Genomic DNA, 54,699 nt, shown 5'->3' with positions numbered 1-54,699 from the left:
GCAGTACGTCCGGCACCTGGTCGCGTCCGTCGGCGATGCCCATGGACGCCTACCGTGAGGGCGACGCCTACGTGATCGCGCTCGATCTGCCCGGTGTCGACCCGGACGCGATCGACATCGACGTCGAGCGGAACATGCTGACCGTCAAGGCCGAACGCCGTCCCGTCACCAAGAGCGACGACATTCAGATGGAGCTCTCGGAGCGCCCCCTGGGTGTCTTCTCCCGCCAGGTGGTGCTGGCCGACTCCCTCGACACCGAGCACATCAGCGCCGACTACGACGCGGGCGTGCTGACCCTGCGCGTCCCGATCGCCGAGCGGGCCAAGCCGCGCAAGATCTCCATCGGCGCCGGCGAGGGGCGCAAGGAGATCTCCGGCTGAGACCCAGCCACCACGGCGACGGAGGGCGGGCCGACTCCCCGCAGCGCCCGCCCTCTGCCCGCCGGCACGGACCGTCAGGGCAAGGAGGATCCCGATGGCCATGCACTGGGACGTGTTCCTCGACCAGGTACAGGAACGCGGCGAGTACGAGACCCGCGCGGAGGCGGACCGTGCCGCCCGCACCGTGCTGGGACTGCTGGGCGCGCACCTGGTCGGCGAGGTACGGGCGGAGCTGGCTGCCCGGCTCCCGGAGACATTCGCTCTGATCCTGCTCAATCCGCTCCAGGCCGCCGAGCCCCTGTCCGCCGAACGCTTCGTGCGGGCCACCGCGGCGTGGATCGAGGGAGCCACCGAACAGACCGCGGCCTGGGACATCGGCGCCGTGCTCAGCGTGACCGCCGACGCCGCGGGCGAGGAGCTGACCCGCCGCATCCTGCTGCAACTCCCACCCGGATACGACCTGCTCTTCGGCCGGCCGCAGGACACCACGACCTTCGACACCACATCCGGTGACTGAAACCGCCGTGTTCGCGGTCACCGGGCCACACCGTCAACACGCCCTACGAGCGAGAAAGGCACCCATCACCGATGCAGACCAAGACGGCCCCGGCAGCGGTTACCACGATCCCGGTCATGTCGTACGGTCAGATGCTGGAGCAGGTCCGCTACAACGGCGCCTACCCCACGCGTGAACGGGCCGAGGAAGTCGTCTCCGCCGCCCTGGCCGCCCTCGGGCGCCGCATCACCGGCGAAGAACGCGTCGAGCTGGCCGCCCGCCTGCCCCACGAAGCCGCACAGATCTTCGCCGCCCAGATCCCCGCCACCGACTCGATGACCGGCTGGGCCTTCGTCAGAGACCTCGCCACCCGTACCGACGGCACCCTGGCCACCACCCGCTGGGACGTCGGATCCGTTCTGGGCGTCGTCGCCCGCATCGCCGGGCCCGACCTGCTCGATCGCATCCTCGCCCAACTCCCCTCCGGCTACGCGATCCTCTTCGGCCGCGCAGAACTCACCCAGGCAGCCTGACCGCCGGCGGAACAAAACCTGCGGCATGAGCGACGCCAGAGGGGGATTGATGATTGGGTACGGTGGTGCCCGGGCGTTGGGCGGCAGGCCATGAGTGTCCGCCCGACGGAATAGTGTCACTGCCCGAGTCGCTTGGTGTATAGAATCCCGTCTCATGCCGAAGTCTGATGGGCTGATCGTTGACATCGTCGCCCTCGTTGAATCCGGGCAAAGCAGTCGGATGTCCCTGACCGTGGTCACCGGTGGCGCTGTCCTCACCGGTCGCCTGGCTCCCGAAGCCGTGTGGAGGCAGAGGGTGTCGGAGGTACTGGCGGGCTCCGCCGACCTGGGCGAGTTCTCTGCCGTCTTTGACACCCCTGTAGAGAGAGAGGGGCCGCCCACGCACCTGCACTTCCATGTCGCGCGCATTCTGCAGGGCACGATGGGGATCCCGGAAACAGGCGGGATGTACCGCGTGGCGATCGAGGACGTCAGCGCCTGGACCGTGGGTGACTTCAGCTACTCCGATCACTGAGCGCCTGACTCCCGCCGGCGGGCCGCCGTCGGCCGGGAACGCCGCGGCACGCGGTCAGGGCCCTCACCCGCGTACGCCGGTGGGGCCCTGACCGCTGTTGGTTCGTGACTGTCCCGCCGGGTCAGGCGGGCAAGGGGGCGCCGAGCATCGCGGAAGCCCGCTGGAGCGGGTCGACGATCCTCGCGGTCACGGTTGGGGCCTCGGGGGCGGTGCGGCAGGTGAAGCCGAGCCGGGCCATGGCCCGGAGGACCTCGCCGCCGCTGAAGTCACGGCGGTCCTGGTGGGTGATGACCTGGCCGACCTGCTTGGCGGGATAGTGGCGGCGTCCGATGATCACCGAGTCGCCGGTGACCGGCTCGGGCTTGACGCCCTTCATCGTTTCGAGCACGCCGCCCTTGGTCAGCTCAAACGGAAAGCGGGCGATGACACAGCGCATGATGCCTCACAGCGAGTAGAGGGGCAGGGACCGACCATGGTGAGGCTGGTCAGCGGGAGTGGGCGAGAATGCCCAGGGCGTTGCCCTGTTCGTCGACCACGGGCAGGGCCACGAGCCGCCGGTGACGCATCGCGTGCTCGGCCTCGGCCACTGTGGTCAGCGGGGAGGCGACGGGCCCGTCGCTCTCGGTGATGTCGCGCAGACGGACCCGGTCCGAGTAACCGGAACCGTCCCGCACGGCATTGAGCCGGTCCCGGGTGACCAGGCCGGTGTACTGGCCGTCCTCGTCGCAGACGACGAGGTGACCCGTGCGGGCGGCAGCCATGACGGACAGCGCCACCTCGACGGTCATGTCCTCCCAGACCTGAGGCCCGGCCGCGTCCATGGCGTCGGCGGCCGTCCTGTGCGCGGCGTCGGTGCTCATCGGACGGGCTTGCGTCTGGACCAGCGTCAAGAAGTGCCTCCTGCAGAGTTCGGTCAACTGATGGGCCAGCCTTCTGATCAGGACGGTTCTAGGCTGCCGCGTCCGTGACGGACCGCCGGGCGGGCGCGCGCCGGGCCGCCGAAGCCGGGCGGCGCCGGCCGCGCGAGGTGGCGCCACGCTTCTTGGGGCGCTCAGTCACCGGTGCGGTGATGACGACCGGGACACCGGAGGGTGCCTGGGCGCCGGTGATGCGGTGCAGGGCCTCCGCCCCGGCGCGGACCTGGGTGGTCTGCGGGACGATGCCGGCCGTCGCCATGAGGCGGGTCACGGCGCGGCGCTGGGACGGCGTGACCAAGGTGACGACGCTGCCGGACTCGCCGGCACGGGCCGTACGGCCGCCGCGGTGGAGGTAGTCCTTGTGGTCGGTCGGAGGGTCGACGTTGACGACGAGGTCGAGGTTGTCGACGTGGATGCCGCGCGCCGCGACGTTGGTCGCCACCAGCACGCTCACATGCCCGTTCTTGAACTGCGTCAGGGTACGGGTGCGCTGCGGCTGCGACTTGCCCCCGTGCAGGGCGGCGGCCCGGACCCCGCTGCTGAGGAGGTGTTCGGTGAGCCGGTCGACGGCGTGCTTGGTGTCCAGGAACATCAACACCCGGCCCTCGCGTGCGGCGATCTCGGTGGTGGCCGCGTGCTTGTCGGCGCCGTGGACATGGAGTACGTGGTGCTCCATCGTCGTGACCGCGCCGGCCGAGGGGTCGACGGAGTGCACGACGGGATCGGTCAGGTAGCGGCGCACGAGCAGGTCGACGTTGCGGTCGAGGGTGGCGGAGAACAGCATGCGCTGGCCCTCGGGGCGAACCTGGTCGAGCAGCTCGGTGACCTGCGGCATGAAACCCATGTCGGCCATCTGGTCCGCTTCGTCGAGAACGGTGACGCGGACCTGGTCCAGCCGGCAGTCGCCGCGCTCGATGAGGTCCTTGAGGCGCCCAGGGGTGGCCACGACGACCTCGGCACCGCCGCGCAGCGCGCTCGCCTGCCTGCCGATCGGCATCCCGCCCACGACCGTGGCCAGGCGCAGCCTCACCGACCGGGCGTACGGCGTGAGCGCGTCGGTGACCTGCTGCGCCAGCTCACGCGTCGGTACGAGGACCAGCCCCAGCGGCTGCCGGGCCTCGGCACGCTGCCCGGCGGTACGGGCCAGCAGGGCCAGCCCGAAAGCCAGGGTCTTGCCGGAACCGGTGCGGCCCCGGCCGAGGACGTCGCGGCCCGCGAGGGAGTTCGGCAGGGTCGCGGCCTGGATCGGGAAGGGCACCGTAACGCCCTGCGATCCGAGGGCGGCCAGCAGCTCCGCGGGCATGTCGAGTTCGGTGAAACTCGCCGCTGCGGGCAGCGCCGGGGTGACCGTCTTCGGCAGGGCGAACTCACCCTGTACCGCGGCAGGGCGGCGATTGCGTCCGTTGGAGCGGAACGGTCCGCCGGAGTGGCTCGGGGCCGGGGAACCGAATCGGCCGCCGTGCTTCCCGGGGGCGGCGCTGCCGTTCCGAGTACGGGAGAAGCGGTCGTTCGTGCGTGTGCGGTTGTTCATGCGGGACCTTCCTCGATGCGGCACATATCAAGGAACTCCCGCATGAGGGTGCGCATGGAGAATTGCAAGAATAGGCCGAATTAAACAGGAATCCGTGTACGTGAATCCGCGGATGCCGTGCTGTCGTTCCGCAGATGGAATTTACTGCGGTAAGTGCATGCAGCTGGGGCCCGCACCCCGAAGGATGCGGGCCCCAGCTACGAAGTGCGCGCCCGCCGGGCGCGCCCGCGTCAGGCGAGAACGATGTTCTCGGCCGTCGGGCCCTTCTGGCCCTGCGCGATGTCGAAGTTCACCTTCTGGCCCTCGAGCAGCTCGCGGAAGCCCTGGGCGGCGATGTTCGAGTAGTGGGCGAACACGTCGGCGCCGCCACCGTCCTGCTCGATGAAGCCGAATCCCTTTTCCGCGTTGAACCACTTCACGATGCCAGTAGCCATGTCTTGCTCTCCTTCGGGGGCAGTGCGTCGGCGTCCGCACTGCACGGACGCCGTGTCGCCGCGATGATCACCCCGCCCGGAAAAGACCGGTCCAAAAAGTACTTCCATTCGGCACGGAAGCCGACTGGGAAGCACTTGAAATTCGGGAACCACAACTGCAACTGAGAACGACAGTAGCACGTTGCGGCGGTCTCGGTGTATTGAACAATTCTGTTCCGTTCAATGCTGTAAGGAAACTGCCTGCATGTTCCGTAAAATACTCACCCCGCGGGTGCAGATATCATGGTGTCCAGAACCCGCGGCCCATGCGTTCCTGACTCGAGTGGCACGTCCGCGGGACACCGTGGCTTGGGTCAACATGCGTTCCCAGGCCGGGAGATGTGCGACAGAGGGCCCCTGCTAGGGTGCGCCGATGTCATCGATCAAGCAGTTCCAGGTCACCTTCGACTGCGCAGAACCCGCGCGCCTCGCCGGCTTTTGGTGTGAGGTGCTGGGGTACGTCGTGCCGCCGGTCCCGGAGGGGTTCGCCACTTGGGAGGACTACCATCGCTCGCTGCCGCCTGAGGACCAGGTCACCTACTTCGCATGCAGTGACCCCTCGGGCGCGGGCCCGCGCCTGCTCTTCCAGCGCGTTCCCGAAGGGAAGATCGTCAAGAACCGGGTACATCTCGACGTGCGGGCCGGCACCGGACTCGTGGGGGAAGAGCGCCTCGCCACACTCGAGGCCGAATGCGCACGACTGGTCGCGCTCGGTGCGGTACACGTACGAACGCTCCTTGCCGATGACGACAACGAGTCGTGCATCCTGATGCAGGACATCGAGGGCAACGAGTTCTGCCTCGACTGAGCGTTCCGCGACGGCGAGACCGGGCCCGGCGACACCACCTCCACGCCCGACAGAGGGGAACAGTCATGCCGGGCCCGGAGCCGGCGGCCCCCTTGCGGGAACGCGGAAAACATCACGGGGTGGGAACATGCTGGGCTCCTCCCACGCCGGCAGTTCGGTCTGGCTCGCGGAGTCGGAGCGCGAGCGACGGCCCGACAACCCCGGGCACGCGGCGGTCAGTCGGCGGCGTCGTGTCCTCCCGCGACTCTCAACTCGCGGATCTCCTGCCGCAGTACCGGGGTGAGCGCCTGAGCGTAGGATTCCGCCACGTGGCTTTCATCACGGTAGACGAAGGCGTCTCCGACGACCGCGGGGCATCGGCCGGCCTGCGGACACAGCCACGGCTCGGGGTCGATGAACGCGGCGCCGGTGCGGCGGGCCGCCCTCTCGGCGGCCTTTCGGAGAGTCGGGGACTTGATCGCGTCCCGCTGGTCCACCTCGCAGTTCTCCAGCCGTAGCGGATGCCGCGCCGCGCACTCGACGACGTCCCCTCTCGGCCACGGGTTGTCGAGCAGCACGGCCACGCGGCCGGCGTCACGCACCAGCCTCCGGTACACATGTTCGTAGCCCGTCATCCATTCCCGCGGCGGATCCTCCATCCGGTTCACCGGCTCGGCCGCCTCGGACGAGGCGGCCACGACCAACATCGGCCGCAGCTCCGTGATCCGCTGCAGAGCCCTCTTCCTCCAGGTGTCACACGCTTCGTACGCTCTGCCATTGGCGCGGATCGTGACGTCGGCGGTCTTGCAGGACGCCTTCGTCAGCGACACCAGCCGCCACCCGTGCTCCCGGCTCAACTGGTCGAGCGCCGGGAACCACTGCGCCGCATGGGAATCGCCGAAGAGGACGACGACCTTCTTCGAGGACGTGTCCCCGTAGACGCAAGCGGGCGAACGTGTGGCGGTGTAGCCGACGTGACAGCCGTCTCGGTAGACGGCCGACCGCTGCTTCTTGATGTCCGGCAGTGAGGGGGAAAGATTGGCCGGCAACTCGGTTCCGGACGCGGCGATGAGGCCGACGAGCCGGCCCCGGGGGTCCTGGGACGTCGCGAGAGTCTCGCTCAGCTTCGGAGAGCGGACCCCGGAGCTGATCGTCGGCGGGAAGGACGCTGCGACGAGGCAGACGCACACGACGCTCGCGGACAGACCGAGGCCGAAGGCCGCCGCCGCCGTAGGTCTGCGACGCAGCGACGCGCGGAAGCGGACGGGGTCCTCCACCAGACGCAGGGTCACCCAGGCCAGCAGCAAGGCCACCGCGCTCAGTTGGAGGGACAGCGAAAGAGTGGCCGTGCGGTTCAGCGCCGCGGGACCGAGCATCAGCAGCGGCCAGTGCCACAGATACCATCCGTACGAGAGGTCCCCCGCCCAGGTTGCGGGACGCAGCGCGAGCAGTCGTGAGGCACCGGACAGGGACGGCCGGCACCCGCCGGCGATCACCAGGACCGCCCCGAGCACGGGCAGACATGCGAAGTGCCCGGGGAAGGGCGTATCGGCGTCGTAGAGCAGGGCCGACGCGATGATCGCGGACAGCCCGAGCCACGAACCCGTCCTGGACACGGAACGCGGTACGCGCGCCAGCGCCCCGGCGCCGAAGGCCAGCAGGCCTCCGGCACCCAGTTCCCACAGCCGGGTGTGGGGACCGAAGTATGCCCAGGACGGCGCGCCCGTGGTCGCCTTCACGCTCAGGACGTACGAGACCAGGCAGAGCCCGCCCAGCGGCAGGGCCCTCAGCCAGGGACGTCGCAGCGCTTTCCAGGTCACCGCAAGGAGTGCGGGCCACAGCAGGTAGAACTGCTCCTCCACGGACAACGACCAGAAATGCTGGAACGGCGACGGCGTGCCGCCCTCCTGGAGGTAGTCGGTTCCCGAGAGCGCCAGGTTCACGTTCATGACGTACAGGGCGCTGGTCAGCGCGTCGTGCAGGAACTCCTCGTAACGGATCTTCGAGGCGAAGAGCCGGCAGCACACGATGGTGGACAGGCAGACCAGCGTCGCCAACGGGAGGATGCGCAGCGCGCGTCTGCCGTAGAAGCGCCGCAGGGGCAGGGAACCGCTCTGTCCGGCCTCCCGCAGCAGGCCGGATGTGATGAGGAAGCCGGAGATGACGAAGAAGACGTCGACACCGACGTAACCGCCGGCGAGGTGGGGGAGTCCGGCATGGGCGAGCACCACCAGGGTGACGGCCAGTCCGCGCAGTCCCTGGATGTCGCGTCGGAAAGGAGGCTTGGGCCGACTGCCGGCACGGGGCGCTCGGTGCGCGTGTGCCGGTGGCGGGGATCCTTCCGGCAGTTCGTGCGGCCGGACCGGCCGTCTCGGCGACGATGCACGTCTGGGGCGGAGGACGATGGGGGTGCGTGTCACACTTCGGACTGTCCGCAGGCGCGGGGCGATTACTGTCGCTCAGGTCACACGACGTCCTTCCATCTCCCTCCACCCACCCGTATGACGCACGTCACTGATGCGCTGCGTGTCCTGCGGACAGTTACAGGCGTGGAGCACTCACTGCGCGCCCGTGTCCGAGCGGGGGACCCCGAGGCCTTCGGCCGACTATTCGACACCTATGCATCGACGGTCCACCGGCACGCCGTACGGGTCACGGGAAGCTGGTCCACGGCCGAGGACGTCGTGTCGCTGACCTTCCTCGAGGCCTGGCGGCTGCGTGAACGGGTGCTGCCGGAGGGGGACAGCCTGCGCCCCTGGTTGCTCGGCATAGCGACGAACGTCATACGCAACATCGCGCGGACGGCGCGCCGGCACCGGAACGCGCTCGCGCGGCTCCCTCCCGCCGCCCCGGTCCCCGACTTCGCCGACGAGGTGACGCAGCGGCTGGCCGACCAGGAGGAACTGGTCGCCGCACAGCGGGCGCTGAGCGGCATGCGGCGGGCGGAGCGGGAGGTCTTCACCCTGTGCGTCTGGGAGGGGCTCGACACCGCCGAGGCAGCCGAGGCGCTCGGGGTGGCGGCCGGCACGGTACGGGTGCGGTTGTCGCGTGCCAGGAAGAGACTGCGTGAGCTCACGGACGCGGAGCGCGGGCGACGGCCCGCCGCGGCACGGCACGCTGCCTCCGGCACCCCGACACGTGAGCGGCTCAGCCGAGTGGACCAGTGCGCAAAGGAGAGGAATCGATGACCCCGGAGCGGCACCGCGGGCTCGAGTACGAGGAGTTGGCCGAGCTGTTGCCGGCTCCGGGCGACCCGACGCTCGGCCCGGAACGGCACCGGGCCCTCAGGCGGCACCTGATGCGGGAGATCGGGAAGAAGCGGATGGCCGCGCCCCGGACGTTCCCCGGTCGGCGGCTCGTCGTCTGGGCGGCGCCACTGGCCCTGGCGGCCACCGCGGTCACGGGGACGGTGGTCGTCACCGAGCTGCAGGGCGAGCAGGAGGTAGTGCAGACCCCGAGCCGGGTCACCACGACAGTCGGCGATCCCCCGGTGATCACGATGAACAAGGATCAGTTCCTGTACAAACGGCGTGTGATGTCGGGGGATTACACCGGGTTCCAGGGCGACGCGGAGGTCGTCCAGCGCGAGGACTGGCTTGCAGTGGACGGCGGGCGGGACGGTCTGGTCCTCACGGGACCGGAGGACGCGGTCACGGACCGTCTTGATCCGGCCGCGCCGACGACGGAACACATGGCCATGTCCGGCGGCACGGACTACTGGGAACAACTCCGGGAGCTGCCCACCGACCCGCAGAAGCTGCTTGCGTACATCTACCGGGAAACGCAAGGGCAGGGCCCGACCCATGAGGAGGCCGTCTTCGAGCACATATCCGCCCTGCTCGAACCGGCCGTCCTGGTCCCCGGCCTCGGTGAGGCGCTCTACCAGGCCGCGCGCCGGATCCCCGGCGTCGTTGTCGAGAACGAGGTTCAGGACCGGGTCGGGCGCACAGGCACCGGCCTGGTTCTGCCCAACTCCGGTACGGGCGACCGTGCCTTGGTATTCGACGTGTCGAGCTTCGTCTTCCTCGGCGTCGAGCGAACTACCGCGCTGCTCGAGATCGGTGTCGCCGACCGGGCCGGTGAGGCGCCGGTCGCGTCCTGGAAGCTCGCTTCCAGATGACACCGGCTGGACTACGACCGCTCCGGCCGGGACATCCCCTTGCGGTGTGCACACCTCCGCGTTGGGATCGCCTGGAGGTCGCTGAGGTGGCTGACGCCGCACCACGGTGCGCAGGGACCACGCCCAGGTCCGGAGGCGTTCGGTGATACTGCTCGTGTATGCCCGGGACAGGGATGGGCCCCATAAATGCGTTGGCGGCGTCCTGGAGCCGTGATTACTCTGTCGGTGCTCCGTCGACCTGCTCTGGGCCAGTCGCGCCCTGGAAAAGAGACTTTATGCCCCGGCCCGCGCTGAGCGCGCCTCGCCGCACCGCCTGACCGTCCGCTCCCTTTGATGCCGGCCCTGCCGGTCGGTAGCCGGACGTGTTCCGGGCTGTTCTGGCCCCGCCCACATCACCGAGTCCGCACGCATGTCGCGGCACAGGGCGGGCCTCTTCGTCGAGGCCGCTCGGCCTGCTCTTGCTGTCATCACAGACCACTCAGCAAGGAGCACACCGGGTGTCCAGCACCAGAAAGACTCTCTCAAACACTCCGCGCAACGTCCTCACCGGAACCTTCCTCTGCGCGTGGTGCGGCCTTACCGTGTCCACCGTCGCCGGCGACGGCACACGGCGGAATCACTGTCCGTCGTGCCTGCACTCGCAGCACGTTCTCGACCGCGTCGAGGGCGGCCCCAGCGACTGCAACGGCCGTATGTCGCCGATCTCCATCGCAGTACTGCGAACCGGTGACTGGATGGTCATCCACCGTTGCGTGCGCTGCGACGAGCTGACCTCCAACCCCGTCTGCACGGACGACAACCAGCTCATCCTCATGCGTATGGCCGTGCGGCCACTGGCGCAACCACCCTTCCCGCTCGAAGTGTTCGGTGACCTCTGAGCCGGAAGGAGAAGTGCGATCATGCCAAGGCGTAGCAAGAAGCCGCACAGGCGTGCGCAGGCCGTGCGGCGACCGCAGCGGCGCAAAGACGTCCTCCACGGCCAAGGAGGGCACCGGGCGAACGATTTCCGGTGCGTGGCTTGTCGGCTCGACGTGTCGCTGGACGCGCCCGGCACCACACACCGCAATCACTGCCCGAACTGTCTGTCCAGTCTTCACGTCGACCGACGAGTCCCGGGCGACCGGGCCGCGGACTGCAGAGGTCGGATGGAAGCACTGAGCATGTCGGTACGGCCCGATGGTGAATGGATGATCATCCACCATTGCCTGTCCTGCGGTGAGCTCAGCGCCAACCGCATCGCGGGCGACGACAACGCACTGGCCCTGGTGCGCCTGGTACTCAAACCCCTGCGGGACACCAGCATCGCCCATCGCGTGCTGCTGACCCTTTGACCAGGAGATCCATTTCCAACGTTCCGGACCGGAGCCGGAACCGAGCGAGTGTGACCGCCGCCCGGCAGGAGGCGGCGGTCTTCTCGGATCCAGCCCTGCTCCAGCCCTGCGGCGCTCCACGGCTCTTGGGAGGCCGGGTGAAGCCGTTCGAGCTCACCAGGAGTCCGGCCGCCGGCAGAGGGTGGCGGCATCCATCGACCAAGGTGCACTGCGGCGGGCACGTCGTGGCCATGTACGGCTACGACGAGCAGGACGCCTACCTGGTGGACACCGCCCCGCAGGGGGTGGCTGCAGCGCAGCGAAAATCCGGGTGAAGACCTGCCACGGGCCGCCACCCTCTGGACGCAAGTGGCCCCACTCGTCGCGACAGCAGGCGAGTCCGGCGACGCGAAGAACCTCGTGCAGGCCGACTCCATCCTCCACGAGCTCTCGCGCGTCGAACGCGATGCGACGCGGGAACTCAGCACGCTCACGGGAGCCTGACCGGCGGGCCGGGTGCGGAGCCGGAGTCGGATCGAGGCGACAGCGCAGGTGCCGGCCAAGATGTAGGCGCCCTCGTCGACCTGAACGGCGGATCACAACGCCGAGTTCTCGCGGGCACGAGGGAGGCGGGTGGCCAGCGCGGTGGCGCCGCGCGCCATGGGCAGAGCCATGATTCCGGCCACGCTGGTGCGGCCGGCGATGTAGGCGTCGAGACGGCGCCATGCGGGAGGCACGCGGGTCAGGGCGGTGTGGACGAGTCCGGGGTTGCGGGCGAAGAGGTTCATCAGCGTGCCGCTGGCACGCATCTCGACGCCGAGGACGTCGTCGATCTTCCGCCCGTAGCGGTCGGCGGTGGCGCTCACCTCCGAATCGTCGGCGGCGGAGACGAGGCGGGCTGCGGCCTGGCCCGCGAGGTCTCCTGAGCGCAACGCGTAGGAGATGCCTTCCCGGGACCAGTGGTCGAGGAGAGCGGCGGCGTCACCGGCGACGAGTACGCGTCCGCGGGCCAGCGGGGAGTCGGGGTGGCGGCATCGGGTCAGGTGGCCGGTGTCGTGGAGGGGACGGGGGCCGACGAGCCCGTGCCGGGCGAGGAAGTCCTCCTTGTAGGCGCGCAGGGCGGCGGGGTTGCCGCGGGCGGCCACGACTCCGGCGGTGCAGACGTCGCCCTTGGGGAAGACCCAGCCGAAGGAGCCCGGTAGTGGACCCCACTCCATCAGGAGGCGGCCTCGCCACCGGTCGGCCGTCCGCTCGTCGACCGGTACCTCGACCTCCAGGGCGAGGTCGACCTGGGCGCACCGCACGCCCACGTACCGGGCGACTCTGCTGGCGCTGCCGTCGGCGCCGACGACGGTTCGGGTGCGGAGGGTGTCGCCGCGGTTGGTCCTGACGGTGACGGTGCCGCCCTCCTGCTCCAGGGTGGTCAGCGCCGTGCTGTCGCGGACGGTGGCGCCCGCGACGGCGGCGGCTTCGGTCAGTGCCGCGTCGAGCTCGCTGCGGTAGACCATGGTGAGCGTGGGGGATGTGCAGCTGAGGGTGCGTTCCCTGCGGCCGTCGAGGGCGAAGGTGAACCGTCCGGCCTTGTCGTACACCTTCAGGGGCAGGCCGGGTGGCAAGGCGGCGAGGGACGCTCCGATGAGGCCGCCGCCGCAGGTCTTGTAGCGGGGGATGGCGGCGCGCTCCAGCAGCAGCGTCTTACAGCCGTTCTCGGCGGCGACGCGGGCGGCGGTGGCGCCGGCCGGGCCGGCGCCGACAACGATCACGTCCCAGGTGCCGGATGTACGGGCGGGGGCGGGGGGAGGGGGCATGCGGTGGTCACCTAGGGGTCGGGCGGAACGGGTGGGCGGGGAGGGGGAGTCGGCTCGGCCGCCTACGAGGGGGTGGCGGCCGGGTCCGTCTCGGGGGGCACGTTGTCCTGTCCCTGTTCGGGGTCGAGGCGGGCCAGGAGGTAGCGGGTGAGCGCGGAGGCCGTCGGGTGGGTCCACATCACCGTGGTGGGGATCTCCAGGGCCAGTTCACGTTGCAGGCGGTTGCGCAGGGCGATGGCCATCAGCGAGTCCAGGCCGAGGGTCACCAGGGACGTGTTGGCGTCGAACCGGTCGGTCTCCAACCGCAGCACCGCGGAGATGTGTTCGACGACCTGGGGTTGGAGGATCTGCTGCCGCTGCTGGGGGCAGCTCGTCTCCCGCAGGGAGTCCAGCAGGACGCTGCGGGTGCCGGCGGAGTCCGCGCCCACCGCCGAGGCGGCCAGCTCGGCGAAGAAGGCGGTGCGGGCGGTGGCGGGGTAGGACTCCAGCCACCGTGCCATGTCGACGGGCGTGTAGGCGGTGCGATCACGGTCGTGGGAGAGCACGCGTTCCAGGGCTGCGATGCCCTCCGCGGGCGCGATCATGGCGTAGCCGCGTTCCGCCATCCCGGTGCCGCGGCCGACCTCTGCCCACGGCCCCCAGTTGACGCAGGTGGCCGGCAGTCCCTGGGCCCGGCGCCAGGAGGTGAACTCGTCCAGCCAGGCGTTGGCGGCGGCGTAGGCGCCCTGACCGGGGTTGCCCAGCAGCGACGCGGCGGAGGAGAAGCTGACCCACCAGTCCAGTTCCTGGCCGCCCGTGGCGTGGTGGAGAAGCCAGGCGCCGGTGGCCTTGGGGTGCCAGACCTTCTCCAGGAGGGCGGGGGAGAGGTTGGCGACGGTGGCGTCCTCGACGACGGCCGCTGCGTGGACGACACCGCGCAGCGGGTGCCCCGTGGCCAGGGCGGCCCGTACGAGGGTGTCGGCGACGCCCGGTTCGGCGAGGTCCCCGCTCACGACCTCGACGCGGGTGCCGAAGTCGGCGGTGATGGCGTCGAGGGCCGTTCGAGTGGCTGCGGTGGGGGCACTGCGGGAGATGAGTACGACGGCCGCGGCGCCCCGTTCGGCCAGCCACCGGGCGACCAGGAGTCCCAGTCCGCCGAGGCCGCCCGTGACCAGGTAGCTCGCGTCGACCCGTACGACGGGGACGTCCTCCGGTCGCACGGGCAGGGTGTCGGTGCCCTCGGCGGGCCAGGTGAGGACGAGTTTGCCGGTGTGCCGGGCGGAAGCCATGGTGTGGAAGGCCGACGACGCCTCGGCGACGGGGTGTTCGGTGACGGGCAGCGGCGGCAGGGTGCCGTCCGCGAGCATGCCGGCCAGCTCACGGTAGCCCTCGGCGAGCAGTTCCGGGTCCTGCCGCATCATCATCAGCACATCGACGCCGGCGAAGGTGACGTTGTGCCGGAAGGGCAGCAGCCCCAGCCGGGTGTTGGCGTAGATGTCCCGCTTGCCGAGTTCGAGGAAGCGGCCCCGGTGCGCCAGCAGATCGAGGCTCGCGGACTGCGCCGGACCGGTGAGGGAGTTGAGTACGACGTCGACGCCGCGCCCCTCGGTGAGATCACGCACCTGGTCGGCGAAGTCCAGGGTGCGGGAGTCCATGACGTGCGCGACCCCCAGGCCACGCAGGTACGCCCGCTTGGCCTCGCTGCCCGCGGTGGCCCAGACCTCGGCGCCACAGGCTCGCGCGAGATTCAGCGCGGCCAGGCCCGTTCCGCCGCTCGCCGAGTGGATGAGCAACTTCTCGCCCGGCCGGATCCTGGCCAGATGCCGCAGGGCGTACCAGGCGGTCAGGTAGGCGCACGGCAGGGCGGCGGCGTCCTGCGCGCTCATCCCGTCCGGCACCGGCAGGAGGCAGTCGGCGCGGACGTTCGCGAAGGAGGACATGACGGTGTCTTCGGCCGCGTCCACGAACATCGCGGCGACCCGGTCGCCCTCCCGTACGCCCCGGACGCCGTCGCCGACGGCGGTGACGACGCCCGCGCCGTCGAACGCGCTGACGTCGCCGTGCTCCTCGCCCGCGCTGAAGCGTTGGTAGACACCCATGGCCTGGAGCACGTTGATGAAGTTGACGCTGGTGGCGTCGAGGCGGATCTCCACCTCGCCCCGAGCGGGTCGGCGGCGGGACTGGGCGACGCACTCGAAGGAGTCCAGGTCGCCGGGGCGCGCGAGGTGGAGGGCCACCCGGTCACGCGCGCGGTCGACGGTGGCGCGGCGGCGTTCCCGCTCGTCCAGCGGGGCGTTGCGCAGTCGCGCCAGATGACGCGTCCCGTGCCGGTAGGCGACCTCGTCCTGCTCATCCGGGCAGGACAACAGCTCCGCGGCCACGTCCTCGACCGGCGTCGGCGCGTCGACGTCCAGGACGCCGGGGCGCAGTTCGGGGTGCTCGTAGCTCAGGACCCGTACGAGCCCGCGCAGACCGGCCTGTTCCAGGTCGGGTCCGTCCTCGGGCAGGACCTGCTGCGCGGTGCCGGTGACGGTCCACAGGCGTGGTGCCGCCTCGCCGTCCGCGCCCCGCACCAGTGCGCGGGCCGTCTCCGCCAGGCGGGCGACCTGTTCGCGGGCGTGCCGGTCGGGTCGTGACGCGCCGCCGGACGCGGGCAGGTACACCACCGCCTGCCACGCGGGCCCGGAGGGCAGGACCGGCGCGGCGCCGAGGGGGGCGAGTGTCCGGACGTCCACCGCGGCGCCCCGTTCCTCCAGGGCCCGGCCCAGGTCGGCCGCGTACGGCTCGCGCCCGGGCTCCGCCAGCAGCACCCAGCCGCCGGTCGCTTCCCTCGGCTCAGGACGCTCGCTCGGCTCCCAGGACGCCCGGAGCAGACGGCGCTCGAAGCGTTCCTCGGCGCTCTCGGCGGGCACGTGGCGGAACTCCACGCCGGTGGCGTCGGCGGCCACGGACCCGTCGTCGGCCCACAGCCGGAAGTCCGCCGTGTACCGGTCGCCGTCCGTCCCCGTCAGGGTGACCAGGCAGTATCCGCTCAGCGGGACGGTTGCGTACAGCCGCAGCTCCTCGATGCTCCGGGGCAGGATGCCACCGGCGGGCACGCCCCCGGTGCGTAGTACGGCACCGGCGACGGCCTGGAGGCAGGTGTCCAGCGCGACCGGATGGCAGTGGAGCGACTGCGCCCCGCCACGACCCCCGTCGGGTACCCGGAGACGGGCCAGGAGCCGCGCGCCCGCGCGGTCCGCCGGAGCCCCGTCCCCGTGCAGGGACTGCAGGCCGAGGAAGGACGGGCCGTGATGCACACCGCGCTCCTCACGCATCTGCCGGTAGACGTCCGCCGTGTCCACGACCAGGGGGAACTCCGCGAGCAACTGCCGCGGGTCGCGGCCCTGCGGGACGGGACCGCCTTCGGGCGTGACGTGCAGGGACGCCTGGGCGTGCCGGACGGAAGTGCCGTCGGCGGTGGTGCTGACCACCCGCCAGCGGGCGGTGTCCGGGCCGGCCTCCTCGGCGGTGGCGGTGACGGGCGTGCCGTCGGTGGCCGGCAGCAGCAGCCGTTCCAGTTCGACACCGGTGACGCGCAGACGCCCGGGGCCGGCGGTGTACAGATCGGCCGCGGCGGCGAAGGCCATCTCGCACAGAGCCGCGCCGGGCACCACGGTCACATCGTTGACGCGGTGCGCGTCCAGCCAGGGCAGGGTCGTGGGGGTGACGCGGGTCTGCCACAGGTGGCGGCCCTCACCATCGGGGTCCGCGGTGTGCGGTCCGGTCAGCGGGTGCGAGGCGGGGGAGGAGTGCGCCCCGGCCGACTGACGCAGGGGGGAAGGATCGACGACGTACCGCGTACGCTCCCAGGTGGTCGGCGGTACGTCGGCCAGGGCGCCGTCGCCGTAGCGGTCGGCCCAGTCCAGCGGGTGGCCGGCGCAGTGCAGCGCCGCCACGTGGGCGTGGAACGCCAGCGCGTCGTCGGTGTCGCGCAGCAGGGAGGGCACGACCGCCGTGCCGCTGTGGGAGTGCGCGGTGAGCGTGGCCTGCACCGGGTGGGCCAGCATGGGGTGGGGCCCGATCTCGACGAACAACCGGTGCCCGTCCTCGGCCGCGGCCCGCACCGCGTCGGTGAAGCGCACCACCCTGCGGAGGTTGTCCGACCAGTAGGCGGCGTCGAAGGTGGCACGTTCGCGCGGGTCGTCGGTGACGGTGCTGTAGAAGGCCGCTGTCGGCTGCCTGCCGTCGACCTCGGCGAGCGCGTCGGCGAGGTCGGGCAGGATCGGGTCCATGTGGGCGGTGTGCGAGGCGACATCGACGTCGATCACGCGGATGCCCACGCCGCGGGCGTCCCAGTCCTCGGCGAGACGGCGGATGCGGTCCGCGTCACCGCCGATGACGGTGTTCTCCGGTGACGCGACGACCGCGACACTCACCCCGCGTACGTCGTCCTCCGCCAGCAGCCGTTCGACTTCGGCACGGCTCAGGGCGACCGAGGCCATCAGGCCCTGTCCGGCGGTCCGCAGGATCAGGCGGGACCGCCGGCAGATCACCCGCACCCCGTCGCGTACGGTCAGCGCTCCCGAGGCCACCGCGGCGGCGACCTCTCCCATGGAGTGGCCGATCACGGCGGCCGGTTCGACGCCGTGGGACCGCCACATCGCCGCCAGACCCAACTGGATGGCGAAGATCACCGGCTGCACCCGGTCGAACCCGGTCACCACCTCGGGACGGCACAGGGTCTCACGCAGCGAGAAGCCGGACTCCTCGGCAACGAGCGGTTCGAGTACGTCGATGATCCGGGTGAACTCCGTGTCCCGGTCGAGGAGTTGACGGCACATGCCCGCCCACTGGGAGCCGTGTCCGGAGAAGACCCACACCACGCCCTGCGCGGCGTCCGGCACCGGCCTGCCGGTCGCCACCCCGGTGGGCAGCGCCGTCCCGGCCGCCAGTTCCTCCAGCCGTGCCACCAGCTCCGGCCGGTCGGCGGCGACGACGGCGGCCCGCTCCCGGGCGGGCGAGCGGCGCACGGCCAGGGTGTGCGCCACATCGCCCAGCGGGACCTGCGAACCCTCTCCCCGCAGCCACCGGGCCAGACGGCCGGCCGCGGCCCGCAGGGCGACGGGAGTGCCCGCGGACAGCGGGAACACGCGCAGGGGCTCGCCGGCCCGGAGCGGGGCGGAGCCGTCCTCCGTGAACGGGGTGGACTCGTCGACCCTGAGCGGGGCGGACCCGTCGGTCGCAACCGGACGGGCCGTACGCCGGGCCGGGGAGGACGAGGGCGGTTGCTCCACAACGATGTGCGCGTTGGTGCCGCTGATACCGAAGGACGACACCGCCGCCAGCCGGGTACCGTCCCGCACCGGCCACTCGGTCGTGTCGGTGGGCACGAACAGCCGGGTGCCGTCGGCGTTGATCTGCGGGTTCCAGTCCCGGAAGTGCAGGCTGGCCGGCACCCTGCCGTGGCGCAGGGACGCGATGGCCTTCAGCAGACCCGCCACCCCCGACACCGGTTCGGTGTGACCGATGTTCGTCTTCACCGAGCCCAGCGCACACCGGTCACGGCCCTTGCCGTACACGGCGGCCACCGCGGCGAACTCGATGGGGTCGCCCACCGCCGTGCCCGGACCGTGTGCCTCGACCATGCCGACGTCAGCGGCCTCCACACCCGCGCGCTCCAGCGCCAGACGGTACAGATCGATCTGCGCGGGCTCCGAGGGCGCGCTCAGCCGCGTACCCCGCCCGTTCTGGTTGACCGCCGTGCCACGCAGCACCGCCAGCACCCGGTCCCCCGCCCGTACCGCGTCCGAAAGGCGCTTGAGCACGACCACCCCGCAGCCCTCTCCGCGCACGTAGCCGTCGGCGGCGGCGTCGAAGGCGTGGCAGCGGCCGGTGGGGGAGAACACACCCCACAGCGCGGGCGCGATAACACCCTCCGGTCCCAGGGTCAGCATCGCGGCCCCGGCCAGCGCCACGTCCGACTCGCCGGCCCGCAGGCTCTGGCAGGCGGAGTGCACGGCGACCAGACCGGACGCGCAGGCGCTCTCCACGACGACCTGAGGACCTCTGAGGTTCAGCATGAAGCCGACGCGGCCGGGACCGATGCTGTCGAAACCGGTGTACATCGCGTAGGCGTTGACCTCCTCGAGAGGCCGTTGCACACGCAGCATGTAGTCCTTCTGGTAGACCCCGAAGAACATGCCCGTGGGCGTGCCCGACAGCCGCTGGGCCGGGATGCCGGCGTGCTCGATGGCCTCCCAGACCACCTCGGACAGCAACCTGTGCTCCGGATCGACCCAGGGCGCCTCCTGCGCGTTGATCCCGAAGAACTCCGGCTCGTACGCGTAGACATCGTCGTCCAGGAAACAGCCGTACCGCAGCCGGTCCGCGACCTGGGCGGGGAGACCGGCCAGCTCCGCCTGCTCCCACCGGTCACCGGGCACCTCCCGTACGGTCTCCCGGCGCGCCATCAGCAACCGCCAGAGCGAGGCGAGGGACCTGACCTCGCCGGGGAACCGGCAAGCGGCGCCGACGACCGCGACCGGCTCGTCCTGAGCCGCTCCGGGCTCCTCGACATCGGGTTGTGCATGCATGAGCGGTCCGTCCTTCACCACGAGGAAGCCGGGAGGCGCCCGGCTTCCGGCGCGCTCTCCACCACGCCGTCAGGTCGACCGTGCGTGGCACTGGACATTTCGGCATGCGGCTGGGCGTGGGCCGAGGATGTCTGGATTGCGAGTAGTAGCGCGTCGGAGACTCACAACGCCCCAACGCATCGGATTCAGCCGCTCGGGCGGGTTCTTAACGGATCATCGGTGTCGGACGGCGGCGGTGGCGCCCGGAGGAGTGGTGGTCGGTGTGCCCGGTGGCGGCTGATCCGGTTCGCCGCACACCTGGGCGCGCTCTCCGACCGCGCGAGCGGGGCCTGGTGGGGAACGGCGGCCGGACCCGGGGCGCAGAGACGCCGCGCGACCTCACCTCTATGGCCTGAAGGCCGCATGAGGGCGGAGATGGGCTCCACCGGCCGGGCGCCAGACGCCGTACCGGGCCCCTCGCCGGGGAGCCGACCGAAGCGATCGTGGCCGCGCGGGCTGCTGTCGACGGACCGGACGGGTTGGGGAGCCCTCGCCTCCTACGCGACGTAGGTGGCGCTGTCCGAGACGGGCCCGTGGTTCACTCCCGGCATGGGCGGTGCCCAGGCGGACATCGCACACACCTCGTCGAGGACGGGGTGTCGTTGCGGTTCGTGGGGATCGACAACCGCTGTGCGTCCGCGCAGGTCCAGCGGCGTAGATCGACAAGTGCAGCGGTGGCCGGCGGAAGGTGAGGGACGCCGGCGGGAAGCTCCCCATCGTGCTCACCGGCATGAAACGGCTACAGGCAGCCGGGCTGGCCGGACGGGGCTGGGGCCCCGGACACTGTCCGGGGCCCCACCACGGGCTCGGTTCGGTTCGTGCTGGCTGAACTACCAGCGATACCACCGGCCCTTACGACCACCGCTGCCCGCGGTACGGATGACGAAGCCCAGCAGCCAGACCACCAGCACGATCACAGCGATCCACCACAGTGCCTTGAGGGCGAAGCCCGCACCGAACAGGATGAGAGCCAGCAGCAGGACGAGAAGCAGGGGAACCATAGTTATCAACCTCCGCCGCTCCTGGTGCCCGTCGCCAGGCAGAACACACAACAGATTCCCTTGGTTTCTTCACCATCCCAGCGGGCAGTAACCTCGGTTTCTCCATGCGCATCCGCCGGTCTGCGGCTCCGGCGCAGCGCCCCACGTCTACCGCGTGACCGGCCGATCGTCCGGGACGCATCGGCTGTTGCCGGTGCTGCTTGGCTTGGGCGGTGCCCTGTTCATCGAGCCGCCCTTCCCGCACGGTGGCCGCCGCTATGCCGGTTGCCGTAGTTCCGTTTGCGGAAGGCGATGCGCGGTGTGGGCGCCGGCTTGTCAGGTGACGACGTCGCTGTCGGCGGAGGAGATGCTGGTGCTTTCCCGGTCCTCCGCCGAAGGAGCTGACCACGGGGCCCTGGCCGTCCGGTTCGGAGTAGACGGTGGCCGTGCCTTGGAGGTCGTAGCTGAGGTCGGCAGCATTGCGTTGCCATGGATCCTCCGCGGGGTCCCTGCACCGGGGGCGGGGTAAGGGCCCAGGCGAAGAAGGCCCAACATGCGACCGCAGTCAGAACGTACCGATCGCCGATGCCGCTCAAGGCGAGCCCGGCGGCCAGAGCCAGCGCGATGGCGTGGCCCGCGAGGACCCCGCGCAGGCTTCGCTGCGGGCCCCAGGCATCCCCTGCTCGCCCCGACCAACAAGGCCCCGGCGAGGCCGGCAGCTCCGACGAGGAACAGCACGAACGACAGCAGGACGTACGAGCTGCCTGCGACCTCAGACGTGAACGGTCCGAGGCAGGTGTAGAACATCGGGCCGCCGCTTGCCGCCAGGAATGTCACGGCCACTAGGCGGAGTACAGCACGGTTGCGCAGTGGCGCCAGGCGTTCTCGCAGCGGGGCCACCGCGCCGCCGGGCACGAGCGGCGCGGTGGCCAGCAGGCCCGCAGCTGCGATTGCCCCGACCGCGGCGATCGTCCAGGATGTCGCACGCCACCCGAGGGCCCCGCCCAGCCATGAGCCCAACGGCACTCCGCTGAACAGCGCGGCGGTCATCCCGGCCGTCACAACACCCAGGTACCGTCCCTGCGCGCCGTCAGGGGCACGGGCGGCTGGCGTGGCGAGGGCCGCCGAGGCCACCGCCGCTGCACACAGGGCCACGGCCACACGCGCACCCGTCACCGTCCGGGGTCAGGAACAAGATGTACGGCCAGCCCGGCGGGGCAGCTCTCTTCAGCGGTCTACCACCTCCGTGGAACGCGGTACGTCCGTCGCACGCTAGGCAGTGACACCGGTGTCAGGGTCGAGCGCCGGAACGCAGCAGCCGTGCGGAGCCCCCTGTATCCGCCGCTTCGGCCCGCAGATGGGCGATGCGCTCCACGAGTTCGCTCCGGTGCCGCTGGAGTTCCGCCGCCTTGGCCTCCGCGTGCCAAGCGCTGCTCGTGCATGGCGAGGACTTCGTCGGGACTGCTGTCGCAGGCCAAGAAGTCTTCGGTCCTCAGCCCTTGCTCGTCCGTGCCGCCTCCGGCAAGCCCTGCCGCTCGTAGGAGCGAATCGAGCGGCGGCCTGCGCCAGTGCGCTCGGACAGCTCCCCGATCTGCATGATCGCCTCCGCGTGACATCAGGCCCGCGGTACGTGGGCCCCGCAACTCGGCGGGTGGCCGTTCGCAGGCGTTCGGCGGCCATGGCCAGGCTATGCCGCAGGTCTCGAAGTACCGGCCGGCGCCACGCTCGTGCGTCTCCAGCTCGACTCGGTAGATCCGCGGGCCTGTCGCTGTCGCCGCCTTCGTTCGGGGCCGCTTGCGGCACCTTTCACCGGTTGATCACCGGCAGGCTCCAGCCGTGCTCGGCCGGCAGTCTGGCCGCCGTCCCCTGGCCGGACGTGGCGCGGGGACGGCGGCCACCGTCAGGTCAGGCGGGGGTGAACTGCTTCCAGGCCTGGGCGCCGGTGCCGTTGCACTCGTGGATCTGGACCCGGACCCCGTTGGCGAAGTTCGCGTAGGGCACGTCCAGGCACTTGCCGGACCGGGGGTTGGTGAAGGCGGCCGGGGTGGGCTGGTCGTAGCGCCACTGCTGGGCGCCGGTGCCGTTGCACGTGTAGATCTGCACCGTGGTGCCGTTGGCGGTTCCCCCGTCGGCCACGTCCAAGCACTTGCCGGAGTTCGGATTCACCAAGGTGCCCTCGGGCGTGGTCTGCCAGATCTGGCCCAGAGAGCCGTTGCAGTCCCACAACTGCACCGGCGTGGCGTTCTCCTTGCCGGCGCCGCTCACGTCCAGGCAGTGCGCGCCGCCGTCGGGGCTGTAGGTGAACCGGGTGGGCGTTGCCGCCGGGCCGGTCACGGTGAACGTGCACCACGCCGACCAGGCGGACGGGCCGTCGGGGCCCTCGGCGCGGATCCGCCATTGGTAGTCACCCGGGCTGAAGGTGCTGGTGGGGAGCTGGATGTCCCACCCGTGGCCGAGCGGCCCCGTACTGACCGGGATTGTCCGGAACGGCTGTTCGCCCAGGCGCGCGAGTTCCAGCGTCCCGCCCAGGTCGGGCTGCGGGTCCAGGCCCTTGACCGAGGCGGCGAACAGCGGTCCGAACGTGTTGGTCGTGCTGAACGTCGGTTGGGGCTGACGGCCACAGAGCTGGAAGCCCGCGTAAGGGCCGTCGGAGATCCGCAACGTCTCGGGCACATCGGTCGTCGTGGCCGCCGACGCGGCGGCAGGAACGCCGAGGCAGGCGGCCAGGCCCAGGGCCGCCGTGACCACGGAACGTATCCCTCTCATGCTCACTCCATCCAAAGATCAAATATTCGGCTGTCGAGAAGTGCACCCCGTGGAACACCCGTATGTCAGCTGTGGCGGCGCTCGTGTAAGAGTTCCGTCATCTCTACGGATCAGCCGCGCGGTACCGAGGCGAACAGGCCCGACACGCACGACGCGTCCAGGTCCGCCCACAGCGTCTTGTCGATCAACGAGTCGTACGGATCGAGGACGGGCACACCCGGCGGGACCCTCTTCCGCGGTCCGGCCAAGCGGAGTTCACCGCCTTCAGCACCTCCGGTACGCCACGCCGAGGTTGTGCTCAGGACCCGCATTGACGCACCGGCAAGATGCCCACGACAGCGCCGTCGTCGGAGACGCAGGCCAGGGGCGCCGGGCTGTCGGTGTGGAGCTGGAGCTGCCCGATCACCGTGGCGACGTGAGCGCGCTCCTTGGCGGCCAGGCCGTGCAGCGGCAGGGAGAGGTCGCGGCGGGCGGTCAGGCCCAGGTGCGCGGCGGCCGCCGATCACCGAGTACCAGGCGTCGCAGCCGGCCACACTGATCACCCCGCAGCCCGGAAACGTCTCCGCTCACACCCGCTCGGCCCTCGACACCCCAGCCATACAGTGGAGGTGCCGCTCAGGTCACTGGACGCTGTCCGGCTGCCTCCGGCACGCTCGTGGTGCTTTCAGGGTGTCTGCGGGCTGACGACAACAGTGAGGGCGAAGACCCGGATATCGCGTCGGCTGTGGTGGGCGTAGTCGTCGAAGCAGGGCATCCAGGCGATGATGTGGTCTCGGACCGCTTGCTGTTCTTGGGGAGTCAGCAGACGCGCCCGTACCGACAGAGAAGTGCCGCGCCAGTCGACTGTGGCGTGCGGTTCACGCAGTACGTGATGGGACCAGGAGGGGTGCCGGGGCCGGCCGAAGTTGGTCGCCATGACGATGAAGGTGTCGGCGGCGGCCCGGCCGGCCAGGAGAGGCGTGGCGCAGGCAGTGCCGTCACGGCGGGTGGTGTGGAGGACCAGGACGGGAGCCAGCAGCCGGCTGGGCATCCAGCGGCCCTTGGTCCACCGGTGGAACCGCAGGTCCAGGCGGGGCAGCAGGCGCGGGCCCCAGCGGCGCAGGAGCCGGCTGTCACCGACCTTGCGCAGGAACCGCTGCCGGCTTCTGGCGAACCGCCGGCTTCTGGCGAACTGCTCCACGGTCGGCCGCGGTGCCGTCATGAGTGTGCCTCCCTCTGAACGGGCCACCTCGGCGAAGTCGGGAACGGGTGACCGGTCAGTCGTTGGGACAGGCGCCACAACTGCTCGACGGCACGGGCGTCATGGGCACGCTGCGCGGCCCGTACACGTACCGGAGTGCCGGACCATTCCCAGCGACCTCCTGGACCGAAGAATTCTCCACCGACGACATGGGGGTCGGTTGCGGCTCTCAGGAGTGGCCAGGCCGCCTCCGGCGGGGAGTGCCATTGTGCTTGCCCCCATTCCAGCAGCCGGGCCTCGAGGCGACGGCCGTCGGTGCGCAGAGCGCGGGAGCCCAAGGCGGTGTTGGCCAGGCCAGGATGGGCGGCAACCGCCCGTAGCGGCAGCTCACGGGATCGCGCCCACGCCGTGAGCCCGTGAGTGAACAGCAGGTTCGCCGCTTTGGAGTCGAAATAGGCCCGCCAGCGGTGGTAGCGCCGGGGCCGGTGCGGACGGTCGGTCCTGCACCGGCCCAGCCAGTGCAGGACGGAAGAGACGTTCACCACGCGGGGCTGCGACGCGCCCAGCAGAGCGGGCAGCAGGTGTCCGGTCAGAGCGAAGTGACCGAGGTGGTTCACGGCGAAGTGCATCTCGAACCCGGCCGGGGAGCGGGTGTACGGCAATGCGGCCACGCCGGCGTTGTTGACCAGCAGGTCCAGCCGCCCTCCCACGAGCTGCGTGATCTGTTCGGCGGCCTCGCGTACCTGATTGAGCTGAGCCAGGTCACACATGACGCTGTTCACCCGCGCCGCCGCGACGCGGCGGCGTAAAGCGTCAGCTGACGCGCGACCTTGGGAGGCGGACGGGCACAGGATGATTACGTGTGCTCTGTGCCGGGCCAGGTGTTCGGCCGCTGCCGCGCCGATGCCGCAGGAGGAGCCCGTCACCACTGCCGCCTGTCCGGAGAGATCGGCGACCTCCGCGGGTGTCCACGAGCCTCGCCTACTCCGCCAGCGCCGCCACGGGCCAGGAATACCGGCACCATCGCCTCCGGTCATGCAGGTGTGTCTCTCTTCGCCGTTCTCCACACGTGGTGCAACGACCGTCTGCCCGGGCAAGGAACGGCTCCCGCCCGCCGGGCACGGAACCGCACCCGTACCGCAGGCTCTGCCCCTGTACGGGTGCGGGCCGGGCAACCGGACACCCGCGCCGGCGGTCGCACCTGCCTGGCGTTTGCCGTCCGAGAGCGTGATGGCGATGGCAACGGAGAGTGGTGACGCCGACATGCCTGTGACGCCGCCCGGCGAGGGGAGGTGCAGTGAGCCTCCGCCAACTTGAATGAGCAGGTCAGCGGTCTGGTGCGGTCGGCTCTCGAAGTGCTCGCGCTGGTCGTGGGCAGCAGTCTGCGGAGTAGATCGTCTGACAGATCCGGAAAGTTCGCTGGTTTCTACTCGCTGGAGTCAGGCGGCTATTTACGATCCGGTGCATGGATCCCGAGCTGCTGGAACGGATCACCGCGCGGCGCGCGGAACTGGACGAACTCGAAGAGAAGCTGGCCAGGCAGCTGGTGGAGGTGCGGGCTGAGCGAGACGAACTTGCTGTCGCCGAACGGGTTTTTGGCGGGTGGGCGAACAGATCGCGAATGAGCGCGTCTCGGCCTCGTTGGTGCCCGCGCAGGTGGGTGGGCGGGCGGTCGTGCTGATCCCACACCGCACCTCCGATGTGAAGGAGAACGTGCTTCCGCCGGACTACCAGCGCATTCTCGCCGCCGTGAGACAGGCCGCTGGACCTGTCATGGCTCGGCAGGTCGGCGAAATGCTGGGTGGACGTCAACATCCGATCCAAGCTGGAACCGCTGCGCGGAAAGCTGGTCAGACTCGCCGACCGCAGCCGGCTGCGGAAGCTACCCGACGGCCGGTTCACCACCTGCCTGTGACCGGCTGCCGCTGATCACGTACTTCGCCGCATCCGACAGATCGTTGCCAGCGGATGGGGAGCTGCTCGGCTCACCTGCTGAAACTCGCGATAGAACTTGCCCATCACCGCGGCGACCGGTGCGTGACGGACAAGGAGCGTCGCGACCGACGCGGGAACCCCCTCTGGGGGCACCCCTTGGGCGCACGCATTCACAAACGTTTTGCGTTCTTCCGGTGTGTAGCCGTAGAGAGCGACGGCCAGCCAGTTCACCAGGTGGGTGACGGCATAGTACTGGTCGTAGGTGCGGTGCTGGTCGAAGAAGTCGGCCTCGTCCCGTGTGAGGTCGAAGCGTGAGGAGATCGCGAGGCCGAAGTCGGTGAAGAAGAGCTGTCGGCCGTCGGTGAGGATGTTCTCGAAGTGGGCGTCGAAGTGCAGAAGTCCGCGGGCGTTCATGAACGAGATGCCGGCTTTCAGCTCCTCGTCGACCATGGCGCAGGCCCGCTCGGCCGCCTCGTCGCCGGCCCCGATCTGGACGCCCAGCCAGTCGTGCAGGTTCTGCGGGATGTACTCCAGGAACAGCACGAGGCTTGCCGTGGAATGCTGGAGAGCTTCGATCCTTCGGCGCACCGCTGATCCGCCTCCCCAGTAGGCGACAGCTCGATTCACATCGGCCAGTTCCTCGGGCAGCGGCTGGCCAGAGTCTGGGATCACCCGCCAGTGGTACATCAGGGGGAAGCCCTCGTAGTCTCCCGCGATCACCCAGTTCGTCGTCATGGTGTGCGCGGCCAGCTCCCGCCAGGCCCCGAACCCCGGGCCGCCGATGGTGCCGATGCCGTAGTGGCAGAAGGCTGGGAGTCCGAACAGATTCGCGGTGGAGTGAACATGCTCCGGCCGTCGCTCCAGATCGGTCAGCCGTACCTGCTTGACGAAGACCCGGGTTCCCTCAACCTCCAGCAGGAGCATTTTTCCACCGATGCCCGACCCCAGCGGTGCGCCGGCGTCCATGAACTCGCGCAGACTGCGGTCACTGCGCAGCGCCAGCGATGTGGAAACGGCGCCGTGGGCGGCCAGACGAGCGCCGCGGGACATATCAGGGCCCTTCACTCACGCCTCCAACCGTGCCCCGCCTCCTGTTCAACGGCTTCAGCAGACACCGGGACGGGGGCCAAAGACCACCCTCCCACGTCGGAGCCGGTGAGATGCGGCGTAACTGGAGGTGCTGCAGGTGGGGTTGAGGTCGTTGGCGAAAAACGAAGGGCCTGCCGAGAATTCCCGCGCACTTACTTACCAGTGCCGTTTATCGCTGTCCACGCGTACCGTCAGCCACCTCGCCGGTCTGCTGCGACGCCATCTGAAGCTGATCCGTTCCAGGTGGCGGATCCTGTCGCCTGGAAGGGTCGCGGTGATCGTCCTAGCCGTGCTGCGTCATGATCAGCGCTTGGCCGACATGGCTGGCGGCAACAACGTGTCCGAGTCCACCGTCCGCCGTTGGCGCGACGAGCTGATTGGACTGCTTGCCGCCCAGGCTCCGCGCCTGGACCGTGCCTTGAAGAAGGTCGCCAAGCAGGGCGGAGAAGTGGTCCTGATCGACGGCACCCTCATCCGCACCAGGCGCCGCAGCGGTAAGGCCGTCCGGCGAAACTACTCCGGCAAGCACCGAAGCCATGGCCTGCACTTCCTCGCCCTGACCGACGAGAACGGGCGCCTGATCTGGATGCCCGCTGCCCGGCCCGGCCACACCATGACAACACCGCCGCCCGTCACGACCACATCCTGGCTCACCTGCGCGCCGCCGGCCTCGGAGCGCTGACCGACCTCGGCTTCCGTGGCCTGGACAACGACATCCTCGACCCTGTGATCATTACCGGCTACATCGCCACCCGTACCACAAGCTCACCCCGGGGCAGAAGTAAGCCAACAGGGTCCTCGCAATCGGACGGGCGCCGGTCGAGCACGGCTTCGCCCACCTCAAGAACTGGCGGATCCTTGCCAAGCCCCGCACCGATCCCGCTCGCGCCACCCGCCTCCTGCGTGCTCTGCTCGTCTTGACGAACCTCGAGATCAACCGCTGACGGACGATCTTCTCCGCGGACTCCCGCCCACGACCAGCACGAGTACCCCGGGGACCGGTCACACCAGTTCTTTGGACTGGGACTTCAGGTTGGCGGAGGCTCAGTGGAACGCAGGGGCAGTGGGCGGCCCGCGCGGTCAGCCGGTGCCGCTCCGCGTGGCCTTTGAGCCGGTTCCCAGGTGCAGAGTGGCTGGTGACGACGTGGTGATGGACTGGCCGTAATGACGGGTGCGTACGCAGAAGATGAGCAAGGCGAAGAGGCTGGTTGCTGCGAACCAGGGAAGGGCCCGGACCGCGCAGGAGACGGCGCCTGCGTGCGTGAACGAGGCGGCCAGGGCTGCTTGTGCGGGCCCGTACAGCGGCAAGGCGCTCAGCCATGCCTGGTCCCCGGCAGGGTTGGAGACCGGGCTTTGCATCCCGACATCGATCAACGTGGCCATCACCACGACGAAGAACCCCTCCAGCTCGCCCCGTAGCAGGTATCCGGCCATGACGCCCAGTCCTCCGTAGGCGAGGATTGCGGCCGCTACGGCGGTGGCGACTGCCCCGGGCTGGGTCAGCGGCCAGGACAGCCACAGCAGACCCGTGGTGTAACAAGTGAGCAGGACCGTGACGAGGAGCAGGGCGACGATCCTGGCGGCCAGCAACTGCAGCCGGGGATAGCCGGCCAAGACCAGGCGCAGGTCGATGTCCCGGGCGCTGAACGTGGCCATGAACATCATGAAACCGGCGATCACCGTCCCGGCGTGCAGAGCACTGGAGACCTGGATGGTGCGGTTCATCGACGCGGTCACCTCGATGCCCAGCGCGCTGCTGAACGTGATGTCCTTGTCCAGGGCCGTCGCGCGGACCAGGTAGATCCATGTCGGGATGAAGAAGGCAATCATGATCATCGCGAGGCGGTTGCGCAGGTGACCGGTCAGCGTGAATCCGAGAGCCACGGTGAAGGCGGTCCACTGATGTCTCATCGTGGCGCTCCCGCCCGGTGGAGGCGGCCGTCGCGCAGATGGTGGACAGAGTCGAAGTGCTGCTGGTCGTGCAGCAGGTGGGACACCACCACCACCGAACGCCCGCGGCTGCGCAGCCGGTCCGCCAGTCGCCAGAAGCGCTGGTGCGTGTCCCAGTCGAACCCCTGGTATGGCTCATCGAGCACCAACAGCGGCGGGTCATGCATCAGTGCCAAGGTCAGATTGAGTTTCTGGCGGGTACCGCCACTGAGCTCGCCCGCCCGAGTACGCCGCTCCGCAGTGAAACCGAGAAGGTCCACCAGCTCCCAGGCCGCGTCCAACCGCGGCAGCCGGTAGGCAATCTGGAACAGCCGCAGATGCTGGGCAACGGTGAGCGTGTCGTTGACCACCGCCTGCTGCGGGCAGTATCCCAGCGCGCTGAAACGCCGCACGGTGCCCTGGTCCGGCACGAGCTGCCCCACCGCGATACGCATCAGCGTGCTCTTGCCCGAACCGTTCTCTCCCACCACGCCGGCGAGCGTGCCGGCCGACACAGCGAGATCAGCACCGCGCAGCACCCCCCGTCCGCCGTACGCCTTGTGTACGGCCGCCATGTGCAGCCGCATGTCTGGTGCCATCTCGCTCTGTCTCTCGCCGCCGGTGCACGAACAACGTCTCCTCGGGTCAACGAGAGAGGACCGCACACGGAAACGTACAGTTCGCCAGGCAGACGTTCGGCCGCTTACAACGCGCACTTCGGCGTGGCTGTCTCGTTCACCTGTCATGGCGATGATCACCACGGGTACCTGCCAGACGAATCTGGCGCGGCAGCTGAGCCTGTACTTCGCTCCTCCCGTCATGCCGGTGGTTGCCGGTAGCGCTGTCAGCTGGGGCACCACCTGGCCCTACTACGACGGTCTTCTGTGGGGGCTGTGCGGCAGTGGTTCCTGGGCGCTGCTGTGCGCGGCCATGGCGTTCGCAGGTACACGCCTGGGTTGGTGGCCGACCCACGTCCCTTCCGAGCGCAGACCACGTCTGATGCTGTTGGGCGCGAGCGCCGTCGCCGCAGCAGCCGTATGGATGATCTGTGGGCGCCTGGGAGCCCCGACCTCGTTGCTGGCGGTGGGCAGCACCGCACCGCTGTTGGCCGGGCTCCTCCTCGCGTCCACCTGGGCCACCAACGTCTCCCTCCACACCAGTGCGGCAGCCGCCAGCGTCACCCTCCTCATCCTGGAACTCGGGACAGTGTGTGCTCTGCTCTATCCGCTCGTCGCGGCGATTGGCTGGTCCCGCCTGCACCTGCGGGCCCACACGCCCATCCAGGTCCTCGCGGGCACCGCACTGGGCACGGTATGCGTCGTCCTGACCTGCTCCAGCCGCTGATGGCGCAACAGCCGGCGTCTGCCCCGAGGACCGGGGCTCTGCGCAAATCAGCCCGGGACGGCCTGGCTCACGACCGGCCGCGCACCGCCCTGAACGACGACGCCCATGCCATCACCGTCCTGCCCCGCAGGGAGTGGCCCTGGCTGTGGCGTACGGTCAGGACGAGCCCGCGGCCGGGCGGGGCAGTTACGTCACGTGGCTGTAAGGCGTTGAGCAAGGGCTCCCCGAGTCCAGGAGATCCGGGATCATGAAGCGTGCGAGGGCCTTACGGCCTGGTGCGCAATTGCCTCGCGCTGAGCCGCCCCGCGATCTACCCTCGCGGCCATGACGTCACACGATGCGCGTGCAGGCTCCCGGATCGCTTCTGATGGTGCCGGGCTGGTGATCCGGCAGGAAACCGCTGACGATCACCGAGAGGTGCGCGAGGTTCATACGCGCGCCTTCGGTGACAGCGATCGGGTTCCCGGGCTCGTGGAGGCACTTCGCGTTGCGGAAGCTGCGTTGCCGCCGATGTCGTTCGTCGCTGTCGTTGATGACCGGGTCGTCGGACATGTCCTGCTGAGCGCGACGCGGTTGGACGCTCCGCGCCGGATCGTGGACGTCCTGTCGCTGTCACCGCTGGGCGTGGTTCCGGAGTTCCAGCGCCGGGGCATCGGTACGCAGCTCATCGCCCACGCCCTCGAGGCGGCCGACAGCCAGGGTGTGCCGCTGGTATTCCTGGAGGGTTCGCCGCACTACTACGGCACGCGAGGCTTCGAGGGTGCCGGCGCGGTGGGCTTCCGTTCGCCGTCGCTGCGTATCCCTGAAGCCGCGTTCCAGGTCGCCCGGTTGTCCGCTCACGAGCCATGGATGACGGGCACCTTCGTCTACTCGGAGGCCTTTTGGACCTTTGACTGCGTCGGCCTGCGCGACCCCGAGGACTGAAGGGCTACCCAACTCGACCTGATCTTCAGGACCGTCAAGGTGGCGGGCGATATCCAGCGGGTCGTCGGTTGCGTGCGATCAGCGAGGTGTCGGGCCGTAACGTGAACAGGGCCGCAGGGTTCATTGGGTGTGTCGTCTCAAGGGCCTGTAAGGCCCTGTCTCATTCTGCCTTGACGGGCCTGTCGCGTGCGCACCTGCGGCTGGACCCCACCCACGCGGCCCTGGCCAGCAAGTGCACCGTCGCTTCCGGCAGCGAGGGCCGCCCGCTGTGGGTCGGCGCCCACCGGCCAGGCAGGGGCACGACCGGACCGCGCTCATGTCCGAAGGCATTGACGACCTGCTCGGCCAGTTCTCCCAAGTCGAACTCTCTCTGGGCTGCGGTTACCAGGGACTGGCCAGGCTCGCGCCGAAACCGGCCGAAACGGATCGTGGTCCCGCCGCCCAAGCCTGGCCAAGCCGCCACTGCGGACGAGATCGACGTGCACCAGCGTGCGCGCCGCCATCAGTCGTCCGAACGTATCTGCGTCGAGCACGCCATGGCCGAGATCAGAACCTGGGGAGTCCTCAAGCGCTGCCCGGCAAGCGGGAGCACCTCGCCCAGACCATCGATGCCGTTTCGCGTCCCTGGCCTGCGATCGAGCGGCCCGCCGCTGATCACCCACCTCGTCGTTAGAGGCGCTCACAGCGGTGCACAGAGGTTCGAGCGGCAGCGGAGTGCCCTGATCCTCAGCGACGGCTTCAGTCCCAGTACGTCTCGTGGGTCAGCCGGTTGCCCTGACCGTCGAAGGTGTCGACGGACGCGATGGTCTCCCCGTCGGCGATGGGCAGGGCGAACGCACGGTAGGAAGTGCCGGGCAGCGTCACCACATGCGCCGTGCGGACCGTACCGCCGTCCAGGGTGAGCCGGGCCGTGGCCGTTCCCGAGGCGGGGTTGCCGACGAAGATCCGAGTCCCGGACGCCCCCTTCTCGGACAGGCTGCGCAGCCCGGCGGCCTGGACGGAGTCGGCCTCGCCGTCCACGACGGAGCAGCCCGCCCAACGACCTGCCTGGTGGTCGACCTGGACGCCACCGATGAAGACCCGCTGGCAGAGCAGCGAGAGGTCCTCCGGCCGGGAACCGCCGCCGAAGCCGGAGCCCCCGCCGGCGTCGCGGTCGGCCTTGTCGCCGGCGCCAGTGTCAGTGTCAGTGGAGGGAAAGTCCTCCGGCACGTCCGCATAGAGCGTCAGCGTCACCGACCACTCCTTGCCGTCGATGTTGCCGGAGCGGACCACCCGGCTGCGTTCTCCGGCTTCCGACGCGTCGGGAACCGGTGCGATGGCGGGGGGCGAGGCCGCGGGGCGCGGGCCGTCGTGCTGCGGTGCGCCGGTCAGCAGCGGCAGGACGACGGCTGCCGTGACCGCGGCCACCAGCACCCCGGCCGCCGCGGTCACCGTGGTGCGGCGCGACCTCCGGGCACGGGCGCCGTCCAGGATGGCCTGCACAGGTGCTGGTCCGGGCGCCTTTCGCCCGGCCGCCCGGGCCAGCGCGTGCCGCACATCCGGTGCGGAATCGGCGGCGTGCAGGGGGCCGAGCCGGTCCGGCACGGAAGCGCCCGAGGCGCCCGAGGCACTTGAGGTATCTGGTTGCCCGCCGGGTGTGTGGGGGGCCGTCATGCGGCACCTCCGAGATCCGCGCGGTCGTGCGCTGCCAGCGCGGGGTGTGCCCGCAGCTTGGCGAGAGCGCGGGAAGCCTGGCTCTTGACCGTGCCGGTCGTGCAGCCGAGCGTCCGTGCCACTTCCTCCGCCCCGAGGTCCTCCCAGTAGCGGAGGACGACCACAGCACGTTGCCGTTCGGGCAGTTCGGCCAGGGCCTCCATCAGCACGTCGCGCTCCTCCAGACGTTCGGCCTCGCCGGACCGCTGCGGACGGTCCGGAAGCAGGGGGGTGAGCAGGTGGGCGACCCGTCTGCGGCGGTGGCGGCTGCGGTTGTTGTTCACCAGCGCGCGCCGCACATAGGCGTCGGCGTCCTCCCGCCGCACCCGGTCCCACCGCGCGTACACCTTGATCAGCGTCGTTTGCACCAGATCTTCCGCCTCATGGAAATCGCCGGTCAGCATGTAGGCGGTCCTGACCAGGCGGCTCCAGTAGGCCAAGGTGAACGCCGTGAAATCGCCTTCGGCATCGAGGGCCGGTCCGATGTGCACGAAGAGTCTGTCCCTGCGGGTGTGTGGGCGGGCAGGCGGTACGGTACGGTCCGGTCCCCGGATGCAGGCGGCACCCGGGGACCGGCGGGTCAGTCCCAGTACGTCTCGTGGGTCAGCCGGTTGCCCTGTCCGTCGAAGGTGTCGACGGACGCGATGGTCTCCCTGTCGGCGATGGGCAGGGCGAACGCACGGTACGAGGTCCCCGGCAGCGTCACCACGTCAGCGGTACGGACCGTACCGCCGTCGAGCGTCAACCGGGCCGTGGCCGTACCCGAAGCGGGGTTGCCGACGAAGATCCGAGTCCCGGACGTGCCCTTGTCGGTCAGACCGTGCAGCCCGGCACCTTCGACGAAGTCGCCCCGACCGTCCACGACGGAGCAACCCGCCCAAGGCCCCGCCTGGTGATCGACCTGGACCCCGCCGATGAACACCCGCTGACAGAGCAATGCGGGATCCTCGGGCCGGGAGTCACCGAAGCCGGAGATCCAGTCGGCGGAGGGGAAGTCCCGCGGAACCTCCGGATAGAACCTCAGCGTCACCGACCACTCCTTGCCGTCGATGATTCCGGAGCCGACGGTACGGGCCACGTTCCGCTGCTCCTCGTCCTGCGCGTGCCGAGGCGGATGCTGCTCCCCCTGCACGGCCGCCTGCGTCTGCAGCCCCTTGCCGGACGCGTCACCGGAAACCTCGTCGGCCGCCCAGGCACCGGCTGCCGGTGTACCGACGACGATGGCGGCCGCGCCGACGGCGACCGCGAGCCTCTTGATTCTGCTGGACACGTTGCTCCTACGGGAAGTGGGGTCAATGGACCGGAGGGCGCCTCTCCACCCACTCCTACTCCCGTTGTCCGTCCGGGGGTTGCACGCGACGTCAGATCTCCTGTCACGCGCACTCAAGCAGCCGGAGGCTCCGGCATGGCCGTATGGGCCAAGTGCCGGGCCGGAGGCTCTGTCCTCGACCACGAGCGACGGCGTCTCCTGCGTGAGGACCTCGCCTCGGACGAACGCCGGGCGGCGCCGCCGCACCACCGGCACCTGGACCAGGCCGAGCAGCAGCAGGCCGGCGCCGTAGGCCGGGTTGCTGTTACCGGGTGGGTGTCACCCCAGGGTGAAGGGGAGTCCTGCGACTTGTGCTGTGTGGATCAGGTGCCTGACGGTGCGGGGGCCTTCGACGACGGCGAGCCCGGCACGGATGGTGGCGGCGACGGCGCGGGTGTCCGGCCTCGCCGCGGAGGTCCGCGAGTGGCCCAGTGGGGTCGCGGTGGCGGCTGGCCCGTTCCGTGCGGTTCTCGATGGTGGTGGCGGGCCGTAGGCGGGCGGGGTCGGCCGCAGCCGTGGGAGTCACATCGGTGGCAGAGAACGGGATCGTCGGCGCCGGACCAGCCGAGCCGGGGTATGGCACCGTGTTCGAGCTGGAAGGCGAACAGGTGGGCGGGGACCATGCCTCGGCGGGAGCGCCGGGGCGCCAGGGGGCGGCTCGTTCCGCCGGTGGCCGGGGAGGGGCTCTGGGAGGCAGCGGCCTTCGGATCTACGATGAGCGGCATGCTGCCTGATGCCTCCCCGTCCTCCGTCTGGCCGGTCCTGCACTACGACGACACGAGGGCGGCGCTGCGCTTCCTGGTCGACGTGCTGGGCTTCACGGAGGTGGTCGCCGCGCCGGATGAGCATGGCGGGATCGGGCACGCCGAGCTGTGCTGGCCCGGCGGCGGTGCGCTGGTGTTCGGTTCGACCCGCCACACCGACAGCGTGCACGGGCGGATGCGGGCGGGCACCAGCGCGGTCTACGTGGTGAGCGACGACGTGGACGCGGTGCACCGGCGGGTGGTCGATGCCGGCGGCGAGGTTGTCGAAGCGCCGCATGAGAACCGGTTCGGTTCGGGCGTCGTGGCGTACGTGTGCACGGTGCAGGACCCGGAGGGCAATCTGTGGACCTTCGGCACCTACCGCGGTCCTTCAGCGGAGTAGAGCGCCAGGACGAGACGGGAGACCCCGGCCGGTTGGCCCGGGGTCCTCTGCCGTGGGCGTACGGCGGGGGTCAGTGACTGGCGAGTTCGCCGGTGAGCTTGCCGTGGAGGTCGGCGCTGCGGTCGTTCAGGCCGGTGATCTCGACCGTCTTGCCGCGCTGCTTGTACTTGGTCGCGATCGCGTCGAGGGCGGCGACGGAGGAGGCGTCCCACGGCACATCCCAGCGTGACCAAGGTCTGGGCCGACGCGGTTACCAGAACAGCATCTTCAACCACGGAGCCCGGCTGGGCATCGATGTCGAGGTGGTACAGCGGCCACGGGCGAAGGGTTCGAACCGTTGCCGAAACGGTGGGTGATCGAGCGGACCTTCGGCTGGGTGATGCAGCACCGCCGTCTCGTGCGGGACTACGAAGCCCTCCCCGAGAGATCGAGGGCGATGATCCACTGGGCGATGGCTAACAAAATGTCCCGCGAGTCGACCGGAGCATCCGCATCAGCGTGGCGAATCGAAACGGACATCCCACTCACATCCGCGTGAACATTGATCAGATGCTCTCTAAGCGCTGTCCATGGTGAGTTCCATGGGGGCGGAGAAGGCTAGCGGGACGTCCTTCCCGGAACGGTGCTGCAGGGTGTCCGTCAGATGGCAGGTGATCCCATGCTGTCTGCGACCCAGGGCTGTCGCCCGTCTGGGCGAGGGTCCTCGTCTTCTGGGCGGCATCCCTCTACCGTGGGCGGCAGCCGCCGAAGGGAGGCGCCATGTCGGACGATCCGACGGGCCCGTTGGGCACGGCAATGCGGGAGGTCACGTTCCCGGACCAGTCTCGCGGGATCATTTTGGTGCGGGCGGGGACACCGCAGGACGAGGCCGAGGCAATGGCCGCCCGTGTGTGGGCGGAGATGCCGGAAGGTTGACCTGCCTGAACGCAGATGACCCGTACCGTCCTCCACGCACTTTCCTGAGCCGTCGGCCATGGACCGGAACCAGTCGTACGGAGCCCGCCGCGTTCCGCAGCCTGGTGCACCTGCTGGCTGCCACGAGAACTTAGGGGGAGTCGTCCACATCTTGTCCGGCGCGCGTTGCCGGGTGGAGAGCAGGTGGTGAAGGACGGGCTCGCCGGAGGCGGCCGAGGAGACCTCGTCGGTCAGCCGACTTACACGGCTTTCACTGGCCCAGGGGTGGCAGGCCGCCGGAGCCGGCACTTTCTTGATGGCAGCACTGACGCCGCCTGGCGATGCCGGTCTGGCGGTGGAGCTCGACCTTCGGCAAGGCTGTTCCGGGCAGGCTTCTAGCATGATCGGATGGTTTTCGATGATGCCCAAAGGCCCGAGACGGAACGGGGAGTTGTGGCGGGGGACGCTGTAGCTGGTCTCCCCGGCGGGTCACACCGTGGCGATGCCGGTGAGAACTCCCGTCCTGTTGCCGACCTATCCGAGTGGGCGGCGGACCTGGTCGAGCCGGTCAAGCCGAAGCTGCGTGGCTGGCTGCACGCCGCGATGGTCCCCGCCTCGTTGAGTGCCGGCATCGTCCTGATCTGCCTGGCCCGGACGCCGGCGACCTGGGCCTGCGCCGTGTACGCCGTGACTGCCTGGCTGCTGTTCGGGACCAGCGCCGTCTACCACCTGGGCACCTGGGGGCCGCTGGGCGAGGCCGTTCTGCGTCGCCTCGACCATGCCAACATCTTTCTGATCATCGCCGGAACCTGCACCCCTTTGGCCGTGCTCCTTCCTCCTGACCGGCAAGTTCTGCTGCTGTGGATCGTGTGGACGGGTGCGCTGGTCGGCATCGCGTTTCGTGTCCTGTGGGTCAGTGCTCCCCGCTGGCTGTACACCCCCTGCTATCTGGCCCTGGGGTGGGCACCGGTGCGTTACCTGCCCGACTTCCTGCACACCGGCGGAGCGGCCGTAGTCATCCTGATAGTGACCGGCGGTCTCCTCTACAGCGCGGGAGCGGTGGTGTACGCCGTCCAACGCCCCGACCCCTCGCCCCGTTGGTTCGGTTTCCACGAGGTGTTCCACGCTCTGACCGTGGCAGCCTTCGCCGCGCACTACATGGCCATCTCCCTCGCCGTCTACTGACCCCACTAGTGTCGCATCAGGCAACGTTTGCCCTGTCGACGACGGCGCGTAGGCGCCGGTCGTCGGCGTGGCGGTTTCGCCAGATGATGTAGCGGCGGATCATGCTGCCCTGCTCTTTGTGGCTGGCGTGGTCGGTGCCGTCGAGGGTGAAGTAGCGCAGGGCGGTGAACTGGGCCTCGACGCGGTTCAGTCACGAGGAGTTGGTCGGGGTGTAGGCGATCTCGACGTAGTTGGCCTCTGCCCAGTCCGCCACCCGGCGGCACCGCTTGGTGGTCAGGTGCGGGGAGTAGTTGTCACACACGATCGCCAGGCGGACTGTTGGCGGGTAGAGGGTGCGCAGGTAGCGGCAGAATTCCAGGAACTTCGATCGGTTCTTGGTCTTCTTGATGTGGCCGTAGAGCTTGTTCTTGGCCAGGTCGTAGGCGGCGAACAGGTGTCGTACCCCGTGTGGGCGGTTGTAGGTTGCCCGCCGCCTGCGGCGTGGTTCACGGTCGGGGTCTTTGTGCCTGCCGCCGAGTTCGGCCCACTGCCGGCCCGGCTGCGGTTGCAGGTTCAGCGGGCCGAATTCGTCCAGGCAGAACACCACCTCCGGCTCGCCGTCTTCGGGTGTGACCTCGCCGTCGGCGATGGCGTACAGGTGCTCGACGCGGGCCTTCTTCACGGCGTAGTCCGGATCGCGGGAGGTCTTCCAGGTCTTTATGCGTGGAAACGAGACGCCCTCCTCGCGGAGCAGGACCCGCAGGCCCTCGTGGCTGATGTCGTCGACCACCCCCTCGGCGACCAGGAAGTCGGCCAGCTTGGCCAGACTCCAGGTCGAGAACGGCAGGCCGTGCTCGGCAGGCTTGGACTTGGCGATCTTCTTGATCTCCCGGCGCTCGGGCAGGGTGAAGGTCCTCGGCCGCCCGCCCGCGCACTTCGGAGAGAGCGAGTCGAAGCCGTCAGCGTTGAAGTTGTGGATCACATCCCGGACCCGGTCCGCGCTGGTGAACGTCACCTCAGCGATCTCCGCCACGGGCACGCCCTGCGCGGATAACAGCACCATCTGTGCCCGGCGCCAGGTCACCACCGACCCGGTGCCCCTACGGATGATCCGCAGCAGCCGCCTGCCCTCGTCGTCACCGATCTCACGGACCCGCACTCGCTCTGCCACCGGCACAGCCTGCCGGACGCGCGCGCCGGACCGGAATCCGGACGGCGCGTCACCTCACCACAGCACAAAGGTCGCTGATGCGGCGCTAGCCGAGATCCAGAACCTCATCGTCCGCGTGCGTGCCGAACTCGGCGACACGCACCTCCGCGATGTGCTCGTACCGGCTGATCCGGTCGGTCCACTCCGCGTCGACGCCGAACGCCACCTGCGCGAAGCCCACCCGCCGGACGGCCTCGGCCAGGCCCGGATCGCCAGAGGCCAGCAGTCGCACCGGCGCGTCAAGCGCCACGGTGTGCGGCGGCACAAAGTACTCGTCCGGCAAAACGGTGCGCGCATGGACGAGCGCGCCGACAGCGACAACCGAGCCGGCCCCCAACCGTGCGCACTGCAGGACCGTCGCCGCGGTCGCCACATAGACGCACCTGCCAACCTCGCAGCCCAGTAGCGTGGCATGCGGCCCCACGAAGACGTGGTCGCCGACAAGCACCGGCTGATCGCCGGCGACCGCAGACCCGCGCAACACCGCGTTCTCGCAGATCACCGCCGCCTCCCCGACGTCGATCCGAGACCCCTCGGCATCGAGCACCGCACCGTACATCACCCGCGCCCGTGGCCCCACGCGGACATCACCGACGAGCGTGGCCGTCGGGGCGACGTAGGCGGTGGGATGGACCTGCGGTTCATGCCCGCGGTGCCGGATGCGGATTCCCTGCGCTTCAGCGATCATGAGCGGATTCTCGCCCGACCGGCCGCAAGCATGCTGGCGGATTTCCGACATCGTGTTCGTCGAGACCTGGGCCATCCGCGATCTAACAACCTTGGGAGCGATTGGCCCTCGGGAATGCTGGTCGCCTGGCTGGGTGGACGGGTGCGCATGAGATCTTCCTCTTCATGAGTACACCACCAGATGGATTGCCTATCTACCGAGTCTTGACCGGCCCGGACGACGCCGCGTTCTGCCATCGTGTGAGCGAAGCGATAGCTCTCGGCTTCGAACTGCACGAAGGCCCTGCGGTCACTTTCAACGGTGAAAGGGTCATCGTCGCCCAGGCGGTGGTATGGCCGGCACAGTCGTAGGACTTGGGGTCGCGATCTGCCCCTGACACGAGAAGGGCCGTACGGGTTAGGCGAGTTGTGACGCTTGCCTGGGCCCGTGCGGCCTGTTCCCATCCTGCTGCGGGCTGGCTAACGAGTTTCCTGACCAGGTCGACGCCTCACCGAAGAAGCTGAAGGATGACGCCCCACTGGGCGAGCACCACGCCTGGCGCGAGCGACATCGCCGACGGTCCTCACCACGGATCCATGTCGAGCACACCAACGCCGAGTACAAGCAGTGGCGGCCCTTGCAGCGGTTCACCGGCCGCCGTGAGACCTACACGGAAATCCACTTCGCCATCGTCGGGCTGGTCTCCGACCGCTCCGCACGCAAGCCCGGCACCGAACTCGTGCTCGCCCGGCAGGCTGCCTGCTGATCACCAACCAGCTGACCCGCCAGGCCAGCATGCCCCGGCCTCGATCGCTCCCAAGGTCGTAAGGCACTACAGGGCGAACGTTGCCTGATGCGGCACTAGCAGGTGATGGCCGTCGCTCAGGGCTTCCAGGTCCAGCGGGAGCCGGTCGGCAAACGCATCACCGCCCGCATCGCCCTGCTGGACGACCCCGGCGGCGCCATCGCAGGACGAAGCCCCCTCTAGCCACCCCTATTCGCCGACCTGTCTGGGCCGGTGTCCCCGCTGATCTCCGAGGGGGCGGTGACCAGCGGGGGCAGGGCTGCCTCTCGGGGGCGGCGGGTCAGGGGACGGGTGTGTAGGTGATGTCCGTGTCGGGGCAGCCGCCCGCCAGACGGGTCAGAGCGTCCCGTTCGGCGCGTCGACGGACAGGTTCCAGGACAGCTTCACCGGTACCCAGTAGGCCAGGTACTTGCAGCGCACGGAGGCCTCGGGCAGCCACGCGGCGACGTCCTGGTCGGCCTTCTGGCGGTTCGAGCGCTGGCTGACCGCCTGCAGGTGCCGGGGGTCGCCGATGTAGTTTGCGTAGGCGACGCGACGCTCCCGCGTCCACGCCTTCGCTCCGCTGTCCCAGGCTTCGGCGAGCGGCACGACGTGTTATCCGCACCTTGTTTGTGGTGCCGCTGACGTCTGTGGCTTGGCGTGGTGGACCGTGTACTTCCTGCGAGCGGTGTGTTATCCGGTGCCGCCGACAGCGGCGGCAGAGGGGCGTGGTGGCGAGGACGCAGAGGGTGGTCATGAGCGGAAGTAGATTGGACGGTCCTCGCCGGTCTCGGTGTGCGCCCGCGGCGATGTTGGCAGCGCCCGCGCGCCCGCCGATTCCCCTGCCAGGGTTACGCTTCGCAGGTCAGGTCGTGCGCGGGGAGTCGTCCTGTGCGGAGGTAGGCGTTGACGCGTTCGTCGATGCAGGCATTGCCGTATTCGCCGTACAGGCCGTGCTGGCGGGCGCCGACCATGGTGAGCAGCCGGGAGCTCGGCCACTGCTCACGCATGGCGTCGGCGCCGGCATAGACAGTGCGGGGGTCGCCGGTGGCGGCGACGAGCAGGGCGGGGACGTTGTTGTCGAGCACGGTCGGCGCCTCGACGGGCCGGTCCCAGAACTCGCAGGGGGTGATGTTGTTGGCCAGCGGCCCGGCGAGAGGGAACCGCTCGCGGGAAGCCTGGACCGTGCGCCAGTAGTTGCCGACGCCGCGCCGCTCAGCTACGTCGCCGCAGATGATCGCGGTCATCTGGCTGGCGGGGGTCGAGCCTGCCCCGGTCAGCAGGAACTCCAGCTGACCGGCGAGCGCTTCGGACGGCACGACCGGCTCCCGGTCCGCGGCGCGCGCCAGGAGGCGGACGGTCGCGGCCAGGTCGGCGTGCCGCTTGCCGAGGTCGCTGCCGAGGCCGCCGATGAGGACGGCGGGCAGGACGTGCTCGTCCAGCTGGTACGTCTTCCCGATCCGCAGCGGCTTGTGCGCGGCGGCGGCGAGGATGTGCTCGACTGTCGCCAGGACCTCGGCACGCGTGGCGCCCAGCCCGTAGGCGCTGTGCCGTGCGGCGGCCCACGACGTCCATGCGCGCAGGGCCGCCTCGTTGGCCGCCTCGGCGCCGCGCAGCAGGGTGTGGTTGTAGATTTTCGGGGACATGACGCCGTCGAGCACCATGCGATCCGTGCGGCCCGGGAAGAGCTGTGTGTACACAGCGCCGAGGTAGCTGCCGTAGGAGTATCCGAGGTAGGAGAGGACGTCCTCGTCGAGGGCGGCGCGGATGACGTTCATGTCGCGGGCGGTGTTGCGGGTAGTGACGTACGGCAGCACGTCGCCGTGGGCGCGCTCGCACCGCCTGGCCAGGTCGCGCGCCACGGCGACCTCCTGCCGGTATGCCGCCCGGTCGGTGCCCGCGGAGCGCAGGGGGGCCGATCCGAGGTCCCAGCCGCAGTCGAGCGGGGTGCTCCGGCCGACGAAGCGCGGGTCCATGCCGATCAGGTCGTAGCGGTCGGCAACCTCTCCCATCACTTCCGACTTGGTCAGTGGCATGTGGCGGCTGGGGCCGGCCGGCCCCCCGTCGTTGAGCAGCAGCGGACCGATGCGATGGGCGGTGTCGGTGGCTTTCAGGCGCGATAGGGCGACGGTGACCGTGCGGCCGCCAGGGTCGGCGTAGTCGAGCGGCACGGTGATGTCCGCGCAGTCGGCGCCGGCGGCGTCCAGCTTCTGTCCAAGCTCGTCGTCGGCGCCGAGGGCGCACGCGTGCCAGTCGACGTGCTGGCCGTGGAAGCGGGCCAACGGATTCGGCTCGGCGGCGGTGGCGGTGGTCGTCGCGGTGGCGGCGAGCGCTGTCGCGCATGCCGCGAAGGCCTTGATGCGTCGGGAAGTTGACATGGCCGCACGCTAGGGCGGCGGACACCTCAGCACACTCCGGGAAAGCCCCGGAACCGGGTGGGGTTACCCCCCCTGAAAGGCTGAGTCCACACAAGACGTAAGGGCACGCGGTACGCCCGCGCCGGCGTTCCAGTGGCGGAAGGCGCCCCGGTAGTAGCCCTCACGGGACTCGACCGCCACCGGCAGAGCAGCGATGGCTTCGGTCAGGGGTAGCGTCTCCGCGGCGTCTCCGCGGCGTGGGCAGGCGCGGGGACGGTGAGGGGCAGAACGGCGAGGGAGGCAGCGGCCGGGCCGCGCAGCACAGCTTTGAGCATGAGCTGTTGATGACGGTCGATGGCGGGCGCGATCAGGCGTGTCCCGAGTGCGCCGCCCGTGTGGGTGAAATCGTCAGACCGGGCTCGCGGCAGGAGGGTCTCGGCCGCGCTTGCTTGGACGCGTCCCGACCTCGGCACGGGCGGGCCCCGGCGCTGATGTGTGACTGCGTCAGGAGTGGAGGTGGGCCTCGACCATGCTCAGGGTCTCGGGGCCGGAAAGGCCGGCCTGCCGTGCGAGGCGGACGAAGTGCCGACAAGCGTCGACGGCAAGCGCGCGGTCGGGGGCAGCGGCGGTGACGACCGCACCCCGGCCAGGCCGCATCTCGATGAGTCTTTCCGCCTTGAGAATCTGGTAACCGCGGAGCACGGTGTGCATGTTGATGTTGAGTGTCTTGGCCAGGGCTCGAGCGGCGGGGAGGCGCTGGCCTTGGCGAAGGGTGCCTTCGGCGACCGCGCGGCGGACGCTTGCGGCGACCTGTTCGCCGAGGCTGACCGGGGAAGCGTGATCGATTTGGACCAGCATGTCACTGGGTTCCGTTGTCTTGCTCGAGTAGTTGGTTGATGAGGAGAGCGGCGGTTTCGGCGTCGTCGACGGTGATGACGAACCGGGTGTTGTCGGTGCGGGTGATCCAGAGGGCGTCGCCCTCACGCAGTGAGACGGCGCTGAGACCGGGGTTCCAGCGGTAACCCCATCCGCCGATCTCAGTGGGTCGGGTCCATCGGGCTGTGGCGTTCTCGATCCGGCCCAGGGGGAGCCGTCGGCGCAGGAGAGGGAACAGCGCCGAAGCCGCGGTTACGCCGCTCGGCGAGACCGTGACTGTGACGGCTCCGGTGGCCAGGAAGGCGGCGGGGACGATCAGCAGCCAGAGCGCCATGGGACGGTGCGCGCCGACGAGGACGGCGATGACGAGTAGGCCGATCGTGGCAACCGCGCCGGTCGCGAGCATCCAGCCGGATGTCACGGAGCGGTGCCAGACAGCCACGGTGCCGCGTGTCGGAGGCCGGTTCACGCGCGCCTCCCCCCGATCAGCCACGCTGCGCCTCCTGCGGCGAGGCCGGCGACGACGGCGATGGCGAGCTGGTACGGCGGGAGCTTGGCCGCCCCGCCTTGGAGGTCTGTACTGGCCTGCATCACCACCACGAAGAGGTAGGCCGTCGCGGCGGACAGACCCCAGGAGAGGGCGGCTACCGAACCTCCTGCCCGAGGGCCTTTGATCGAAAGGAGCGCGGTAACGGAACCGGCGGCTTCGATTCCGAATATCATCAGATACAGGCCAAATGCGGCTCCCGGAGAGTGGAATCCGTCGGCTGTCCCGTCCAGCGTGAAGTGGGTGGCGATCTCGTCGGCGAAGGAGCCCTTGAAGAGCAGAAAGGCCCCACCGGTGACGGCGGCTCCTACGGCGTAGGGGGTGACCGTCGACGCCGCACGGCGTCCGAGTCCGGTGCGGGGCGCTTCCCTGGTCGTCATGTACCTCTCATCCCTTCTGTGTACCTTGCAGGCGATCTGGTTGTTCGCCTGCGACTAGAACATCTCTGAGGGTGTTCCCGGGTTCCCGTGCGTGATGTGTAACGGTCGGAGAACGGCTCGATCTTGTGGTTCGGTGGCTCGTCGCCCCAGAAATCGATAGTGCTTTCGGGCGTCGTTGTTAGCGTGTTGGCGTCCGTGATCACAGGATCGCGGGACGTAACCGACCATCTATGACGGGGAGTTACACATGCACAGACGCACAAGTGTCGCCGTGGCGGGAGTTGCCGTGCTCGCGCTGAGCGGCATCGCTGTCCAAGGGGCCATGGCCAACCCCGCAACACCCCGAACACACGCCGCGGCGGCCGCCGCAACCCCTGCCGAGGCCACGGCGGAGGGGCGTGCGCTCTTCGCCGGCCTGACCTTCGCCCAGGGTGATGTGGCCCAGGAGCTCGCCGACTCCGGCAAGTTCGTCGACGTGGCCGCCCTGCGCAAGGAGAACAGCACGGCGGACCAGAGGAGGGCTGCCACGGCGCTCCTCGACAAGATCCAGAAGGAACGGCCTCAGTTCTTCGGCAGCTTCGCGGGCAAGCTCCGCTCCGGCGACCCGAACAAGGTCCAGAGCGGTATCGACGAGGCCCGGGACATCATGAAGTCGTTGGCCGCGAAGGCCGAGGGCCCGGATGTCGGGCAGGGCGTGGGCCGGTGCGCGACCGTTGTCCTCGCCGTCAACGTACTCGTCGCCGTGAACCTCGGTGGCGCCGTCAACGTCTCCGTCGCCGTCAATCTCCAGGCTGCGGCGAACGTGGCCAACGAGGTCAACTTCTGGTTCTCGCCCCCGAGCGGCGGGGACCAGCTCTCCAAGGACGAACAGGTTGCCGAGCTGACCAAGGTCCTGGCCGCCTAGGCGCCTCCGGTGCAGGTGACGGGCCTCTCCAAGGCGCCTGGAGGGGCCCGTCGCTCCCAGGAGGACCCTTCACAGCTGTGTCCGCCGGCCGTCACTCCCCTTGGAAATTCAGAATCATGCGCATGTCCCGCAGTCTTCGGATCAGTCTTGCCCGGCCTGCCCACCGTGTCCCGGTCCCGCGCCCCTGGGTCACCGCGCTCACCGCGGGCTGGATCGTCGTGGCCCTGTACGTGGCGCAGAGTTTCCTTCCTCACAACGTCATCTCCCTGCCCGGCCAGGACAGCGCCCGAAGCGTGGTCACGGTCGTCGCACCACAGGGGTGGGCCTTCTTCACCAAATCGGCCACCGACCCTCAGTACGCGCCGTACCGCTTCCTGGACGGCCAGTGGGAGAGCGCCTCGTTGACCCCCCACTCCCGGGCGAGCAACGCCTTCGGGTTCGACCGTGCCTCCCGGTCCCAGGGAATCGAGATCGCGCTGCTCCTGCACGAGGAGGGCATCAAGTGGACGAGGTGCGACACGTCCGCTCCGTTGGGCGCATGCCTGGAACGTGCGGCCGACCGGACGATCACCCTGACCAACTCCTCGCCCTCGCCCACCCTGTGCGGGCGGGCCGCAGTAGCGGAGATGCACCCGGTTCCCTGGGCATGGCGTCACCTCTCCGCGGACCAGCACACTCCGAAGCGCGTAGCCGTCTGGAACGTGAAGTGCCCATGAGTGAGAAAATGATCGTGCTGCCGTGGACCAACGTCTACGGACTCGCCCGCACGCTGGTCGCCCTGGGCACCGCCGGCACCCTCGCCGCCTCAAGTGCCGAAGCCCTGTTCCGCCCCGTGGCCACGGTCGGGGACTACCCCCTGTGCGACTCGACCACTTCTGCCAGCCTGTTCTGCCTGGCTCCGGACAATTACGCACACCTCACCTGGCTCAAGTGGGGCTGCGTCGCAGCGCTACTGGTCGTCGCGTCCGGATGGCGCCCGCGGCTCACCGCACTTCCGCACGCCTACATCAACTACAGCGTCTTCGCGGGCATCGCCATCGTCGACGGCGGGGACCAGATCGCACTGATCCTTTCGATACTCCTGACGCTGCCGGCTCTCGGGGACCGCCGCCGATGGCACTGGCAGACCGACCACGACCGGACGATCGACACGACGACCAGTCGTGCTCTCGCCCTGGTCGGCATCAGCGCGCTCGTCGTACTCCGCCTGCAGATGGTCGTCGTCTACCTGCAGGCGGCCGTAGCCAAGCTCCCGCACCAGGAATGGCAGAACGGCACAGCGATGTGGTACTGGGGGAACAACCTCGAGTTCGGGCCCGCACCTTGGCTCGACATCCTGGTCGCCCCTGTCATCTCCACCCCGCTCGGCGTGGCGCTGATGACGTGGATACCGCTGGTCATCGAAGGATCTCTCGTGCTCTGCCTCCTTCTGCCTCAGTGGTTGCGCTGGTGGGCCATGGGCGCGGGCATCGCCTTCCACCTGGCCATCGCTCTGACGATGGGACTGTGGAGCTTCGCCCTGGCCATGTCCGGAGGCATCATCGTGCTGTGTCTGCCACTCGGCTCAACGATCCACGCCTCGGCCCCGGCCAAGCCACGCCCGGACATGACCGAGTCGGACGCTGCCCAGGAGCAGGAACAGCAGTCGACACCCCAGGCTCAGCCGCAGTAGGGATCGTCGGATGCCGTACGCCCCGCTCCGGTCGGCGCTTCTCACCCTCGTACACCGGCCGGGAACCGTCGGTCGCAGGCGGACGCCAAGGTGCCGGCGAGCAGGGAGGCGGACAGAGCGGTGACCCGGTCGGGGCGCGATATTGAAAGCACGGGGTCCTAGCGTGCGAGTGTGACAAGGGCGGGCCGGGAGTAGGCGACGGGGAGGGCGAGCGGGCGAGGCAGTGGTCGCCTGGCGGGATGTGCTCGAACGACGGCCGCCCTGACAGGTTGCCGGGCTCCGCCTCACCGACAGGCTCACCACCTACGCCGCCCGACTCCACCGCACGTGTCCGCTCCCCGCCCAGCCGGTGCCAGGCGGCTGCCCGGGGGGAGAGCTGGCAGTGGCCCGCCCCTGCGCATTCACAGCCCCCGCCGCTCACTCGCGGCGCCCATCCACGGCGTCAGGCCCTGGGCGGGCCGTTGACCACCCGTCGCCATCCGTCCGCACCACCAGGTGCAACGGTCTGCAGGGTGGCCGGCGGTCACGCCGCCGACCACCCACTCGTGGGTGGCCACCGCCTTCGTGCAGGGGCTGTCCCTGGACCGGGCCGTACAGCGGCACGCGCCGCTGCCGGAAGCCTCGGTGCGGTTGCTGGTGGCCGGTCTGGCCGAGGCCCTCGACGGTGTGGGGAGCCGGGGGCTGGTGCACCGCGATGTCAAGCCCGCCAACGTGCTGCTCGCCCTGGCCGGTCCCCGGCTGATCGACTTCGGGATCGCCCGGGCCACGGACGCCTCGGCGGCGCTGCCCCGCACCGAAGTGGTCGTCGGTTCACCGGGCTACACGCCTCCCGAACAGGTCATCGGCGGTGAAGTCGGCCCACCGACAGACGTCTTCACGCTGGGCGCGGTGCTGGTGCTCGCCGCGACGGGCCATGGCCCCTTCCCCGGGGGCGGGGGGCCGGCCTGATGTACAAGGTGGTGCACGAGGAGCCGGATCTGGGCGGCCTGTCCGGTCGGTTGCGGGAGATCGCCGCCGCCTGTCTGGCCAAGGACCCGGCGGCACGTCCCGCGGCCGGGGAGACAGCCCGCACGCTGGCGCCGGACGGGACCGCGTCCCTGGCCGGAGCGGGCTGGTTGCCTTCGGCGGTCGTGGCGGACATTCAGGCCCTGATGCGGGAACTGGTCGCCCTGCCCGCCCTCGCCGACACCGTTCGCCCCCGTCGGCCCGCCGCGCCGACGCAACAGGCCGCTCCTCCTCGCCGCCGCTGCCGCGCTCGCCTCGACGGCGATGGTGTTCGTCGCACTGCAGACGGGAGGCGACGGCGACGGCGGCGACGTCCCTGGGGTGTTCCTGGGCACCTGGGTAGGGCAGCTCACGACCAGACGTGACCTGCCGGGCGGTACCCTGCGCATCACGTTCGCGCAGGGCGCGATCGGTGATGTCGTCTCGACCGATGCGGCGGTCTCGATGCAGGGCGTCAGTTGCACCAGTGACTTCCTGCTGACGACGGCCGAGGACGACCGTCTGGTCCTGGAGACCCGGTCGAACGAAAGCGGCGGCTCCAACCCCCTGAACCTGTGCGTAGAGAGCTTGGAGACAGCTCGCGTCGCGCTCTGGGACGCCGATCGCCTGCACTGCGCGTCCTTGAGTGAGGAGGCGGGATTTCGCGAGGGGGGACCTGAGCGGGGCCGGTGAGGAGCCCGCCGACTGACCGGCTGGCAGTGGGACAGTGGCGGTCCCGGGAGCGGGCCAGTCGGTGGCGCGGTAGCCGAGCCCGCGGTGGGCGAGGGTGGTGAGGGTGTCGTGCAACTGCTCCTCCTCGGCTTCACTGTGATCGCGGGTGAAGAGCAGGGAGCAGGTTCGTTCACCCATCCAGGCGAGGTCCTCCAGCCGGGTACGGTCCTGCGCGGGATCGCCCCCGAGCAGTCCGCGGGCGCGGTCGTGGGCGACTGCCCGGCAGGCCAGGTCGATGCCGTGCTCCATCAGGGAGACCCACACCGCCGGTACTCGGCGCGGGTGGACAGTTCGACGCCGACGCGGAAGATGTGGCCGTGGCGGCGCCAGTTGTCGACCTGGACGTCGACAGCCTGCTTCAGGCCGGTGGCGTCCCGGCGTCCCCGGAGGCTTCGAGGCCGGTGTAGATGTGCCGGGTGGCTCGTTCGACGACAGCACACACCACCTCCTCCTTGGAGGCGAAGTAGAAGTACGCGGCGGAACGGGTGATCCCCGCCTGCTTCGCGACAGCCTCCACCGTCAGCCCGGCGACCGACGACCGCCGGAGCATCTCTTCCGCCGCGTCCAGCAGCGCCTGCTCCCGCAGATCACCCTTGCCCACTTCGGCGCGGCGCCGGCCCGCCGAACGCACGTCATCGGACTGACTTTTCATGGCCGCTGAGGCTGCGCCCCGCGCAGTCCCCACGATCCAGGGGAGGCGGCTCACGACCGGGAGCGGAGACTGAGGGGCGGAACAGCACTTGACAGAGCGTTGACAGTAATCCACGCAGCGTTGGACATGGAGACGGTACAGCCGAGGGACCGGACTTCGACCGGCCTGCGCACCCGCACCGACCGCCGAACCCCGGACTGCGGTCGTCAGGCATCGAGTGAACCTGGAGGCGGGAGGCAACATGTACCGCTACGCTCACCGCGCCGCTGTCCCCCTTCTCGTGGTCGTCTCGCTCAGTGCCGCAGGGGAGGCAGTGCGCAGGTGATCGCCCCGGAGCGCGGGGCTCCTGATGTTCGAGTCGCAGCGTTCACGAAGTACTCGACGAGCGGCTGATACGCCCGGTTCGATCACCTTGGTCCGAGCGTTCTGACGGAACTCGTGCGGCGCTCACCCCTACCCGCGAGCAGGGCCCCAAGGTGGCCAGTGCCGCAGTGGGGGCGGTGGGCCAGGCACTACCGCAGCCGTTCGCCGGCGCCGACGGTGTGGCGGAACAGACGCACGACGCGGCGTTCGGGAGATCCACCACGAGCCGGTGGGCCAGCGCAGCAGAGCCCAGTTGCTTCCCGACCTCCAATGCCGCACTTCACTGCCCTGGTGCCGGCGCCTGGACGCGGGGGAGCTATTGGTATCGAGCCGGTGGCGCCGGGTACTGGGTCGGACATGTCCTTGTCGATCGAGTTGTTGCCCGAGTCGGCGCTGCGAGATGTGATCGGTTTTCTGGTCCGCCTGATCGAGTCGGCCGGCGCGTTGATCATTTTCGTGGGTGCGGTCTGGGCTTTCTGCCAGTTCATGTCCGCGCTTGTGCGCGGTCGTGGCCGGGTTACCGATTTCAACCGGATTCGGTTGCGGCTGGGACGCTTCCTGGTGCTGGGTCTGGAGTTCCAGCTGGCAGGTGACGTACTGCGTACGGCCGTGGCGCCCAGCTTCGCCGAGATCGGTCAGCTGGCGGCGATCGCGGCCATCCGAACCGCGCTGAACTACTTCCTGGGCCGGGAGATCGCGCACGAGCGGGCAGAGTTGCAGCACGCAGACTCGTCGTGTCCACAGCACGGTGCAGGGAAGCCGACGTGAACGCGTGGCTGGATGCGGTTGCTGTGCTGATCACAGCCGGAGGGCTCGTGTCCGCCGCGGCTGCGTACCGTGTGCTGCACAGCGCCAGCTCGGCCATCGCGGTGCTGCTCGACTTCTTGGTGGCTGCCGGTCTGGTCCGCCTCGCCGGGGACCGCACGTGGGACGGGGTCGTCCTCGCGGCCGCCGTTGTCGCGGTGCGCAAACTCATCAGCGCCGGCCTCGGCGCCGCACGTCACGGCGAGACGACGACCGGCCGTCACCCGCGTACGGTGGGCGGAAAGTGAGCGGGGGCATGGGCTGGATCGTCACCGTGACCGGTACGGCCGTGATTCTGGCTGTCCTGCGAGATGTCTTCCATACCCTGTGGCATCCCACGGGGCGGGGTGACACCACCACGTGGATCACAGCAGCCGTGTGGCACCTGGCCCGCCGCATCGACAGCAAGGGACGGGTCGCCGCGGTGGCCGGGCCGCTCGCGCTGGTCGCGGTAGCCGCCCTGTGGACGGTGATGATCGCTGTGGGATGGGCTCTGGTGTACTGGCCCCACCTTCCGGGCGGTTTCTCGTACGCAGAAGGCCTGGAGCCGCCGCAGCGGGCAGGATTCCTCGACGCGCTGTACCTGTCCCTGGTCACTTTGGCCACGCTCGGATTCGGGGACATCGTGCCGGAAGACGGATGGTTGCGTATCGCCGCACCCGTTCAGGCACTGATCGGCTTCGCCCTGCTGACCGCCGTCGTCTCCTGGGTCTCCCAGGTATACCCCGCACTCACCCGCAGGAGGGCGTTGGCCCTGCGTCTGGCCACCCTGCGCGGGGCCGGACACCACGCCAACCGGCTTGGTCCCTCGCTGACAGCCGGCCTGCTGGCGGACCTCGCCGCCGATGTGATCCAGGCCCGGGTCGATATGACACAGCATGCGGAAACCTATTACTTCCACGACGGCGAAGACGACTCCGCCCTGGCCGCGATGGCCGGGTACGCCGCCGAGCTCGCCCTGAAGGGACAGACCTCTGCCCATGCCGAGGTGCGTACCAGTGCGGCCATGCTCGGGCGAGCCTTGGAGGACTTCGCCAAGGTGCTGAACCGGCAATTCCTCCACCGTGACGATGACTCCGCCTTGGAGGTGCTGCGGGCCTACGCGGCTGACCACGGCCGCGTAGGCCCGTCCACCGTAGTGCAGCGGCGGACGTGAACCCCTCGCTTTACCTGCCCGACTGCCTCGGGCGCGGCTTGCGGACGTCCTGAAGCGAGCTGTCGGAGCCGGTCTGGGACCGGCTGACGACGCTGAAGCTGCCGTCGGTCTCCAGGACCACCGCAGTGACGTCCTCGAGTACACCGATCCCCTTGGAGCGGACCGCCTGGCGCACCTCGCTTTCGGTGACCCGTTGCCGGGCCATCTCATCTGTGAGCATGCACCCGTCGCTCAGCAGCATCGTCGCCTCAGCTTTGATCATCCGCCGGAATTCGCAGGAGTGAACAGCAGTCTTTGCGTTGATCAACTGCAGGACCACCAGCAGCGTCAAAGCGAGAGCTCCTTCGGCCAGCGACACGCCGCGGTTGAGGAGGATGGTGGCCAGGGTCGAGCCCAGTGCCACCGTGACCACCAGGTCGAAGGCGTTCATCTTCGCAAGGGTGCGCTTGCCTGACAGCCGCACGACCACGATCAGTGCCGCGTCCGCACATACAGCCATGACCACCACGCGAAGCATGTCGTACCAGGAGTCGAAGAACATCTCGGGAAGTACGGCAACGACCCCGGCGAGGGCCCCTTCCGCGGTGAACGTCATGGACACCAGGGCCGGATTGATCCGCACGGTCCGGTCCGGATGATCAGCCCCTTGTACGTCGTCATGGGGTCCACTGTCACCAGTGGACCCTTCCGTCACTGCGCACTAACGTGGTCAGGGGACTGTCGAACGCCGCTCGTCCAGTCCGCGCCAACGGTAATGAGGTGACAGTCATGGCGGAGACCACGAACCGCAGCGTTTCCTCCACGAAGGCGGATTCGCAGGACGAGAAGCGGACGGCACCGCAGGGGCGCAAGGGTGCCGACATTCCTGCGGAGAAGCGTGGAAAGACCACGATCGCAGACGGTGTTGTAGCGAAGATCGCGGGCATGGCGGCCCGCGAGATCGCCGACGTCCACAACCTGGGCGGCGGAGTGGCCAGGGCGTTCGGGGCGATGCGTGAGCGTGTGCCGGGTGGCGGAGGCGGCGTCACCCGTGGGGTGAGCGTGGAGGTCGGGGAGCGTCAGGCCGCAGTTGATCTGCAGGTGGTCGTCGAGTACGGCGCGTCGATCACGGATACGGCTGCGGACGTGCGCACTCGTGTCATCGATGCGGTCGAGGGAATGACCGGCCTGGAGGTCGTGGAGGTGAACATTGCCGTGGATGATGTTCACCTGCCGGGCGACGAGGAGGGCGAGGAGCCGGGGCAGGGCGAGCGGCGCGTGGCGTGACCGACCGGTCGCCCGGAGAAGAAGACCCAGTGGTGAGCGCGGAGCGGAACGCGCTGGTGCCGCGCTGCCTGTCGGCATTGAGGGAACCTCCGACCACACCCGTCCGTCCGGTCTACGTGTGTGGCGCCGATGCGTGACACACTCCGGGTCCAGCTGTGGCCGTTGCCGATGCTGGGGGTCGCGCTCGCCGTCGTCGCGGGCGTGTGCCTGCCCTGGCTCGATGAACGACTGCACAATGACTTCCCGCCGTGGCTGAGGGACTACCTGTTCGGCGGCAGCTCCGACGCCGCCCGTGCGGTGCTGGCCGCCATCGCCGGTTCCCTGATCACGGTCACGGCGCTGACTTTCTCGCTCACTGTGCTGACGCTGCAACTGGCGAGTAGCCAGTTCTCTCCGCGTGTGCTGCGGACCTTCAACTCGGACCGCTACGTCCGGGCTACCCTGGCCCTCTTCCTTGCGACGTTCACCTACGCCCTGACCGTCCTGCGCACTGTACGCACCGGCGAGGACGAACGGACCGGTTTCGTCCCCGCGCTGTCGATCACGGTGGCCTTCCTGCTCACCCTGGCCAGTGTGCTCGCTTTGGTCCTGTTCCTGTCCCACCTGGCGCGTGAGATCCGGGTCGAGACGCTGCTGAACAGCGTTCATTCCGCCGCCGACGACACCATCCGCGAGGTGCTGGACAAGCAGGACCTGGGTCGCGGGGACCCCACTGACGAGCAGTCCTCCGACCTGCCGGAACCGCCCGCGGACGCCCTTCCCCTGAGCGCCGACGCATCAGGCTTTCTCACGTCCGTCGACGAGGCAGCCCTACTGCGGGCAGCCAACGACACGGACGCCGTCCTGCTCATCGACCGCCACCCCGGCAGCTCGCTGATCGCTGCCGTACCCATGGGAGCCGCCTGGCCCCGTACGGGAGAGCCGTTCTCCTCCGAGGCACGGACACGTTTGACCGAAGACGTCTGCAAGGCAGTGCGGACAGGGCACGAACGCACCGGCCTCCAAGACATCGCCTTCGGACTTCGGCAGCTCACCGACATCGCCGCCAAGGCGCTCTCACCAGGCATCAACGACCCGACGACCGCCGTGCACGCCCTGTCCCACTCCGCCGCGCTGCTGTGCGAGCTGGCGCAACACGATCTCGGTCCCCGGCTGCTGCATGATCACAGGCAGCGGGTCAGAGTCATTCTGCGACGCCCGGATCTGGAAGACATGCTGGATCTCGCGGTGGCGCAGCCCCTGCGCTACGGCGCGGACGAGCCGGCCGTCCTGGCGCGCATCGCGACGCTCTTGCGTGAACTGGCGTGGTGCACCGCCCCCGATCGGCACCCGCCCATCGTCGCTGCCCTTGCCCGCCTCCGCTCCACCATCGACGCCAGCGACCTGCACCCCGCCGAGCGTGTCCGGCTCGTCGGGTTGACCGGACTCGTCGACGAAGCCCTGGCCGGTCGATGGCCCCATCACCGCACCCTTTGACGCACGGTGGGCCGTGGACGGCCCGGGGGTTGGGGGGGGGGGGGGGGCGCCCGCA

59 protein-coding genes and 3 pseudogenes (1 of these 62 running past the window's edge) are annotated in these 54,699 nt (G+C 69.6%); 32 read left to right on the top strand and 30 right to left on the bottom strand.

What is annotated here, in order from left to right; genetic code table 11:
* The 4 genes from ACFW48_RS19165 to ACFW48_RS19150 form a co-directional block, all read left to right on the top strand.
* On the top strand, positions 1–380 hold the 3' portion of the coding sequence (locus tag ACFW48_RS19165) for an Hsp20/alpha crystallin family protein (RefSeq protein ID WP_386316075.1). The gene continues 58 nt to the left of window position 1, outside the view; only the last 380 of its 438 coding nucleotides appear in the window; the start codon falls outside the window, past its left edge; its stop codon occupies positions 378–380.
* A gap of 94 nt (positions 381–474) precedes the next feature.
* On the top strand, positions 475–897 hold the full coding sequence (locus tag ACFW48_RS19160; RefSeq protein WP_386316073.1) for a DUF2267 domain-containing protein: 423 nt from the start codon (positions 475–477) through the stop codon (positions 895–897).
* Positions 898–1,013: 116 nt separating this feature from the next.
* Entirely contained in the window at positions 1,014–1,409 is a 396-nt protein-coding gene (locus tag ACFW48_RS19155) for a DUF2267 domain-containing protein (protein WP_386316071.1), read from the top strand.
* Between the two features lie 154 nt (positions 1,410–1,563).
* Positions 1,564–1,923, top strand: coding sequence for a hypothetical protein (locus ACFW48_RS19150; RefSeq protein WP_386316069.1), 360 nt, complete (start codon positions 1,564–1,566; stop codon positions 1,921–1,923).
* A gap of 121 nt (positions 1,924–2,044) precedes the next feature.
* Here the strand turns inward: ACFW48_RS19150 and ACFW48_RS19145 are convergent, their stop codons facing one another.
* The 4 genes from ACFW48_RS19145 to ACFW48_RS19130 form a co-directional block, all read right to left on the bottom strand.
* Positions 2,045–2,359, bottom strand: a complete 315-nt coding sequence (locus ACFW48_RS19145; RefSeq protein WP_386316067.1) for an SCO5918 family protein — start codon at positions 2,357–2,359, stop codon at positions 2,045–2,047.
* Positions 2,360–2,408: 49 nt separating this feature from the next.
* On the bottom strand, positions 2,409–2,813 hold the full coding sequence (locus tag ACFW48_RS19140; RefSeq protein WP_386316065.1) for a CBS domain-containing protein: 405 nt from the start codon (positions 2,811–2,813) through the stop codon (positions 2,409–2,411).
* 58 nt (positions 2,814–2,871) lie between these two features.
* Entirely contained in the window at positions 2,872–4,371 is a 1,500-nt protein-coding gene (locus tag ACFW48_RS19135) for a DEAD/DEAH box helicase (protein WP_386316063.1), read from the bottom strand.
* A gap of 230 nt (positions 4,372–4,601) precedes the next feature.
* Complete coding sequence (locus ACFW48_RS19130; RefSeq protein WP_386316062.1) at positions 4,602–4,805, bottom strand: cold-shock protein; 204 nt, start codon at positions 4,803–4,805, stop codon at positions 4,602–4,604.
* A 412-nt stretch (positions 4,806–5,217) separates the two neighbouring features.
* On the opposite strand from ACFW48_RS19130, the gene ACFW48_RS19125 reads away from it, so the two are divergent.
* Positions 5,218–5,652: a VOC family protein gene (locus ACFW48_RS19125; RefSeq protein WP_386316060.1), complete on the top strand. Its 435-nt coding sequence runs from the start codon at positions 5,218–5,220 to the stop codon at positions 5,650–5,652.
* A 215-nt stretch (positions 5,653–5,867) separates the two neighbouring features.
* Here the strand turns inward: ACFW48_RS19125 and ACFW48_RS19120 are convergent, their stop codons facing one another.
* A complete protein-coding gene (locus ACFW48_RS19120) occupies positions 5,868–8,051 on the bottom strand; it encodes an acyltransferase family protein (RefSeq protein ID WP_386316059.1) in 2,184 nt (727 codons plus the stop codon).
* Positions 8,052–8,180: 129 nt separating this feature from the next.
* On the opposite strand from ACFW48_RS19120, the gene ACFW48_RS19115 reads away from it, so the two are divergent.
* The 6 genes from ACFW48_RS19115 to ACFW48_RS19090 all read left to right on the top strand — a co-directional run bounded on the left by ACFW48_RS19115 (position 8,181) and on the right by ACFW48_RS19090 (position 11,565).
* Positions 8,181–8,819: an RNA polymerase sigma factor gene (locus ACFW48_RS19115; protein WP_386316058.1), complete on the top strand. Its 639-nt coding sequence runs from the start codon at positions 8,181–8,183 to the stop codon at positions 8,817–8,819.
* Positions 8,816–9,751, top strand: coding sequence for a CU044_5270 family protein (locus ACFW48_RS19110; protein WP_386316057.1), 936 nt, complete (start codon positions 8,816–8,818; stop codon positions 9,749–9,751). Before ACFW48_RS19115 ends, ACFW48_RS19110 begins: the two co-directional genes overlap by 4 nt.
* Positions 9,752–10,248: 497 nt before the next feature.
* Positions 10,249–10,629, top strand: a complete 381-nt coding sequence (locus ACFW48_RS19105) for an RNHCP domain-containing protein (protein ID WP_386316056.1) — start codon at positions 10,249–10,251, stop codon at positions 10,627–10,629.
* Positions 10,630–10,650: 21 nt separating this feature from the next.
* Positions 10,651–11,082: an RNHCP domain-containing protein gene (locus ACFW48_RS19100; RefSeq protein ID WP_386316055.1), complete on the top strand. Its 432-nt coding sequence runs from the start codon at positions 10,651–10,653 to the stop codon at positions 11,080–11,082.
* Between the two features lie 137 nt (positions 11,083–11,219).
* Positions 11,220–11,396, top strand: coding sequence for a hypothetical protein (locus ACFW48_RS19095; protein ID WP_386316053.1), 177 nt, complete (start codon positions 11,220–11,222; stop codon positions 11,394–11,396).
* A gap of 34 nt (positions 11,397–11,430) precedes the next feature.
* On the top strand, positions 11,431–11,565 hold the full coding sequence (locus tag ACFW48_RS19090) for a hypothetical protein (RefSeq protein WP_386316051.1): 135 nt from the start codon (positions 11,431–11,433) through the stop codon (positions 11,563–11,565).
* A 92-nt stretch (positions 11,566–11,657) separates the two neighbouring features.
* Here ACFW48_RS19090 and ACFW48_RS19085 read toward each other — a convergent pair whose 3' ends face one another.
* From ACFW48_RS19085 to ACFW48_RS19045, 9 genes are all read right to left on the bottom strand, one after another.
* Positions 11,658–12,869: a geranylgeranyl reductase family protein gene (locus ACFW48_RS19085; protein WP_386316049.1), complete on the bottom strand. Its 1,212-nt coding sequence runs from the start codon at positions 12,867–12,869 to the stop codon at positions 11,658–11,660.
* Positions 12,870–12,931: 62 nt separating this feature from the next.
* A complete protein-coding gene (locus ACFW48_RS19080; RefSeq protein ID WP_386316048.1) occupies positions 12,932–19,423 on the bottom strand; it encodes an SDR family NAD(P)-dependent oxidoreductase in 6,492 nt (2,163 codons plus the stop codon).
* Between the two features lie 869 nt (positions 19,424–20,292).
* On the bottom strand, positions 20,293–20,463 hold the full coding sequence (locus tag ACFW48_RS19075; protein WP_386316046.1) for a DUF5670 family protein: 171 nt from the start codon (positions 20,461–20,463) through the stop codon (positions 20,293–20,295).
* 315 nt (positions 20,464–20,778) lie between these two features.
* On the bottom strand, positions 20,779–21,576 hold the full coding sequence (locus ACFW48_RS19070; protein WP_386316310.1) for an MFS transporter: 798 nt from the start codon (positions 21,574–21,576) through the stop codon (positions 20,779–20,781).
* A gap of 358 nt (positions 21,577–21,934) precedes the next feature.
* Positions 21,935–22,039, bottom strand: a complete 105-nt coding sequence (locus tag ACFW48_RS19065) for a MerR family DNA-binding transcriptional regulator (RefSeq protein ID WP_386316044.1) — start codon at positions 22,037–22,039, stop codon at positions 21,935–21,937.
* Between the two features lie 308 nt (positions 22,040–22,347).
* Complete coding sequence (locus tag ACFW48_RS19060; RefSeq protein WP_386316042.1) at positions 22,348–23,208, bottom strand: RICIN domain-containing protein; 861 nt, start codon at positions 23,206–23,208, stop codon at positions 22,348–22,350.
* Positions 23,209–23,318: 110 nt separating this feature from the next.
* Complete coding sequence (locus tag ACFW48_RS19055) at positions 23,319–23,456, bottom strand: hypothetical protein (RefSeq protein WP_386316040.1); 138 nt, start codon at positions 23,454–23,456, stop codon at positions 23,319–23,321.
* A gap of 416 nt (positions 23,457–23,872) precedes the next feature.
* Positions 23,873–24,409, bottom strand: coding sequence for a nitroreductase/quinone reductase family protein (locus tag ACFW48_RS19050; RefSeq protein ID WP_386316038.1), 537 nt, complete (start codon positions 24,407–24,409; stop codon positions 23,873–23,875).
* Complete coding sequence (locus ACFW48_RS19045; protein ID WP_386316036.1) at positions 24,406–25,314, bottom strand: SDR family NAD(P)-dependent oxidoreductase; 909 nt, start codon at positions 25,312–25,314, stop codon at positions 24,406–24,408. Before ACFW48_RS19045 ends, ACFW48_RS19050 begins: the two co-directional genes overlap by 4 nt.
* 539 nt (positions 25,315–25,853) lie before the next feature.
* Between ACFW48_RS19045 and ACFW48_RS19040 the strand changes: the two genes are divergently transcribed.
* Positions 25,854–26,069, top strand: coding sequence for a hypothetical protein (locus ACFW48_RS19040; protein WP_386316035.1), 216 nt, complete (start codon positions 25,854–25,856; stop codon positions 26,067–26,069).
* A 248-nt stretch (positions 26,070–26,317) separates the two neighbouring features.
* Here ACFW48_RS19040 and ACFW48_RS19035 read toward each other — a convergent pair whose 3' ends face one another.
* The gene (locus tag ACFW48_RS19035) at positions 26,318–27,373 is read right to left on the bottom strand and encodes a protein kinase family protein (protein ID WP_386316033.1); all 1,056 of its coding nucleotides are present in this window, start codon (positions 27,371–27,373) and stop codon (positions 26,318–26,320) included.
* A gap of 151 nt (positions 27,374–27,524) precedes the next feature.
* Between ACFW48_RS19035 and ACFW48_RS19030 the strand changes: the two genes are divergently transcribed.
* On the top strand, positions 27,525–28,094 hold the full coding sequence (locus tag ACFW48_RS19030; protein ID WP_386316031.1) for a transposase family protein: 570 nt from the start codon (positions 27,525–27,527) through the stop codon (positions 28,092–28,094).
* A 398-nt stretch (positions 28,095–28,492) separates the two neighbouring features.
* On the opposite strand, the gene ACFW48_RS19025 is transcribed toward ACFW48_RS19030, so the two are convergent.
* Together ACFW48_RS19025 and ACFW48_RS19020 are read right to left on the bottom strand one after the other, a co-directional pair.
* A complete protein-coding gene (locus ACFW48_RS19025; RefSeq protein ID WP_386316029.1) occupies positions 28,493–29,323 on the bottom strand; it encodes a hypothetical protein in 831 nt (276 codons plus the stop codon).
* Positions 29,320–29,928 carry an ATP-binding cassette domain-containing protein gene (locus ACFW48_RS19020; RefSeq protein ID WP_386316027.1) on the bottom strand — a complete coding sequence of 203 codons (609 nt, stop codon included), beginning with the start codon at positions 29,926–29,928 and terminating at the stop codon, positions 29,320–29,322. Before ACFW48_RS19020 ends, ACFW48_RS19025 begins: the two co-directional genes overlap by 4 nt.
* 157 nt (positions 29,929–30,085) lie before the next feature.
* Between ACFW48_RS19020 and ACFW48_RS19015 the strand changes: the two genes are divergently transcribed.
* Positions 30,086–30,685, top strand: coding sequence for a phosphatase PAP2 family protein (locus ACFW48_RS19015; protein ID WP_386316025.1), 600 nt, complete (start codon positions 30,086–30,088; stop codon positions 30,683–30,685).
* Positions 30,686–31,009: 324 nt separating this feature from the next.
* Complete coding sequence (locus ACFW48_RS19010; RefSeq protein WP_386316024.1) at positions 31,010–31,609, top strand: GNAT family N-acetyltransferase; 600 nt, start codon at positions 31,010–31,012, stop codon at positions 31,607–31,609.
* A gap of 738 nt (positions 31,610–32,347) precedes the next feature.
* On the opposite strand, the gene ACFW48_RS19005 is transcribed toward ACFW48_RS19010, so the two are convergent.
* The 3 genes from ACFW48_RS19005 to ACFW48_RS18995 all read right to left on the bottom strand — a co-directional run bounded on the left by ACFW48_RS19005 (position 32,348) and on the right by ACFW48_RS18995 (position 34,571).
* The gene (locus ACFW48_RS19005; RefSeq protein ID WP_386316022.1) at positions 32,348–33,193 is read right to left on the bottom strand and encodes a hypothetical protein; all 846 of its coding nucleotides are present in this window, start codon (positions 33,191–33,193) and stop codon (positions 32,348–32,350) included.
* A 65-nt stretch (positions 33,194–33,258) separates the two neighbouring features.
* Positions 33,259–33,792: a SigE family RNA polymerase sigma factor gene (locus ACFW48_RS19000; RefSeq protein ID WP_386316020.1), complete on the bottom strand. Its 534-nt coding sequence runs from the start codon at positions 33,790–33,792 to the stop codon at positions 33,259–33,261.
* Positions 33,793–33,881: 89 nt separating this feature from the next.
* The gene (locus ACFW48_RS18995; RefSeq protein ID WP_386316019.1) at positions 33,882–34,571 is read right to left on the bottom strand and encodes a hypothetical protein; all 690 of its coding nucleotides are present in this window, start codon (positions 34,569–34,571) and stop codon (positions 33,882–33,884) included.
* Between the two features lie 762 nt (positions 34,572–35,333).
* On the opposite strand from ACFW48_RS18995, the gene ACFW48_RS18990 reads away from it, so the two are divergent.
* On the top strand, positions 35,334–35,756 hold the full coding sequence (locus tag ACFW48_RS18990; RefSeq protein ID WP_386316017.1) for a VOC family protein: 423 nt from the start codon (positions 35,334–35,336) through the stop codon (positions 35,754–35,756).
* A gap of 70 nt (positions 35,757–35,826) precedes the next feature.
* Here the strand turns inward: ACFW48_RS18990 and ACFW48_RS18985 are convergent.
* Positions 35,827–35,967: pseudogene (locus ACFW48_RS18985) on the bottom strand (sodium-independent anion transporter); the annotation flags it as partial.
* A gap of 126 nt (positions 35,968–36,093) precedes the next feature.
* Here ACFW48_RS18985 and ACFW48_RS18980 point away from each other — a divergent pair.
* From ACFW48_RS18980 to ACFW48_RS18970, 3 genes are all read left to right on the top strand, one after another.
* Positions 36,094–36,294 carry a transposase gene (locus ACFW48_RS18980; RefSeq protein ID WP_386316015.1) on the top strand — a complete coding sequence of 67 codons (201 nt, stop codon included), beginning with the start codon at positions 36,094–36,096 and terminating at the stop codon, positions 36,292–36,294.
* Between the two features lie 221 nt (positions 36,295–36,515).
* A complete protein-coding gene (locus ACFW48_RS18975; RefSeq protein WP_171987478.1) occupies positions 36,516–36,671 on the top strand; it encodes a hypothetical protein in 156 nt (51 codons plus the stop codon).
* A 387-nt stretch (positions 36,672–37,058) separates the two neighbouring features.
* The gene (locus ACFW48_RS18970) at positions 37,059–37,835 is read left to right on the top strand and encodes a hemolysin III family protein (protein ID WP_386316013.1); all 777 of its coding nucleotides are present in this window, start codon (positions 37,059–37,061) and stop codon (positions 37,833–37,835) included.
* A gap of 16 nt (positions 37,836–37,851) precedes the next feature.
* Here ACFW48_RS18970 and ACFW48_RS18965 read toward each other — a convergent pair.
* Together ACFW48_RS18965 and ACFW48_RS18960 are read right to left on the bottom strand one after the other, a co-directional pair.
* Positions 37,852–38,985, bottom strand: a pseudogene (locus ACFW48_RS18965) (IS630 family transposase).
* A gap of 85 nt (positions 38,986–39,070) precedes the next feature.
* Positions 39,071–39,787, bottom strand: a complete 717-nt coding sequence (locus ACFW48_RS18960) for a gamma carbonic anhydrase family protein (protein ID WP_386316011.1) — start codon at positions 39,785–39,787, stop codon at positions 39,071–39,073.
* Positions 39,788–39,876: 89 nt separating this feature from the next.
* On the opposite strand from ACFW48_RS18960, the gene ACFW48_RS18955 reads away from it, so the two are divergent.
* From ACFW48_RS18955 to ACFW48_RS18945, 3 genes and pseudogenes are all read left to right on the top strand, one after another.
* Positions 39,877–40,062 (top strand): DUF1737 domain-containing protein, encoded by a 186-nt coding sequence (locus ACFW48_RS18955; RefSeq protein WP_344360816.1) that lies wholly within the window; start codon positions 39,877–39,879, stop codon positions 40,060–40,062.
* Between the two features lie 266 nt (positions 40,063–40,328).
* Entirely contained in the window at positions 40,329–40,457 is a 129-nt protein-coding gene (locus ACFW48_RS18950; RefSeq protein WP_386316009.1) for a hypothetical protein, read from the top strand.
* A 102-nt stretch (positions 40,458–40,559) separates the two neighbouring features.
* Positions 40,560–40,679, top strand: a pseudogene (locus ACFW48_RS18945) (ATP-binding protein); the annotation flags it as partial.
* A gap of 153 nt (positions 40,680–40,832) precedes the next feature.
* Here the strand turns inward: ACFW48_RS18945 and ACFW48_RS18940 are convergent.
* The 5 genes from ACFW48_RS18940 to ACFW48_RS18920 all read right to left on the bottom strand — a co-directional run bounded on the left by ACFW48_RS18940 (position 40,833) and on the right by ACFW48_RS18920 (position 44,635).
* A complete protein-coding gene (locus tag ACFW48_RS18940) occupies positions 40,833–41,084 on the bottom strand; it encodes a hypothetical protein (RefSeq protein WP_386316007.1) in 252 nt (83 codons plus the stop codon).
* A gap of 242 nt (positions 41,085–41,326) precedes the next feature.
* Positions 41,327–42,853, bottom strand: a complete 1,527-nt coding sequence (locus tag ACFW48_RS18935; protein WP_386316006.1) for an alpha/beta hydrolase — start codon at positions 42,851–42,853, stop codon at positions 41,327–41,329.
* A 483-nt stretch (positions 42,854–43,336) separates the two neighbouring features.
* Positions 43,337–43,690, bottom strand: coding sequence for a GntR family transcriptional regulator (locus ACFW48_RS18930; protein ID WP_386316004.1), 354 nt, complete (start codon positions 43,688–43,690; stop codon positions 43,337–43,339).
* 1 nt (position 43,691) lies between these two features.
* Complete coding sequence (locus ACFW48_RS18925) at positions 43,692–44,114, bottom strand: hypothetical protein (protein WP_386316002.1); 423 nt, start codon at positions 44,112–44,114, stop codon at positions 43,692–43,694.
* Between the two features lie 59 nt (positions 44,115–44,173).
* Complete coding sequence (locus ACFW48_RS18920) at positions 44,174–44,635, bottom strand: hypothetical protein (RefSeq protein ID WP_386316000.1); 462 nt, start codon at positions 44,633–44,635, stop codon at positions 44,174–44,176.
* 247 nt (positions 44,636–44,882) lie between these two features.
* Here ACFW48_RS18920 and ACFW48_RS18915 point away from each other — a divergent pair, with 247 nt between their 5' ends.
* From ACFW48_RS18915 to ACFW48_RS18895, 5 genes are all read left to right on the top strand, one after another.
* Positions 44,883–45,539, top strand: a complete 657-nt coding sequence (locus ACFW48_RS18915) for a hypothetical protein (protein ID WP_386315998.1) — start codon at positions 44,883–44,885, stop codon at positions 45,537–45,539.
* A 122-nt stretch (positions 45,540–45,661) separates the two neighbouring features.
* Positions 45,662–46,255: an SdpA family antimicrobial peptide system protein gene (locus tag ACFW48_RS18910; protein ID WP_386315996.1), complete on the top strand. Its 594-nt coding sequence runs from the start codon at positions 45,662–45,664 to the stop codon at positions 46,253–46,255.
* Entirely contained in the window at positions 46,252–47,211 is a 960-nt protein-coding gene (locus ACFW48_RS18905) for a sporulation-delaying protein SdpB family protein (protein WP_386315994.1), read from the top strand. The genes ACFW48_RS18910 and ACFW48_RS18905 overlap by 4 nt, the downstream gene beginning before the upstream one ends.
* 549 nt (positions 47,212–47,760) lie before the next feature.
* Positions 47,761–48,159 carry a protein kinase gene (locus ACFW48_RS18900; protein WP_386315992.1) on the top strand — a complete coding sequence of 133 codons (399 nt, stop codon included), beginning with the start codon at positions 47,761–47,763 and terminating at the stop codon, positions 48,157–48,159.
* A 321-nt stretch (positions 48,160–48,480) separates the two neighbouring features.
* Positions 48,481–48,888: a hypothetical protein gene (locus tag ACFW48_RS18895; protein WP_386315990.1), complete on the top strand. Its 408-nt coding sequence runs from the start codon at positions 48,481–48,483 to the stop codon at positions 48,886–48,888.
* Between the two features lie 397 nt (positions 48,889–49,285).
* On the opposite strand, the gene ACFW48_RS18890 is transcribed toward ACFW48_RS18895, so the two are convergent.
* Positions 49,286–49,579, bottom strand: coding sequence for a TetR/AcrR family transcriptional regulator (locus tag ACFW48_RS18890; RefSeq protein ID WP_386315988.1), 294 nt, complete (start codon positions 49,577–49,579; stop codon positions 49,286–49,288).
* Positions 49,580–50,299: 720 nt separating this feature from the next.
* Between ACFW48_RS18890 and ACFW48_RS18885 the strand changes: the two genes are divergently transcribed.
* Genes ACFW48_RS18885 through ACFW48_RS18875 form a run of 3 tightly spaced genes read left to right on the top strand, consistent with a single transcriptional unit; the run spans position 50,300 to position 51,902 of the window.
* The gene (locus ACFW48_RS18885) at positions 50,300–50,710 is read left to right on the top strand and encodes a DUF1622 domain-containing protein (protein ID WP_386315986.1); all 411 of its coding nucleotides are present in this window, start codon (positions 50,300–50,302) and stop codon (positions 50,708–50,710) included.
* Positions 50,707–50,994, top strand: a complete 288-nt coding sequence (locus ACFW48_RS18880; RefSeq protein ID WP_386315984.1) for a hypothetical protein — start codon at positions 50,707–50,709, stop codon at positions 50,992–50,994. The genes ACFW48_RS18885 and ACFW48_RS18880 overlap by 4 nt, the downstream gene beginning before the upstream one ends.
* An 8-nt stretch (positions 50,995–51,002) precedes the next feature.
* Positions 51,003–51,902 carry a potassium channel family protein gene (locus ACFW48_RS18875; protein WP_386315983.1) on the top strand — a complete coding sequence of 300 codons (900 nt, stop codon included), beginning with the start codon at positions 51,003–51,005 and terminating at the stop codon, positions 51,900–51,902.
* Positions 51,903–51,912: 10 nt separating this feature from the next.
* On the opposite strand, the gene ACFW48_RS18870 is transcribed toward ACFW48_RS18875, so the two are convergent.
* Positions 51,913–52,524 carry a DUF421 domain-containing protein gene (locus ACFW48_RS18870; protein WP_386315981.1) on the bottom strand — a complete coding sequence of 204 codons (612 nt, stop codon included), beginning with the start codon at positions 52,522–52,524 and terminating at the stop codon, positions 51,913–51,915.
* Positions 52,525–52,670: 146 nt separating this feature from the next.
* Here ACFW48_RS18870 and ACFW48_RS18865 point away from each other — a divergent pair, with 146 nt between their 5' ends.
* Together ACFW48_RS18865 and ACFW48_RS18860 are read left to right on the top strand one after the other, a co-directional pair.
* Positions 52,671–53,168 (top strand): Asp23/Gls24 family envelope stress response protein, encoded by a 498-nt coding sequence (locus tag ACFW48_RS18865; RefSeq protein WP_386315979.1) that lies wholly within the window; start codon positions 52,671–52,673, stop codon positions 53,166–53,168.
* Positions 53,169–53,336: 168 nt separating this feature from the next.
* On the top strand, positions 53,337–54,644 hold the full coding sequence (locus tag ACFW48_RS18860) for a DUF2254 domain-containing protein (RefSeq protein ID WP_386315977.1): 1,308 nt from the start codon (positions 53,337–53,339) through the stop codon (positions 54,642–54,644).
* Positions 54,645–54,699: the final 55 nt, after the last annotated feature.

Source organism: Streptomyces sp. NPDC058812, from assembly GCF_042744565.1.
GTDB classification, from domain to species: domain Bacteria; phylum Actinomycetota; class Actinomycetes; order Streptomycetales; family Streptomycetaceae; genus Streptomyces; species Streptomyces thinghirensis.
Note: the sequence above shows the minus strand (reverse complement) of the source record. Positions and strands in the feature narration are given on the sequence as shown.

Bases quoted from the DNA above. Each gene is read 5' to 3' on its own strand.
- ACFW48_RS18975 (WP_171987478.1), top strand. From the start codon at position 36,516: ATGTCGGACGATCCGACGGGCCCGTTGGGCACGGCAATGCGGGAGGTC.
- ACFW48_RS19040 (WP_386316035.1), top strand. From the start codon at position 25,854: ATGGATCCCGAGCTGCTGGAACGGATCACCGCGCGGCGCGCGGAACTG.
- ACFW48_RS18885 (WP_386315986.1), top strand. From the start codon at position 50,300: ATGTCCTTGTCGATCGAGTTGTTGCCCGAGTCGGCGCTGCGAGATGTG.
- ACFW48_RS18890 (WP_386315988.1), bottom strand. From the start codon at position 49,579: ATGAAAAGTCAGTCCGATGACGTGCGTTCGGCGGGCCGGCGCCGCGCC.
- ACFW48_RS19085 (WP_386316049.1), bottom strand. From the start codon at position 12,869: ATGCCCCCTCCCCCCGCCCCCGCCCGTACATCCGGCACCTGGGACGTG.
- ACFW48_RS19130 (WP_386316062.1), bottom strand. From the start codon at position 4,805: ATGGCTACTGGCATCGTGAAGTGGTTCAACGCGGAAAAGGGATTCGGC.
- ACFW48_RS18895 (WP_386315990.1), top strand. From the start codon at position 48,481: ATGGTGTTCGTCGCACTGCAGACGGGAGGCGACGGCGACGGCGGCGAC.
- ACFW48_RS19020 (WP_386316027.1), bottom strand. From the start codon at position 29,928: ATGCGGCTGCACATGGCGGCCGTACACAAGGCGTACGGCGGACGGGGG.
- ACFW48_RS18920 (WP_386316000.1), bottom strand. From the start codon at position 44,635: ATGACGACCAGGGAAGCGCCCCGCACCGGACTCGGACGCCGTGCGGCG.
- ACFW48_RS18935 (WP_386316006.1), bottom strand. From the start codon at position 42,853: ATGTCAACTTCCCGACGCATCAAGGCCTTCGCGGCATGCGCGACAGCG.
- ACFW48_RS18955 (WP_344360816.1), top strand. From the start codon at position 39,877: ATGAGTACACCACCAGATGGATTGCCTATCTACCGAGTCTTGACCGGC.
- ACFW48_RS18910 (WP_386315996.1), top strand. From the start codon at position 45,662: ATGTCCCGCAGTCTTCGGATCAGTCTTGCCCGGCCTGCCCACCGTGTC.
- ACFW48_RS19100 (WP_386316055.1), top strand. From the start codon at position 10,651: ATGCCAAGGCGTAGCAAGAAGCCGCACAGGCGTGCGCAGGCCGTGCGG.
- ACFW48_RS19150 (WP_386316069.1), top strand. From the start codon at position 1,564: ATGCCGAAGTCTGATGGGCTGATCGTTGACATCGTCGCCCTCGTTGAA.
- ACFW48_RS18960 (WP_386316011.1), bottom strand. From the start codon at position 39,787: ATGGCCCAGGTCTCGACGAACACGATGTCGGAAATCCGCCAGCATGCT.
- ACFW48_RS19060 (WP_386316042.1), bottom strand. From the start codon at position 23,208: ATGAGAGGGATACGTTCCGTGGTCACGGCGGCCCTGGGCCTGGCCGCC.
- ACFW48_RS18970 (WP_386316013.1), top strand. From the start codon at position 37,059: ATGGTTTTCGATGATGCCCAAAGGCCCGAGACGGAACGGGGAGTTGTG.
- ACFW48_RS18915 (WP_386315998.1), top strand. From the start codon at position 44,883: ATGCACAGACGCACAAGTGTCGCCGTGGCGGGAGTTGCCGTGCTCGCG.
- ACFW48_RS19125 (WP_386316060.1), top strand. From the start codon at position 5,218: ATGTCATCGATCAAGCAGTTCCAGGTCACCTTCGACTGCGCAGAACCC.
- ACFW48_RS19010 (WP_386316024.1), top strand. From the start codon at position 31,010: ATGACGTCACACGATGCGCGTGCAGGCTCCCGGATCGCTTCTGATGGT.
- ACFW48_RS19015 (WP_386316025.1), top strand. From the start codon at position 30,086: ATGGCGATGATCACCACGGGTACCTGCCAGACGAATCTGGCGCGGCAG.
- ACFW48_RS19050 (WP_386316038.1), bottom strand. From the start codon at position 24,409: ATGACGGCACCGCGGCCGACCGTGGAGCAGTTCGCCAGAAGCCGGCGG.
- ACFW48_RS18875 (WP_386315983.1), top strand. From the start codon at position 51,003: ATGGGCTGGATCGTCACCGTGACCGGTACGGCCGTGATTCTGGCTGTC.
- ACFW48_RS19025 (WP_386316029.1), bottom strand. From the start codon at position 29,323: ATGAGACATCAGTGGACCGCCTTCACCGTGGCTCTCGGATTCACGCTG.
- ACFW48_RS19135 (WP_386316063.1), bottom strand. From the start codon at position 4,371: ATGAACAACCGCACACGCACGAACGACCGCTTCTCCCGTACTCGGAAC.
- ACFW48_RS18860 (WP_386315977.1), top strand. From the start codon at position 53,337: ATGCTGGGGGTCGCGCTCGCCGTCGTCGCGGGCGTGTGCCTGCCCTGG.
- ACFW48_RS19065 (WP_386316044.1), bottom strand. From the start codon at position 22,039: ATGCAGATCGGGGAGCTGTCCGAGCGCACTGGCGCAGGCCGCCGCTCG.
- ACFW48_RS18925 (WP_386316002.1), bottom strand. From the start codon at position 44,114: ATGCTCGCGACCGGCGCGGTTGCCACGATCGGCCTACTCGTCATCGCC.
- ACFW48_RS18930 (WP_386316004.1), bottom strand. From the start codon at position 43,690: ATGCTGGTCCAAATCGATCACGCTTCCCCGGTCAGCCTCGGCGAACAG.
- ACFW48_RS19110 (WP_386316057.1), top strand. From the start codon at position 8,816: ATGACCCCGGAGCGGCACCGCGGGCTCGAGTACGAGGAGTTGGCCGAG.
- ACFW48_RS19145 (WP_386316067.1), bottom strand. From the start codon at position 2,359: ATGCGCTGTGTCATCGCCCGCTTTCCGTTTGAGCTGACCAAGGGCGGC.
- ACFW48_RS18865 (WP_386315979.1), top strand. From the start codon at position 52,671: ATGGCGGAGACCACGAACCGCAGCGTTTCCTCCACGAAGGCGGATTCG.
- ACFW48_RS18905 (WP_386315994.1), top strand. From the start codon at position 46,252: ATGAGTGAGAAAATGATCGTGCTGCCGTGGACCAACGTCTACGGACTC.
- ACFW48_RS19160 (WP_386316073.1), top strand. From the start codon at position 475: ATGGCCATGCACTGGGACGTGTTCCTCGACCAGGTACAGGAACGCGGC.
- ACFW48_RS19035 (WP_386316033.1), bottom strand. From the start codon at position 27,373: ATGTCCCGCGGCGCTCGTCTGGCCGCCCACGGCGCCGTTTCCACATCG.
- ACFW48_RS18990 (WP_386316017.1), top strand. From the start codon at position 35,334: ATGCTGCCTGATGCCTCCCCGTCCTCCGTCTGGCCGGTCCTGCACTAC.
- ACFW48_RS19075 (WP_386316046.1), bottom strand. From the start codon at position 20,463: ATGGTTCCCCTGCTTCTCGTCCTGCTGCTGGCTCTCATCCTGTTCGGT.
- ACFW48_RS19080 (WP_386316048.1), bottom strand. From the start codon at position 19,423: ATGCATGCACAACCCGATGTCGAGGAGCCCGGAGCGGCTCAGGACGAG.
- ACFW48_RS19155 (WP_386316071.1), top strand. From the start codon at position 1,014: ATGTCGTACGGTCAGATGCTGGAGCAGGTCCGCTACAACGGCGCCTAC.